Annotated in this window: 45 protein-coding genes (2 of these 45 cut by a window edge); 18 read left to right on the top strand and 27 right to left on the bottom strand. The window is 62.3% G+C overall.

What is annotated here, in order from left to right; all coding sequences use genetic code 11:
- Both A9J21_RS01985 and aspT read right to left on the bottom strand, forming a co-directional pair.
- Positions 1-1,411, bottom strand: the beginning of a protein-coding gene (locus A9J21_RS01985) for a VCBS domain-containing protein (RefSeq protein ID WP_082926184.1). Its footprint begins 9,797 nt before the window's first position; only the first 1,411 of its 11,208 coding nucleotides appear in the window; the start codon lies at positions 1,409-1,411; its stop codon lies beyond the left edge, outside the window.
- Between the two features lie 659 nt (positions 1,412-2,070).
- Positions 2,071-3,771, bottom strand: coding sequence for an aspartate-alanine antiporter (gene aspT, locus A9J21_RS01990; protein ID WP_066731464.1), 1,701 nt, complete (start codon positions 3,769-3,771; stop codon positions 2,071-2,073).
- A gap of 389 nt (positions 3,772-4,160) precedes the next feature.
- On the opposite strand from aspT, the gene A9J21_RS01995 reads away from it, so the two are divergent.
- Together A9J21_RS01995 and A9J21_RS02000 are read left to right on the top strand one after the other, a co-directional pair.
- Complete coding sequence (locus A9J21_RS01995) at positions 4,161-4,925, top strand: hypothetical protein (protein ID WP_066731348.1); 765 nt, start codon at positions 4,161-4,163, stop codon at positions 4,923-4,925.
- Positions 4,926-4,962: 37 nt separating this feature from the next.
- Complete coding sequence (locus tag A9J21_RS02000; protein ID WP_066731349.1) at positions 4,963-5,775, top strand: hypothetical protein; 813 nt, start codon at positions 4,963-4,965, stop codon at positions 5,773-5,775.
- Between the two features lie 502 nt (positions 5,776-6,277).
- On the opposite strand, the gene A9J21_RS30615 is transcribed toward A9J21_RS02000, so the two are convergent.
- The 8 genes from A9J21_RS30615 to A9J21_RS02035 all read right to left on the bottom strand — a co-directional run bounded on the left by A9J21_RS30615 (position 6,278) and on the right by A9J21_RS02035 (position 13,066).
- Positions 6,278-6,715 carry a hypothetical protein gene (locus tag A9J21_RS30615; RefSeq protein ID WP_082926198.1) on the bottom strand — a complete coding sequence of 146 codons (438 nt, stop codon included), beginning with the start codon at positions 6,713-6,715 and terminating at the stop codon, positions 6,278-6,280.
- Between the two features lie 309 nt (positions 6,716-7,024).
- Entirely contained in the window at positions 7,025-8,224 is a 1,200-nt protein-coding gene (locus A9J21_RS02010; protein ID WP_156545620.1) for a BamA/TamA family outer membrane protein, read from the bottom strand.
- A gap of 75 nt (positions 8,225-8,299) precedes the next feature.
- On the bottom strand, positions 8,300-8,563 hold the full coding sequence (locus tag A9J21_RS30620) for a DUF333 domain-containing protein (RefSeq protein ID WP_082926186.1): 264 nt from the start codon (positions 8,561-8,563) through the stop codon (positions 8,300-8,302).
- A gap of 77 nt (positions 8,564-8,640) precedes the next feature.
- A complete protein-coding gene (locus A9J21_RS02015; RefSeq protein ID WP_066731353.1) occupies positions 8,641-9,585 on the bottom strand; it encodes a hypothetical protein in 945 nt (314 codons plus the stop codon).
- A gap of 454 nt (positions 9,586-10,039) precedes the next feature.
- On the bottom strand, positions 10,040-10,567 hold the full coding sequence (locus tag A9J21_RS02020) for a hypothetical protein (protein ID WP_066731355.1): 528 nt from the start codon (positions 10,565-10,567) through the stop codon (positions 10,040-10,042).
- A 10-nt stretch (positions 10,568-10,577) separates the two neighbouring features.
- Positions 10,578-11,393, bottom strand: a complete 816-nt coding sequence (locus A9J21_RS02025; RefSeq protein WP_066731357.1) for a DUF2092 domain-containing protein — start codon at positions 11,391-11,393, stop codon at positions 10,578-10,580.
- 138 nt (positions 11,394-11,531) lie between these two features.
- Positions 11,532-12,728 (bottom strand): hypothetical protein, encoded by a 1,197-nt coding sequence (locus A9J21_RS02030; protein ID WP_066731358.1) that lies wholly within the window; start codon positions 12,726-12,728, stop codon positions 11,532-11,534.
- Positions 12,725-13,066, bottom strand: a complete 342-nt coding sequence (locus tag A9J21_RS02035) for a hypothetical protein (protein WP_066731360.1) — start codon at positions 13,064-13,066, stop codon at positions 12,725-12,727. Before A9J21_RS02035 ends, A9J21_RS02030 begins: the two co-directional genes overlap by 4 nt.
- 430 nt (positions 13,067-13,496) lie before the next feature.
- Between A9J21_RS02035 and A9J21_RS02040 the strand changes: the two genes are divergently transcribed.
- On the top strand, positions 13,497-14,906 hold the full coding sequence (locus A9J21_RS02040) for a DUF2252 domain-containing protein (RefSeq protein WP_066731362.1): 1,410 nt from the start codon (positions 13,497-13,499) through the stop codon (positions 14,904-14,906).
- A 955-nt stretch (positions 14,907-15,861) separates the two neighbouring features.
- On the opposite strand, the gene A9J21_RS02045 is transcribed toward A9J21_RS02040, so the two are convergent.
- Positions 15,862-17,769, bottom strand: a complete 1,908-nt coding sequence (locus A9J21_RS02045; protein WP_156545622.1) for an alkyl/aryl-sulfatase — start codon at positions 17,767-17,769, stop codon at positions 15,862-15,864.
- Between the two features lie 479 nt (positions 17,770-18,248).
- Between A9J21_RS02045 and A9J21_RS02050 the strand changes: the two genes are divergently transcribed.
- The 3 genes from A9J21_RS02050 (at position 18,249) to A9J21_RS02060 (ending at position 21,455) form a co-directional block, all read left to right on the top strand.
- Positions 18,249-19,223, top strand: a complete 975-nt coding sequence (locus A9J21_RS02050) for a formylglycine-generating enzyme family protein (RefSeq protein ID WP_197497443.1) — start codon at positions 18,249-18,251, stop codon at positions 19,221-19,223.
- A gap of 94 nt (positions 19,224-19,317) precedes the next feature.
- Positions 19,318-20,829, top strand: coding sequence for an arylsulfatase (locus tag A9J21_RS02055; protein ID WP_066731366.1), 1,512 nt, complete (start codon positions 19,318-19,320; stop codon positions 20,827-20,829).
- 158 nt (positions 20,830-20,987) lie between these two features.
- Positions 20,988-21,455, top strand: a complete 468-nt coding sequence (locus A9J21_RS02060) for a YidH family protein (protein ID WP_082926187.1) — start codon at positions 20,988-20,990, stop codon at positions 21,453-21,455.
- 57 nt (positions 21,456-21,512) lie between these two features.
- On the opposite strand, the gene A9J21_RS02065 is transcribed toward A9J21_RS02060, so the two are convergent.
- Positions 21,513-22,142, bottom strand: coding sequence for a TetR/AcrR family transcriptional regulator (locus A9J21_RS02065; protein ID WP_066731369.1), 630 nt, complete (start codon positions 22,140-22,142; stop codon positions 21,513-21,515).
- A 180-nt stretch (positions 22,143-22,322) separates the two neighbouring features.
- Here A9J21_RS02065 and A9J21_RS02070 point away from each other — a divergent pair, with 180 nt between their 5' ends.
- The 3 genes from A9J21_RS02070 to A9J21_RS02080 all read left to right on the top strand — a co-directional run bounded on the left by A9J21_RS02070 (position 22,323) and on the right by A9J21_RS02080 (position 27,432).
- A complete protein-coding gene (locus A9J21_RS02070) occupies positions 22,323-23,768 on the top strand; it encodes a coniferyl aldehyde dehydrogenase (protein WP_082926188.1) in 1,446 nt (481 codons plus the stop codon).
- A gap of 29 nt (positions 23,769-23,797) precedes the next feature.
- Positions 23,798-25,387 carry a GMC family oxidoreductase gene (locus tag A9J21_RS02075; RefSeq protein WP_066731371.1) on the top strand — a complete coding sequence of 530 codons (1,590 nt, stop codon included), beginning with the start codon at positions 23,798-23,800 and terminating at the stop codon, positions 25,385-25,387.
- 74 nt (positions 25,388-25,461) lie between these two features.
- Positions 25,462-27,432 (top strand): alkyl/aryl-sulfatase, encoded by a 1,971-nt coding sequence (locus A9J21_RS02080; RefSeq protein ID WP_066731373.1) that lies wholly within the window; start codon positions 25,462-25,464, stop codon positions 27,430-27,432.
- A 687-nt stretch (positions 27,433-28,119) separates the two neighbouring features.
- Here the strand turns inward: A9J21_RS02080 and A9J21_RS02085 are convergent.
- Entirely contained in the window at positions 28,120-28,641 is a 522-nt protein-coding gene (locus tag A9J21_RS02085) for a hypothetical protein (protein ID WP_066731375.1), read from the bottom strand.
- 738 nt (positions 28,642-29,379) lie between these two features.
- Here A9J21_RS02085 and A9J21_RS02090 point away from each other — a divergent pair.
- Positions 29,380-31,053 carry a site-specific integrase gene (locus tag A9J21_RS02090; protein ID WP_066731377.1) on the top strand — a complete coding sequence of 558 codons (1,674 nt, stop codon included), beginning with the start codon at positions 29,380-29,382 and terminating at the stop codon, positions 31,051-31,053.
- A 565-nt stretch (positions 31,054-31,618) separates the two neighbouring features.
- Positions 31,619-33,283 carry an ABC-F family ATP-binding cassette domain-containing protein gene (locus tag A9J21_RS02095; RefSeq protein ID WP_066731379.1) on the top strand — a complete coding sequence of 555 codons (1,665 nt, stop codon included), beginning with the start codon at positions 31,619-31,621 and terminating at the stop codon, positions 33,281-33,283.
- 288 nt (positions 33,284-33,571) lie between these two features.
- On the opposite strand, the gene A9J21_RS02100 is transcribed toward A9J21_RS02095, so the two are convergent.
- The 7 genes from A9J21_RS02100 to A9J21_RS02130 all read right to left on the bottom strand — a co-directional run bounded on the left by A9J21_RS02100 (position 33,572) and on the right by A9J21_RS02130 (position 41,139).
- On the bottom strand, positions 33,572-34,849 hold the full coding sequence (locus A9J21_RS02100) for a type II toxin-antitoxin system HipA family toxin (RefSeq protein ID WP_066731381.1): 1,278 nt from the start codon (positions 34,847-34,849) through the stop codon (positions 33,572-33,574).
- Positions 34,849-35,154 (bottom strand): helix-turn-helix transcriptional regulator, encoded by a 306-nt coding sequence (locus tag A9J21_RS02105; RefSeq protein ID WP_231906779.1) that lies wholly within the window; start codon positions 35,152-35,154, stop codon positions 34,849-34,851. Before A9J21_RS02105 ends, A9J21_RS02100 begins: the two co-directional genes overlap by 1 nt.
- 252 nt (positions 35,155-35,406) lie before the next feature.
- Positions 35,407-36,711 (bottom strand): sensor histidine kinase, encoded by a 1,305-nt coding sequence (locus tag A9J21_RS02110; RefSeq protein WP_066731383.1) that lies wholly within the window; start codon positions 36,709-36,711, stop codon positions 35,407-35,409.
- Positions 36,712-36,735: 24 nt separating this feature from the next.
- A complete protein-coding gene (gene cqsA, locus A9J21_RS02115) occupies positions 36,736-38,013 on the bottom strand; it encodes an alpha-hydroxyketone-type quorum-sensing autoinducer synthase (RefSeq protein WP_066731385.1) in 1,278 nt (425 codons plus the stop codon).
- A gap of 786 nt (positions 38,014-38,799) precedes the next feature.
- A complete protein-coding gene (locus A9J21_RS02120; RefSeq protein ID WP_066731387.1) occupies positions 38,800-39,078 on the bottom strand; it encodes a hypothetical protein in 279 nt (92 codons plus the stop codon).
- Between the two features lie 91 nt (positions 39,079-39,169).
- Positions 39,170-40,144, bottom strand: coding sequence for a cation diffusion facilitator family transporter (locus A9J21_RS02125; RefSeq protein ID WP_066731389.1), 975 nt, complete (start codon positions 40,142-40,144; stop codon positions 39,170-39,172).
- A 173-nt stretch (positions 40,145-40,317) separates the two neighbouring features.
- Positions 40,318-41,139 (bottom strand): IclR family transcriptional regulator, encoded by an 822-nt coding sequence (locus A9J21_RS02130; protein WP_066731391.1) that lies wholly within the window; start codon positions 41,137-41,139, stop codon positions 40,318-40,320.
- A 201-nt stretch (positions 41,140-41,340) separates the two neighbouring features.
- Here A9J21_RS02130 and A9J21_RS02135 point away from each other — a divergent pair, with 201 nt between their 5' ends.
- The 4 genes from A9J21_RS02135 (at position 41,341) to A9J21_RS02150 (ending at position 45,581) form a co-directional block, all read left to right on the top strand.
- Positions 41,341-42,108 carry an enoyl-CoA hydratase/isomerase family protein gene (locus A9J21_RS02135; protein WP_066731393.1) on the top strand — a complete coding sequence of 256 codons (768 nt, stop codon included), beginning with the start codon at positions 41,341-41,343 and terminating at the stop codon, positions 42,106-42,108.
- Positions 42,109-42,118: 10 nt separating this feature from the next.
- Positions 42,119-43,312, top strand: coding sequence for a CaiB/BaiF CoA-transferase family protein (locus tag A9J21_RS02140; protein WP_066731401.1), 1,194 nt, complete (start codon positions 42,119-42,121; stop codon positions 43,310-43,312).
- A 29-nt stretch (positions 43,313-43,341) separates the two neighbouring features.
- On the top strand, positions 43,342-44,508 hold the full coding sequence (locus tag A9J21_RS02145; RefSeq protein WP_066731403.1) for an acyl-CoA dehydrogenase family protein: 1,167 nt from the start codon (positions 43,342-43,344) through the stop codon (positions 44,506-44,508).
- A 77-nt stretch (positions 44,509-44,585) separates the two neighbouring features.
- Positions 44,586-45,581 carry a tripartite tricarboxylate transporter substrate binding protein gene (locus tag A9J21_RS02150; protein ID WP_066731405.1) on the top strand — a complete coding sequence of 332 codons (996 nt, stop codon included), beginning with the start codon at positions 44,586-44,588 and terminating at the stop codon, positions 45,579-45,581.
- A gap of 13 nt (positions 45,582-45,594) precedes the next feature.
- Here A9J21_RS02150 and A9J21_RS02155 read toward each other — a convergent pair whose 3' ends face one another.
- On the bottom strand, positions 45,595-46,542 hold the full coding sequence (locus tag A9J21_RS02155; RefSeq protein WP_066731471.1) for a LysR family transcriptional regulator: 948 nt from the start codon (positions 46,540-46,542) through the stop codon (positions 45,595-45,597).
- Between the two features lie 162 nt (positions 46,543-46,704).
- Between A9J21_RS02155 and A9J21_RS02160 the strand changes: the two genes are divergently transcribed.
- Together A9J21_RS02160 and A9J21_RS02165 are read left to right on the top strand one after the other, a co-directional pair.
- The gene (locus tag A9J21_RS02160; protein WP_156545631.1) at positions 46,705-48,216 is read left to right on the top strand and encodes a CoA-acylating methylmalonate-semialdehyde dehydrogenase; all 1,512 of its coding nucleotides are present in this window, start codon (positions 46,705-46,707) and stop codon (positions 48,214-48,216) included.
- Between the two features lie 184 nt (positions 48,217-48,400).
- Positions 48,401-49,525, top strand: coding sequence for a hypothetical protein (locus tag A9J21_RS02165; RefSeq protein ID WP_231906780.1), 1,125 nt, complete (start codon positions 48,401-48,403; stop codon positions 49,523-49,525).
- A gap of 270 nt (positions 49,526-49,795) precedes the next feature.
- On the opposite strand, the gene A9J21_RS02170 is transcribed toward A9J21_RS02165, so the two are convergent.
- From A9J21_RS02170 to A9J21_RS02190, 5 genes are all read right to left on the bottom strand, one after another.
- Positions 49,796-50,743: a tripartite tricarboxylate transporter substrate binding protein gene (locus tag A9J21_RS02170; RefSeq protein ID WP_231906785.1), complete on the bottom strand. Its 948-nt coding sequence runs from the start codon at positions 50,741-50,743 to the stop codon at positions 49,796-49,798.
- 123 nt (positions 50,744-50,866) lie between these two features.
- The gene (locus A9J21_RS02175) at positions 50,867-51,661 is read right to left on the bottom strand and encodes an SDR family oxidoreductase (RefSeq protein WP_066731413.1); all 795 of its coding nucleotides are present in this window, start codon (positions 51,659-51,661) and stop codon (positions 50,867-50,869) included.
- Between the two features lie 58 nt (positions 51,662-51,719).
- Positions 51,720-52,688: a tripartite tricarboxylate transporter substrate binding protein gene (locus tag A9J21_RS02180; RefSeq protein ID WP_082926189.1), complete on the bottom strand. Its 969-nt coding sequence runs from the start codon at positions 52,686-52,688 to the stop codon at positions 51,720-51,722.
- A gap of 73 nt (positions 52,689-52,761) precedes the next feature.
- Positions 52,762-53,712: a hydroxymethylglutaryl-CoA lyase gene (locus A9J21_RS02185; protein ID WP_066731414.1), complete on the bottom strand. Its 951-nt coding sequence runs from the start codon at positions 53,710-53,712 to the stop codon at positions 52,762-52,764.
- A complete protein-coding gene (locus A9J21_RS02190) occupies positions 53,709-54,908 on the bottom strand; it encodes a CaiB/BaiF CoA-transferase family protein (RefSeq protein WP_066731415.1) in 1,200 nt (399 codons plus the stop codon). Before A9J21_RS02190 ends, A9J21_RS02185 begins: the two co-directional genes overlap by 4 nt.
- Before the next feature lie 184 nt (positions 54,909-55,092).
- On the opposite strand from A9J21_RS02190, the gene prpR reads away from it, so the two are divergent.
- Positions 55,093-57,075, top strand: coding sequence for a propionate catabolism operon regulatory protein PrpR (gene prpR, locus A9J21_RS02195; RefSeq protein ID WP_066731417.1), 1,983 nt, complete (start codon positions 55,093-55,095; stop codon positions 57,073-57,075).
- An 82-nt stretch (positions 57,076-57,157) separates the two neighbouring features.
- Here prpR and A9J21_RS02200 read toward each other — a convergent pair whose 3' ends face one another.
- Positions 57,158-57,671, bottom strand: the 3' portion of a protein-coding gene (locus A9J21_RS02200; protein WP_082926190.1) for a tripartite tricarboxylate transporter substrate binding protein. Its footprint extends 227 nt past the window's final position; the window shows 514 of its 741 coding nt (coding positions 228-741); its start codon lies beyond the right edge, outside the window — the gene reads right to left on this strand; its stop codon occupies positions 57,158-57,160.

Below are 57,671 nucleotides of genomic sequence, written 5' to 3' on the forward strand. Positions count from 1 at the left end.
ACGTGATATTGCCGCCCGCGGCCGGCGTGATGCTGTCGACCAGGATCGTGCCGGGCAGGTTCTGCGAGATCGATACGTTGTTCAGGGTCTGGCCCGGGGCCGGCGTGGCCGTGACGGTCAGCGAATGCTCGAAGTTCTCGCCGGTGGCGGTCTCGCCTTCCACCATGTCGGTGGTCTGCGTCAGTTCCAGCGGGGTCGACTGCAGCGTGAAGGTGTCGAACGCGGTCTCCACCAGAGACGGATCCTGCGCGGGATTGTCCAGGGCATCGTTGCCGAACTGGAAGCCGCCGCGCACGCTGATGACGTGCGGCTTGTTGGCATCGGCCAGGTCGCTCATATGGACGTTGATGGTCACCGTTGCCGACGGCTGGCCATTGCTGAAGCTGGCATAGGGCAGCTCCAGCACCACGAGTTGGTCGCCCGCGCGGTAGCCGTAGTCGGAGGCGCGGATGACGAGCGGATTGCCGCTGGCGTCCTTGGCGATCGGGTGCAGCGCGGTGCCATCGGCGCCAAAGGTCACCACGTGGGCCACCAGCGGCGTGCCGAGATAGGTCGCCGAGACAAAGCTCACGCCATCGTCGCCGTCATAGCCGGTGGTGGGCATCAGGACGTCGAGATACGGCGCGTACCCGGGTTGCGACGACGGATTGGTGAACGTGACGTTGACCGAGGCATCGCCACCGATCAGGATGGTTTCGCCGGTGCTGCCCAGCGTGGTGGTCGGGGCGGCATTGGCCAGCAGGCCGCTGTAGTGGTCAAGCTCCGTGGCGTTGACGTCGAGACGGCTTTCGATCGGGCCAGTGCTCGATTCCAGTATCCAGTCACCGCCCGAACTGGCGGCGCCCGTATCGTTGGTGGAGGCGGCCACGTCCGCGCCGGTGACACTGGCCAGCCGCTGGATCAGCGCCTCGCCTTCCGCGCCGGCGCCGGTACGGCAGCCATACAACAGGATGTCGGCGTCCTGGGTAAGGTGACTGGCCCAGCCCGCCGCACGGCCGGTATCGCCGGAACTGGCGGTCAGCTCGCTGGTGCCGAGGGTGATTTCACCGGGCGTGCCGTGCCCGAGAATCTGGATCGAACTGACCTGGCCGATGCGTTCCAGCGCCGCCAGCACCGCAGCCACGCCATCCTGTCCCGCCTCCACCACCAGCACTTCGGTACCGGGCGACGCACTTTGCGCGAGTTCGCTGGCCCCGTTGACGCGGGCATCGATTACCAGCAGTTGCTTACCGGCGGGATGAGCGTCATGGGCATCGGGTGCCTGGGTGGGCGGCGGCGCGCCATCGGGCTGCGGTTGCTGGGCCTGCTGCTGGTGTTCGACGGCGACGCCGGCCGCGGCGTCGTACAGCAGTCGCGGCTCAAGGGCCAGAGCCCGGCTGGCCGGCAGGAATCTCGGTGGGACCTGGGACATGGAGGTATCGTCCTTTGGTGATAATTAATCGTCACCTGAACCCGCCACACCTGTGTGCGGCAACTAATCCACTACTTGCCCATTGGCGGTGGCGTTCACCTGTTTAACTGGTCCATTGCCGGCGGCAGCCGACAATGGACAGGTTCGAACCATGCTGTGTTCGTCAAGCGAGGCCCGATCGGACCCCACTTCGCTTCTGTCGTAAGAGTAAATGTTCTAGCGTCACAACATTCAAGCGTTGACGAGCCGGCGTCGAAAAAGTGACAACCTCACCCGACTCAGTTGACGTTCCGCCGCCAAGACTGTATCGCGGCCAAGAATGTCGTTGTAGTGAAGCTTTGCAAGCGGCGATATGCATAAATTCGTCGCTGCGCTTCTGACAACTTCATTACGCATTTGGTGGGGGATGCAGCGGCCAGCTTTAATGTCTCGTTCATGGTTACATTTCCCCAAGAGACGAAAGCACTTTGGGTGGATCGGCTCTGATAGAGACTGGCGAGGACCTCGAGTCGAGCACGTGGGTGTTGCTTAAAGGAGGTCTATCGACCGATCCAGGGTCAAGCGGCTGAGCTTGCCGAACCACGGCCGCAGGCGGTTCGCCGTAAGGCAAAGCCCGGCAAGAAGCCTTCAGACGCTATGAGATGACTCAATCCGGCAGATCAAGCCGTCAGCGCCACGATGACTGTCCCCCACAACGCTAGCAACACGTTTCCCACGGCGTAGGCTACACCGTACCCCAGCGTCGGGACCGCGCTTTTCGCGGCTTCCTGGACTGCCGCCAGCGCTGGCGTGGCCGTCGACGCTCCTGCGCAGACGCCGAGCATGACGCCGGGATGCATCTTAAGTACCTTGTGCCCGATGAGAACACCCACCAGCATGGGAATGCTGACCGTCAACACTCCTGCGAGCAGGAGTGAAAGGCCGCTTGACTGAAGCCCCTTGACGAAGTCAGGCCCGGCATTCAGGCCTACGATGGCCACAAAACCTGTCAGTCCGATCGATTCGAACACCCATAAGGTTGGTCCCGGAATCCGGCCGAAGAGCCGTGGCTGTACGGAGCGCAGCCAGCCACATACCAGCCCACCCAGAAGCACCCCGACGCTCAAAGATAGGCCGATCTCGACACCGCCAACGACGAGCGCCGGGACACCCACAAACGCGCCGACCACGATGCCCAGTGATACCAGCACCATGTCCGTCGCATTGGTCGCGCGATCTGCCACCCCAACTCTGTCGACGACAGCGTCTACGCTTGCGACGCTGCCCACAAGTGTCAGCACATCCCCACGGTTGAGTACGGTTTCGGGAGAGATCAAGACCGGTGTACCGGCGCGGGTGACGCGCAGCACGAATACGCCGCGCGCACCCTGCTCCTTCGCCAGGTCGCCAAGCCGGCGACCGTCAATTGCTTTGGACGTGATCACCACGTCCAAAGCTTCCGCCTCAATGCCAAGCAACTCGCGGTCATCGATCTCGCGGACACCAGACCCCGGCCCTTCCATGCGTTCGACTAGCATGGCGCGCCGGCCCGTTACGCTAATAGCGTCGCCCGCGCGCAGCACCGTGTCTGGGCTCGCATTCGTGACAACCCCATCGCGCCGCACACGCTCTATGAAGATACGCTGGTCGTCCATCGCCCCTTCCAGCTCCGCAACCGACGCGCCCACCAGCGGGCAGCCTCCATCGATGTGATATGCGCGAAACTCGAACTCGCGCCGCGCCGGCATACCCTGTGTAGAGCCGCCCTGCATCTTGTCTTCCAACTCGCGGCAGGCTGCGACCAGGTCCACCCCCATGAGCTTGGGCGCAAGCTGACTGAGAATCCACGCCGCGCCGATTACACCTACTAAATAGGTGACTGCAAACGCGACTGGGATCTGGTTAGTCAGGATCTGTCGATCGGCATCCGAGAGCGCAAGTCGCGAGATGGCATCGCTAGCCGTGCCGATAGTGGCCGACTCGGTTAGCGACCCTGCGATCACGCCGGCTGCGGTACCCGCCGGATAGCTAAACAGCTTGCTGACGGCGTAGGCCACTACAAGACCCGTCGTGGCCACGATCGCAGCCAACAGGGCCTGTTGCAGGCCGTCGCTACGCAAGCCACGAAAGAACTGCGGGCCGGTGCGAAACCCGATCGAAAACAGGAAGAGCAAGAAGAAGCACTGCTTCACTTCTCCGGATATCTTGAGCCCCAGTTGGCCGACCAGCACACCCGCGAGCAGCGTCCCAGTAACCGCGCCCAAGGTGAAGCTACCAATCTTGAGCTTGCCAAGCGCATAGCCCAGACCCAGCACGAGGAAGAAGGTGACCTCAGGGTGGCCGTGAAGCACGTGCAGGAACCAGTCAAACGCTGCGCTCATGGGAAACTCCATGACATGGCCCCCGGGCCGGTGCGCAAAGTAAAGCACAAAGCCTCGACGTTGTGTATTTCCCAAAGGTGCACGCGCCGCCCTTCGCAGCCCCTTTCCGTTTTACCGCCCGCGTTTGCCGCAGTGCATCAGCGGACGGCCGACAATCCAATGTCCTGAACGCCAGCAGCGGCGTCATTTCGACGCTGCCGCCGGTCCGTGCGACACCCCGGTGCTCTCGATATTTTTAAGATCGCTCGCGCAAAAGATTCACTTCCGCCACACGCATGGAGACGAAAGCATAGGAGGTCAGGCTGGCTTCCCGATGCCGCTCGGGCAAGCCCCAAACATCGCCGCTTGGCGCCACCCGCCCACCGCCCGGAGCACCAGTCGCCCTTGCCATGGAACAAGTCATCCGACACCCGGCCGTCCTGTTCGTCCTGATGCTGATCCTGCTGGCCATTGCCACGGCCATCGGTGCCCTGGTCCTGCGGCAACTCCGGCCGATCCGCAGCGAGGGGCGGGACGACTTCAACATCATCCAGGGCGCCACACTGACATTGTTGGCGCTGCTGATTGGCTTCACGCTGTCGATGGCCGTGGGCCGCTACGACCAGCGCAAGAACCTGGAAGAGGAGGAAGCCAACGCCATCGGCACCGAATACCTGCGCGCGGACCTCATCGAGGGACCGGAGGCAGACAAGGTGAAGGCGCTGCTGGTGCGCTATCTCGACCAGCGACTGCTCTACTACCGGACGCGCGATCGCGAGCAACTCGGCGAGATCGCGACGACCACCGCGCAGGTCCAAGACGAGATGTGGAAGGTCGTGCGCGGCGTGGCGCGCGAAAAGCCGAATCCCATCACCGCGCTGGTGGTGGCCGGCATGAATGACGTCATCAATTCGCAGGGCTATGCCGAGGCCGCGTGGCTGAACCGGATTCCGGTGGCCGCCTGGTGCCTGATGATCATCATCGCGTTCTTCAGCACGCTGATGCAGGGCTATGGCGCGCGCACCGAAACGTCGAAGGCGTTCCTGCTGTTCATCCTGCCGGTGACCGTATCGCTGTCGCTGGCGCTGATCGCCGATATCGACAGCCCGCGTGGCGGCCTGATCCGCGTGGCCCCGCAGAACCTCATGAGCCTGGAGGCATCGCTGCGCCGGTAGGCAGCATCGTGTTCGCACCCATTTCGAGGAGCCATGCATGCGCAACGTCGTCCACCGTGGAGCGCTGGCCTGCATCCTGTCCGCCTTGTTCGCGGCCTCAGGATCGGCGCTGGCCGAAGACTCCGCCGATCTCGCCAAGAAGCTCACCAACCCGGTTGCGGCGCTGATCAGCGTGCCGTTTCAGTTCAACTACGACCGTGGCATCGGACCGGTGCACGACGGCGACCGGCTGACCATGAACTTCCAGCCCGTGGTGCCTATTTCCCTGAACGAAAATTGGAATCTCATCTCGCGGACGATCCTGCCAATCACCTATCAGTCGTCGGTCACGCCGGGCTCGGGATCGCAATCCGGCCTTGGCGACACCCTGCAGAGCGCCTTTTTCTCGCCGAAGCAGCCGACGGGCGGCGGCCTCATCTGGGGTGTCGGGCCCGCTCTCCTGCTGCCGACCGGGACCGAGAACCAGCTCAGCGGGCGCAAGTGGGGACTGGGCCCAACAGCCGTCGGACTGGTTCAGCATGGGCCGTGGACGTATGGTGCACTTGGCAACCACATCTGGTCGGTGGCGGGGGACAACGGGCGCCCGGCTGTGAGCAGCACGTTCATCCAACCCTTCCTGTCATACACTACGCCGACGGCCTGGACTTACACGCTCAACACGGAATCGACCTACGACTGGAAGCAGACACACTGGAGCGTGCCGATTCACGCGGGCGCCAGCAAGCTCGTCAAGATCGAAGGGCGGCCTGTCAGCTTCGGCCTGTACGCGACCTATTGGGCGAACTCACCGACGAGCGGCCCGCACGGCTGGGGTGGCCGAGCGGTGATCACGCTACTATTTCCGAAATAGGGAAATCAGTAGAACCGATGATTTGGTCAAGCCAAAGAAAACACCCTGACGGGCCGGGGGGGCGTCAGGGCGAAAAAGGTTTGGCCGTGTCGCGGAAACACTGCCGAAGTGGATTGAAGCGCATCCTCAATACGCCCGCCACCCTCAAATGAGGGGTATTCCTCATTTCCCCTTAGCTCGCCTCGGCCGCTGGCATCTCCTCGCACTCGAGGCCAGCACGAGCCGCTCGATAGCCTGCGACAGCGTCGACGCCGCACTTACCGATGGGTCGCGGCCGATCCGGGGTCGCCAGGGGGAACGCGCCGTAGGAAAGCTGGTCATGAGGTCGGAGAGACCATCGTGGATGAAAACTCTAGCGCGACGCGATCCATACCCGGCTATAGGCGGCGTTTTGGTCCTTGGTGTAAGCAACGTCCGTCGATATGCTCAGCTCACGGGCAACGATGTATGAGGATATGTGGTGCGGGAACTGGTTTCGCGGCCCTCCAAACAATGCCTCCGGTCAGTCGTAATGTTTGCCGTGCTTGCGCTTGTGATGATGCTTGCCGCTGTCATGATTGTCGGAGTACGAATTACTGCGGGAGATGTTGCCACCGAGCGCAGATCCGGCGCCACCCCCCACCGCGGCACCAACGAGCGCGCCGGTCGTCCCGCCCATCGCATTGCCGGCGGCAGCGCCTGCACCACCTCCTATTGCACCACCAACTACGGCCCCTGTGCGTTCGCGGCCATTCGATGTAACTGCGCCGCCGGCGGCACCACCCACAGCGCCGCCAACAATCGCGCCTGCGCTGCCACCGACGGCGCTTCCGACTGCTGCGCCAGCAGCGCCGCCTAGTGCTCCGCCAGCAGCATTCTTCAAGTCGCCCGCCGTGACTGACAACGATGTGGTTGCAATCGCGGTCGCAACTGCCATCCGAGCTGCAATCTTCTTTTGCATTAACTTGTCCTCCATCTTGAAAAATTTGAACAAGCTTAGCACCCCCCCCGCAAACATCACATTTCATAAGTTCCAATAAATTAAGCCAAATACTGTCATATTTTTACATTTAACATCATTTCATGATGTTTCGCATTCCGCAATTTTCTGTTGTGGCCTTGTGATGCTGATCTCCATCAAACATCAGGCGAAAAGTCCATGCCGCATTCGTGATCGCTTTGAAGAGATTTTTGTGATGAGTCGCCATGTGGACGGGAAAAACACTGCGACGTGACTTCGCAGCATGGAAGCTGTTTTGGTGCGAACAATCTAGCGCCATGCGCTTCCAACTTGGATATAGAAGGCGTTTTGGTCTTTGCTGTGGGCAATGTCGATACCCATCGATATGCCCAGCTTGCGGGCGATCATGTAGCGAAACCCACCGCCCACGCTAACCACCGTAGCGGCGTCAGCAAAATCGTGCCAACGTCCATATGCTCTGCCGGCTCCTGAGAAGGCAAGTAAAGACCACCGCGGCGTGACGTCCCAACGAAGCTCAACTTCCGCAGCCATCGCGTTGCGATCCTGATAACGCCCCTTCTGAACGCCGCGCAGGTCAACATACGGCTGCGCATAGAAAGGCACGTTGCCAGTTGAGAACTTGGTATCGGCACGCAGACCCAGGATCCATGTGCGCGCGAGAGGCAGCCAGGTGAAGCCGCGTGCGTTATACATGTCGAAGCTCTGGGTGCTCCCAAGTCCCGGACGTGCGAACTGGGCTTCCAACTCCGCGTATGTACCCTTACTTGGGAAGAAGAAGTTATCTCGCGAATCGTAGTCGACGACGATTCCGCCCTTGCCAATCCGCTGGTTCTTGTCAAACGGCGCGATCTCGGTGGCACTGCTGCCGAACTTGAATATTGCGGTGGTGTCGGCGTAGACATAGCGAGGACCGATATACCAGCGTGAATCTCCTAGTCGGAACAGCAACTGTTGAATCAAGGCAAAGCCCTCGAGCTGGTAGGCTCGAGACTGATTGGAAAGGCCAAAGTACTCAAGATTGGCATCAACTTTTCCGACGGCGCCCAGGTAGCGAATTCGATCACCACCCCACGTATGGAAATGCGCGGCACCGGCTGCCCACGTTCCATTTTCTGTGTATGCGCCTCCCACGGCAGTAATATTCGGGGGTGCTGGACCGGCGCCGGCCTCTTTGGCCTTCTGAGCGGCCTCTGCCATCGACTCGGAGAAGAACAACAGACCAAGCCCGAAGCCATAACCGATAGCCGGTTCGGTGATAACCATTGGTACAGGGAGGGCACCTTTGTGATTCAGCAAATAGTCGCTCATATCTAACATGCCGTCCTCCTGGTCGAAGAACGACAGTCGGGGCTTAGCTTCGGCAGTTCTGGGTTCTGTCTGTGCATTCACCTGCGCGTACACCTTGCCAACCAGCGGGTAATACGCCAGACACACGGACGTCAGAATTGCCCAGCAGCGCCGCGAGAGCACAAACAAGAGCACTTTCATCTCTACCTTTCAATATGCCCGGCGAAGTGGATACGCGCGAGTTGGATCAGAGTGCCAATTTAGTGATGTCGATGATCAGCGCAAAGACTGACTCCTTCGGTATAGCTGCCATTCGTCGACTACGGACCCGTCAGGCAAATGACACATTCCGCGCTCTGCAGCGCTTTCGTCTTTCCGCACTTCAGACCTTCCGCCAACGCTCGCGCAATAGACAGAGGCCGGGTTAGGCCGACCAATTGCCGGTTCCGATTCCGGTGGTATTGTGTGTTGACCACTACAACCGACCAAGCTTATGGCGGCCGACGCAATTAAGAGTGTCTGTTTGCTGAAATCGGTCATGCACACCTCCCAGAGGCTGAAAAGGCCGAGTGGTTGCGTTACGGTTCCCCTTTACGGTTCACCCGGCAATTCAGAAGCTAAAAGCTGGCGGCCAGTCCAAAGGAGACCCCTGAAACATTGTTCCCGAAAACATATCGAACGACAGCCCGGATCCGCGTCACGAACACATCGTGCGCGCTAGTATCGAGCTCTAGCCCTGTCCCGAATGTCGTGAGGTAGTTGAACCCCAGCGCACCGGCCTGGTTGCCAAAATAGCGAGAATGGGATAGCTCAAGCACGTAGCGCACAGGCCGGTCCAATGCTCGTATGCCGGTGGGGGCGCGCCAACGTGCATACAGGCTCGCGGTCTGCGCGGCAGAAGCCGCATAAATGCCAGAATCTGTACCGAAGCTTCTCAAATATATGTTGGTATAGCGAAGCTCGAGATCGATATCGTTGTCATCTCGGTGACTCTCCCAATCAAGCATGACGGAACCCCCGAGGCCATATGCATTCATCGCCCCATCGTCGAGGAATGCGATATCACGGTCGGTTTTCTGTTCGACAACGAACTTGGCGACAGAGAGGTCACTCGCGACCCGCCCAATTGACGCGTTGAAAATCGGACGGAATACGAGTTCCCTGCTATCGGTCAGTGGAAAGTCCCAGCCGACGCCAACCGTCCCCACAAACGTGTTCCATTTCGTTGGTAGGCGACGTTCTTCGGAACCGTTTGACGCTATAAACACTGGATCGTAACGGTTATAACCAATCGATCCTTCGAGATAGAGCGGAACTGATTTGCTAAGCGTGAATCCGCCTCCGAGCTGCCATAAGAGCAAGTTTGGATTGTCTGTGCCTGTGCCGCTGATCGACAAAGAGCTCGACGCAAGGTCGGGTACTGCTGCAAACGACATCAGCGTCAGCACGCCATTTGCCTGCTTCTGGACATTGGCGCCGACCACGTTGAAAGTCGGCCCCGTCTGTGCTCCGGCGTGCATCGATCCAAGCAAAAACGCCACAGTTAACGCCGCCTTCCCCATGTTTCCCTAGCCTAAAATACCCTCATCAGCAGCTTACAAAGCCTAGCATTGAGCCGTAGTTGCGAAGATGCCATGGCGAGTGGGGGTAACGCAGCAGGGTGCGCGGGCATGTGTTTCGGCCACCCGCCCCAACTCCGGCGCTAAGCAACGGATCACCGAGTTGGCTCGGCGTCGGTATAGTCTTGCGAATTGATGATCGTTCATGCCTGACAGGTGGGCGCGCGGGTTGGGTGCGACGCCAGCCGCGTCTCGCACGATCCCCACATCTCTGCTTCAATGCGGTCCTGTCTTCTATTCCCTGCACCATCCCCCAACTGGATATCTCGCCCGATGACCGTGGTGCTTCCCAAAAATAGCAGCAGCAATGGCAGGCTGGCGAAGCAGGTCATATACATCCCCCAGGGTCTCGTCTTGCGCTGGGCAACGCGCCGGGGCCGTCGTGGCCCCGGCCCACTCAGTATGGCGGATTGACCACCACGTACTGCGATCCCTGCGGCTGATACCAGGTACCGCCGCATTGCTGGTAGACCATGCCACCATAGTTCACAGGTGCGCAGTTGGGTGGCACCGATCGGACGATCGAGCCCACAACTGCCGACGTCACGGCCACCGTCGCCGTGACGGCAGCAGCCGTGGCAACTGGGTGGTAGTCGTTGTCCCACCCACAGCATCCGCCGTGGTTGTCGACGTTCACGTTGACGTTGCGGTTGGAATTGACGTTGACGTTGCGATTAGCATTGACGCTGTTGACGCTGTTGCTGCGTACGTTGTTGGCGCGAGCGTCCACATGGCTGTTGTTGATCTGTCGTCCGCCACCTCCCCCTCCGCCGCCGCCGGCATGTGCGCCTGCCATATGCCCTCCGCCCCCGGCGTGGCCACCTCGGCCCCCCGGTCTGGCTTCCGCCGTTGTTACCCATCCCGACGCTGCCAGGACGAGCGCGGTCATGCAAACCATCGAAAGCTTGCCGAATGCGTATGTCATCACGGGCTCCTTAGCGGGACTTCAGGGGAACGAACTCGGCGGGCTTGGCGCCTGCCGGCGGCGTGAATGCGAATGTGGCATTGCCAAACTTCGGATTCAAGTTCCACTTGTAGTACGTGACCGACTGCGGCCGTGCATCGTCCGAGCGATTCGTGATGACCAGCTTGCGCGGCAGCGGGCGCGGGCCAACAGAAATCCAGATCTGCCAGTCGAACTGACCTTGCCTGAACGCATAGTGGTCGCACAGGTCGCCAGCGATAAAGTCCTGTCCGGCGTTCATCGCCGAATCGATGTTACCGATCGGGGCGGCGGGCGTACCCCACAGGAACAGGTCCGCAGACGGCACTTCTATGCCATAGCGTTCGCTCAATCGGTCCACGAGTGTGTTGAGGTTGTCGCTGAACTGGGCCTGGGAGTAGTACTTCTGCTCAGGCTGGTAGAGCGTCACGGTCTTGCCGTCGTAGATCAGGTCACGCTGCAGACGGGCACTGCGCATCATCGCACGCAGTTTGTTGGGCCGAACGACGTCGAGATCCGCGATCGCGGTGTGCTGCAGCTTCTGCCCGTCCTGCAGTACGCGCTCGCCAGTCAGGCTGATACCGACCTCGAACTGCTTGAGGGACTGCAGGCTCGCGCCCATGTCCTGCAATGCCTTGATGACCGCCGGGTCCACTGCATTGGCGTCGGGCTTCGGCGCCGGCGCCTGGGCGGCGGGCGCCGCGGCGGCGACCGGCGGATTCTCCGGCGCCTTGGCTGGCGACGGGGGTGCACTACTGCAGGCCGTCAGGGCAACAGCGAGCAAACCAAGTACCGGTAAGCGTGCCATGAGTACACTCTCCAAGCGATGTACAGCCGTTGGTGGAAGGACAGCCCGCACGGGCGTGTCCCTGTTCAAATCAATTGCGGTGCCCCCGATGCTCGTGGCGTGCGAGTCGCGATGAACCAAGCGCCGCGCTCTACACACCTACAGAAGAACTGTCAATAGTTTGAGCAGCGTTGCCTTGATAGGGTACTGACCAGCCACAAGTAGAAGCATGGGTAAAGCCGCCGGAAGCGCGATTGCGAACAGTACGTATTTGTTGACAATCACGACCCGAATTTTCGTCACGGACTCGTAGATGGTCTGCGTATCTGCAGTGGCGCCCAATTCTGGCGCATTGAGCATCTCGTCATCATCCAGGCCATCCTTGCCTTCTAGCCAACGGCCTTGAACCTTCCGACCATGTTCGGCAAGCAAGACACCGTAGTCGAGCATCGCTTGCTTCTTCATGTGCATCAGCAATGGGGTGAAGCACAGCAGCGGCATGGCTACCAGTAGTATTAGCACGACGACCAGCAGTCCCATTTGAATGTAGAGGGACGGCACGGGTGTGTCGTGGTAGGCAACAAGATGGGCCCAGGAAGCGGCCACAACCGCCGACACCGCAAGCGTGAACGGCGCGAAGGCAACCGGCATGCGCGCCAGAAATCCTAACCCTCCTACCCGATCAGGATGCGTTGGCACAAGCTGAAGCGGTAGCCGCGCAAGCCGGCCCAGGACGACGGCGGCGAGACAAAGCCGCCAGACCCACGCCAGAAGCAGCACGGAGAACACTGGTCTTACCACCAGCAGAAGCCACCACGCGCCGAATGTTCGTGCCGACCGCTCGCCCGTCCACGCGATCTCGTCGGGGTTCGGTGACGCCAGGACTATGGCCGTCCAGGCGATAACCAATCCACCGATTACTACCCACGGGTAGAAGCGGTCGCGCAAGCGGGAACCGGCCTGGATCACCTCCCGGAAGCCAGGAACAAGGCTTGGATCGACAATGCCGGTGCGTACGAACTGAGTCAGGCACAGCGGTACCAGCGTCTGGGCAAGTACTTCGCCCGCGATCATCAGTGGGACGGCAACCAGGCATCGCACATGGATGCCAAAGTGACCAAGCATGGGCTCGTCAGGCCCACCAGGTAACATTCGCCCCGTTGACCATGCCCAGATGACAAGCGGCAGCCAGCACAGCATGCTGTAAAAGACGGCGCGACGTCCAATACCAAGCCCTGTGGCCGGGATCAGCCCGATGCGACGTTGGAAGCGGAACAGCAGGTCATTGCGGACGATGGAAAAGTCTAGTCCGTCCGCAATGACCGGATATCCGATGCTTTGAGAAATTCCGCTCATAGCCAGAGTCTGCTGTAGATCGCCGCCGGTATCAGGCTAGCGTCGACCATGTTGAACGCGGCCGGCAAGCGCTGCCGAACGGCGACGTCTGCCTCGATATCCCAGGCAACGTCGCCTTTTGCGTTGCGTACAGTTAGCTTGTCCGGCTTCGCAACCAGTGCTCGTTGCGTGTCTTCGAAATCCGCCTTGTCACTGAAAGACTGTTCCTTCAGGGCAGCTGCGCTTGTCGACTTTGTGGGCGCCGTTGCTGGCTTGCCTCTTATCGGCTGCGCTTGCGCCCACCCCAACAATGTCCACTCCATTGCAAGCGCGGCAGTCAGGACGAGTACGGGCTTCATTGCTTCCCCCCCAAGAAGTCCCTCCAGGTGAACGGATGGTCTCCCAACATCTCACATGGCAGAAGTGAATCTTTTCTTGTCCGTCCAAAAAATTTTTAGGCTACGCACTCAAGGGAGTGATGCAATCAACGCATTCCGGGAGCTGATTTGCAAGATACGAATCACGATAACCGCTGCGCCGGTTTGGCCCGGACGGGCTGTCTCTCTACGGGTCGTACGCGACATATATTGCGAACTCAAATTCAGTTAGATCGACACCCAAAAATATTCACTTCCGCCATCGGTCCTTTGCTGCAAGCATCAAGAAGCCCATGTCGCCACCGGCCGAAGCCACACGGAGCTGCGCGTCGGGCCAATTGTCCCGGTGAACCCGTCGTACTGAGAAAGCGGCGGTATAGGAAGTCGAAGGAACGATGAGAGGTGATACCAGATGACCGCTTCCCCGAGTGCGTCCACACGGCAGGACTTCGGTCGCCAGGCACGACAGCGCGTCAGACGCTCCCAGCACGCAAACATCGGTGACACCAAGCGAGATCCGATCGAACTACTGAAGGCGAACAGTGCCGGTCGAGTTGAGGCACTGGTCCCGCTCCGATACGGCCGGATGTCCGTTTCGCCTTTCACATTCTTTCGAGGCAGCGCCGTACTCCAGGCTCACGACCTCGCGGGCACCGTCAACACCGGCATCATCGTTCCCATTTGTGGGGACGCACATTTATCGAACTTTGGCGGCTTTGCGACCCCGGAACGACAGCTCGTCTTCGATCTGAACGACTTCGACGAAGTCGCTCCCGGCCCCTGGGAGTGGGACCTGAAGCGTCTTGTGGCAAGTTTCGCCATCGCTGGCGATCATATGGGCGTTAGTCGCGGAGCGATCGCCGAATGTGTGTCGACTGCGGTGCAGGAGTACAGTGAAAAGATGTGCGAGTACTCGGAATCCAGTTCACTGGATCTCTGGCACGAAGTCATCACCTTCGACCGAATGATGGACCGTGCGGTGAGCGACGAAGGCCGGGAATTGATTGCGAAGACCAGCAAGAAGGCGGCCAGCCGGACCAACGAAAGTGTTCTGACCAAGATGGCTACTTTGCAGGACGGCCACTGGGCCATTCAGGACGCTCCACCAGCACTCTTCCACCCTAGCGGCCCAAACTCCTTGCTTGGTAACGAAAAATGGGCCGATACCGATGCATGGAAGGGTAAGCTCGCGAAGGCCTTTGACGCCTACGTGCAAACATTACCGTTTGACCGCCGTGCATTGATCTCCCAGTATGAACTTCACGACATTGCCTTCAAGGTCGTCGGCGTTGGCAGCGTGGGTACGTTCTGCCTTGTCATGCTGTTCGTCGATTGCCACGGGAATCCTCTCTTTCTGCAAGTCAAAGAGGCAAGGCCCTCGGTCATTGCCACCTATTTTCCCGCAACCGGCCCCTCACATCAAGGCGAGCGCGTCGTCGCTGGCCAGCGCCTGCTTCAGGCGGCCAGCGATTCGTTTCTGGGGTGGACGACCGGTCCCGCCAATCGTCACTTCTATTTCCGACAGTTGCGGGATATGAAGGTGTCGGCAGAAGTGGAGCGCATGAGCAATACCGTCCTCCAGGGCTATGCGCGCATGTGTGGCTGGGCGCTAGCCCGCGCCCACGCAAAAGCGGGAGGAAAGGGCATTGAGATTTCATCGTACATCGGCAGTGGCGAGCGTCTTGCTGATGCGCTGGTGGAGTATGCATTCGCCTACGCGAAGCAAAACGAAGCCGACTACGCCCAGTTCATCAACGCGTGTCGAACTGGGCGTCTCGAGGCCCGCGGCGACGAAGAGATGGCGCAGGATTTTCGGGTGTGAATCGGACCTGGCGCGAGAGTGGCATTTTTGCGCGTTCTGACGAACTTACCGGCGTACGTTTGCCGACTTCACCTATGACACTGATTACGCGCTTGGTCATCACGAGATTGAACGGACGGTGGTTTGTGACCCCGATCAACAGTGATGGCTCCACCGGGGAATCTTGCCCGTTCGAAGATGCCGCGTCAGCATTGACATTTGCTGCGGCAACGTATCCAGGTAAGCCAATCAGTCAGCAGCCGCGAAGGCAGATCGACGGAAAACGCCTCAAGGCGCCCCGAGTTCGGCTTCATATTCCCACGGACTAGTTGCTTAGTATTCGCAGCAACCTCAATTCAGAGCTGTCTGGAATTTGCCCAGAGCGGCACGAGCAACCAGCGAACGACCGTTTGAATCCGCATCTCGCCTACTTCCATCAGAGCTATCGACGTTGAGCGTCTCAGAATGGTCAACTGACCAAGCAAACGCTTCAATCGCAATAGTCCTGCGCGCCATATCGCTGCATCCTGAGTTTTTTCTTCCGAGGATTGTTCGAAGCCTGCCCATGGGCGCCACCGCTGACTGCCCTGCAGTCGACGGCAGGCATCACAATCCTTAACATCAATCGCTTCCTGTGGTTAGGTTGGTGACCCGCTAGGTTGATCGGAAGCTTCTGTCGTGGGTGATCTGTCGGTCCGGTCACTTCCCTGCCTGTTTGGATGCGTGCCATCTGTGATCGACGATCAGCCGGGCTCGGCGCGGCGCCCCCAAGTACAGTAGGCATGGACGCGAAGAATGGTGGGATCAAGCCGCGAAACCTGATCCCTGCCGATTGCAGCCGAATCGACCCACGGCAGCGTCCCCAGATGAGTTAGTGTTGCGGCGATCTACAGTCCCAATGGAATATCAAAATGCCCTGTCGGCTCTTGAACCGACAGGGCATTCGCAGGCAGACAGCGCAGTCGACCGCGAGGAGCTATGGCGTCACAATGTTGAACCAGAACTCGAACGTATCGAGGTAACTGACCAGTTCATCCAGTTTGGCCTGGTTGCCCGTCACCTTCGCGCTGCCGTTTTTCACCGCATCCGCCATCTTGGTCTGGCCCAGGATGATGCCGTTCAACGTATCGCGCGACATCGTCACGTTTGCATCGGCCTGCTGTGCCTGTACGCCCGCCGTGTGGTTGAGCACGCCGTTCTCCAGCTCCAGCAGATAAGTGCCTTCCGGCTTGCCAAGGTCTACGTTGAGCACGACATGCGCGTTGGCAGCCTTGGCGCGGTTGACGCGGACGCTGAGGTAGTCGAAGAACATCTCCGGCGTCATGGCCTTCACAGTGTCGGCGCTGGCCGTGTTCGGCGTCGGCAGCTTCTTAACGCCCTCACGCAGTTCCTTGGCACCGGTCAGGTAGAAGTTGCGCCACGGGCCGGATTCGGCCTGGTAGCCGAGTTGCTCGAGGGCATCGGCCTGTAGAGCCTTGGCGGCCTGGTTTGACGGATCGGCAAACACCACATGGTTCACCACCTGTGCTACCCACCGGTACTCGCCACGGGCGTATGACTGCTTCGCCTTCGCCAGCACCGCGTTGGCGCCACCCATGAATTCGACATAGCGCTTGGCCGACTCCACCGGTGTCAGTTCGTCCAACGTTGCCGGATTGCCGTTGAACCAGCCCAGGTAGAGCACGTAGGTGGCCTTGACATCGTGGCTCACCGAACCGTAGTAGCCCCGGTTGGCCCACATGTTTGAAAGCCCCGGCGGCAGCTTGAACTTGTCGGCGACCTCGACCATCGTCTCGCCCTGATTGAGGAGATGCAGCGTCTCGTCGTTGATGTAGCGATACAGGTCGCGCTGCTGGCGCAGCAGCTTGACGACGTTCTCCCGGCCAAAGGACGGCCAATGGTGCTGCGCGAACATGACGTCTGCCTTGGCGCCCCACATGGTCAGCGCCTGGTTCAGGTACTTGGACCACGGCAGCGGTTCCCGGATTTTGGCGCCGCGCAACGAGTACGTGTTGTGCAGTGTGTGCGTGCAGTCCTCCGCTGCCGAGATGGCCTTCTTTTCCTCGATGTACCACAGCATCTCCGACGGAGCTTCCGATCCCGGCGCCATCAGGAACTCGTACGTCAAGCCGTCGATGGTGCGCTTCTCTCCGGTCTTGGTAATGATGTCTGTTGGCGGCAGCAGCGTTACGGTGCCGGCGGAAGTGGTCGTGCCCAGCCCCGCGCCCACTTGGCCCTTGGGGTCTGGCGGCAACAGGTTGCCGTACATATAGCTGGCGCGACGGCTCATGGCATTGCCCGCCATCACGTTCTCGGCCACCGCCGCCTCGAGGAAGCCCTCGGGGGCAAAGATCTTGACCTTGCCGGACGTCACATCGGCGGCGTTCACCACGCCGCGCACGCCGCCGTAGTGATCGACATGGCTGTGCGTATAGATGACCGCCTTGACCGGCTTGCGGCCTCGATTGGCGTAGTAAAGCTCGATGGCCACCTTTGCCGTCTCCTCGGATACCAGAGGGTCGACCACCGTAATGCCCTCCTTGCCCTCGATGATGGTCATGTTCGACAGGTCCTGGTTGCGGACCTGGTAGATGCCATCAGTCACCTGGAACAACCCGCTGATATTGATCAACTGCGACTGTCGCCAGAGGCTCGGATTGACGGTGCCCGGCGCCGTCGATCCTTCCTTGATGAACGCGTACTGCTGCGGGTTCCAGATCACGTTGCCCGACGCGCCCTTGATGATCTCGCTCGGCAACGGTGCGATGAAGCCACGGTGGGCGTCGTCGAAGTCGGAACGGTCGGAAAACGGCAACTCGTTCAGCAGCTTCTGGTTGGCGGCCTTGGTGGCACCGGAGGCATCCTTGCGCGCGTCCTGGGCCATGCCAGGACTGGCTTGCAACAAGGCGGTGGCCGTAGCAAACGCGATGGCTCTGGCCAGGACTTTGCGGTGTGTGTGCATTTCCAACCCCTGTTCCAATGTGGAGGTCTTTCTGAAAAATGGCATACGTCATGCATTGACGTGTGCTGAAAAATACTCAGGCACTTGGGACAAGATTAGAAGTGAAAATTTTCGCGAGGAGACTTTAAAAAAACAAAGCGTCCAATTGAGCACATTTAAAATCGCCTATCTGGTCGACGCATCCCCTCTAATCGCGCCATTGTCAGCTGCGTCGATACCGCTTAACTGCCGCAACAAAAAATTCACTTCGCTTCGCCGCGACCAACGTCGAACATAGTGGGGATTGGACTGCGACCCGGTTGCCATATGCACGGCTAACTGAAATCCACTTCGGAATTCCGCCTGGACAGCTCACGCTGGTCGCGTACAGAGCACCCATCTACTCCCAAAACGGTTAGGTCATGGCCCAAACGTTGCCCAACGAAGCGCTCGTGGACACTTCAAATCGAATGGCCGGCATGGTCTGGATTCCCAGTGGTACGTTCGCGATGGGCTCGAACAGTCACTATCCAGAGGAAGCCCCCGCGCACAAGGTCTGCGTCGGCAGCTTCTGGATGGACCGCCACACGGTCACGAACGCAGCGTTCAAGCGGTTCGTCGACGCCACGGGCCACGTTACCGTCGCCGAGCGTCCCGCGAATCCGGCGGACTACCCCGGCGCCAAGCCGGAGCTGCTGGTGCCGTCGTCAGTCATGTTTGCCAAGGCGCACCGTCGCGTCGACCTGCGCAATCACTACAACTGGTGGGTGTACACCGCCGGCGCGGACTGGCGTCATCCGCGTGGCCCGGCCAGCTCGCTTAAGGGCCTGTGGGACCACCCCGTCGTGCATGTCGCCTACGAGGATGCCATGGCGTATGCGGCCTGGGCGGGCAAGGACCTGCCAACGGAAGCCGAGTGGGAATTCGCCGCGCGGGGCGGACTCGATGGCGCGGAATTCGTGTGGGGCGACCAGTTTGCCCCCCGCGGCAAGCATATGGCCAACACCTGGCAAGGTGACTTCCCTTGGCAGAACCTCCTGGAAGACGGCTTCGAGTGGACCGCGCCGGTGGGCGCGTACCCCGCGAACGGATACGGGCTCCACGACATGGCGGGAAACGTTTGGGAGTGGACCAGCGACTGGTACCAGGACCACGGCAAGATCGTTAAGGCTTGCTGCACGCTGGACAACCCGCGTGGCGCAACGCTCGAAGCGAGCGTCGACGACCGGACGCCTCACCTCAGGATCCCGCGCAAAGTCATGAAGGGCGGCTCCTACCTGTGCGCGCCGAACTACTGCCGGCGCTACCGGCCCGCCGCGCGGATGCCACAACCGGTGGACACCTCCACGTGCCACCTGGGCTTTCGCTGCGTGATACGCGACGCCGCGGGCATCTGATCAAACCTGAAGAAGAACTCAAGCGGCGAAGCGCGCAAGGGGTCTCCGGGAGAATCCGCCACCGACGGGTGGCTTCGACGCAAAGGAGAATGCCATGGCAGAGAAGAAAAAACCGAACTTCCTGATCCTCTGGGGCGACGATATCGGCCAGTCAAACCTCAGCATCTTCACCAAGGGGATGATGGGCTACCGCACCCCGAACATCGACCGCATTGCCGAAGAGGGCATCCTGTTCACCGACTACTATGCCGAGCAAAGTTGCACGGCCGGCCGGGCATCGTTCATCACCGGGCAGTGCGGGCTGCGCACCGGCTTGACCAAGGTAGGCTTGCCCGGTGCGGATCTCGGCATGCGTGCCGAGGACCCGAACATTCCAGAGCTGCTCAAGGGCCTGGGATATACCACGGGCCAGTTCGGCAAGAACCATTTCGGCGATCGCGACGAGCATCTGCCGACCATGCACGGCTTTGACGAATTCTTCGGTAACCTTTACCACCTCAACGCCGAGGAAGAACCGGAACTGCCCGATTATCCCGACCCGAAGGACTTCCCGGACTTTAGGAAGAAGTACGGGCCACGGGGCGTGCTGCACTGTTGGTCCGACGGCAAGGGTGGCCAGAAGATCGACAACACCGGGCCGCTGACCAAGGAGCGGATGAAGACCATCGACACCGAGTTCCTCAAGTCGGCCAAGGCCTTCATCGAGAAGGCGCACAAGGACGACAAGCCCTTCTTCCTGTGGTTCAACACCTCGCACATGCACTTCCGCACCCACATCGAGGACCGCATCCGTGGCCAGGCGGGGCGCTGGCAGTCGGAATACCATGACTGCATGGTCGAACACGACAAGCACATCGGCGAAATGCTCAAGCTGCTGGACGACCTGGGCATCGCGGACAACACCATGGTCATGTACAGCACCGACAACGGTCCGCACATGAATTCGTGGCCGGACGCAGGCATGACTCCGTTCCGCAACGAGAAGAACTCCAATTGGGAGGGTGCGTACCGCGTGCCATGCATGGTGCGCTGGCCGGGCGTGATCAAGCCGGGCACAGTCTGCAACGACATCGTCAGCCACCTGGACTGGCTGCCCACTATCGTCGACGCGGCGGGCGACCCCGAGATCAAGGAGAAGCTGAAGAAGGGGCACAAGGCCAATGGCAAGACCTTCAAGGTGCATCTCGACGGATTCAGCCTGATGCCATACCTTTCGGGCAAGGCAAAGAAGCCGGACCGCAAGGGCTTCCTCTATTTCACGGACGATGGCGACCTGGCGTGCCTGCGCTTTGACAACTGGAAAGTGGTCTTCATGGAACAGCGCACTCCGGGAACCCTGCAGATCTGGGCCGAGCCGCTTGTCACCTTGCGTGTGCCCAAGATCTTCAACTTGCGCACCGACCCCTATGAACGGGCCGACGTCACGTCCAACACCTACTACGACTGGTTGCTCGACCATGTCTTCATCCTGGTGCCGGCGCAGGCCGGGGTCGCCGAATTCCTGCAGACCTTTAAGGAATTCCCGCCGCGGCAGAAGGCAGCCAGCTTCGGCGTGGACCAAGTCATTGACAAGATGATGGACGCGGCCGGCGGCGGCGGCCGGTAACCGGCGTCCCGTCCCGCGAGCCCCGGGCGGCGATCTGCACGATGTCGCCCCGGGCAGCAGCCTTCGGCACCGCCCGCGGGCCGTTCATGCCGCGCCCCGTTTCACACGTGCCGGGTCGACGACGATAGCCTGACCACCTGACCCGGGAGGTGCCCGCCATGTCCAGTCCTCATGAAGGTGAACCGGCGACGCTACCGCCACCGGGTATGCCGTCCAATCCCACGCCCAACGAGAGCACGCTGCTGGCACGGCAGCGCACCACGCTTGCACTCGAACGAAGCTTCCTGGCCTTCGAACGTACGCTGATGGCGTGGTTGCGCACCGCGCTGTCGATGATCAGCTTCGGCTTCACGCTGGCGAAGTTCTTCCAGTATCTGGAAGCGCAGCACGGTGGCGGCGCGATTGTCGGGCGGCTCGGCGGCACCTGGTCGCCGCGCGCAGTCGGCACAGCCATGGTGTTGCTCGGAACCGTCGCACTAATCGCAGCGGTGATCCAGCACCGCCGCCGCGTCAGCGCCCTGCAGCGCGAGGGCCTGCTGCCGCAATGGAACCTTGCCTACTGGGTTGGCATCATTCTGGCCGCGCTCGGCGCGTTCGCGCTGTTCTCGCTGGTCCTCGATGCCTGATCGCAGGCCTTGCCAGGCAGCCGGGTCCTCCAACTTCCTGATCGTCGGCGCCTCAGGCTAGGCCGCTTGCGGGGCTAGCCAGCACCTCACCAACTCGCGAGCCGGTTCAAGGTAGCTCTCGATAGGTTGATTACGGCCGTTGGCGTACCAGTGGCAATAGGCCCCGTGGAACAACGCCATCACGGCGCGCGCCATCGGTGCCGGCAGCGGACGCTCAGGCGTACTCAACGCATCCACCAGCACGCGGACGTGTCCTTCCCAGCCCTCGCGGATATGCTCGCGCACGGTCTGCGGCGTGGTGGCGGAAAACAGCAGCGCCAGCACCACGCCCTTGGTTTCGGGGTTGCGCGTGAAGTAGTTCGCCACGCGCTCAAACACTTCGTCCACGCGCTCCCGGGTTGACTTGCCGACGAGGTCCTCGGGATCCAGCTCCAGTTCGATTTCCTGGAACAGGTTGATGGCGGCTTCGGCCAGCAGCATGTCCTTGCTGCCGAAATGCCACAGCAGGCTGCTCTTGGCCACGTTGGCCTGGGTCGAGATCTGGTCGAGCGTCACCTCGCTATAGCCGTGCTCGGCGATCAGCGCCTTGGTGAGCGTGATCACGCGATTGCGGGTCTCCAGCCCCCTGCGGTACTTCGTCGGCCCGGCCGGGGTGGCGACAGCGTCGCCGGTTTCACTTGCGCTCATCGAACTCACCGATTGAAGGTGTCGCGAATTGTAGCAGCGGCGCCATACGGCCCCTCCGGACTTGCCCTAGGTGCTGCCCTGCGGCCTTGACACCGGGTTGTCATCCCCACGACACTGAAATTGTACTGACTGTTCAGTTTAATTTCAGGGGTTTTTACTGTGATGATAGCGCCGCACGAAATGGAAAACCTGCTCGCCGCGCAGCGTGCGGCGTTTGGCGACATGCCTTATCCGTCACTGGTCATGCGCAAGACCGCCTTGCGCAACCTGCGCGCCGCGGTGCGCCGGCACGCGAGCCACCTGGCCATTGCGGCCGATCGCGACTTTGGCGGGCGCGCCCATGCCGAGACCATGACGGTCGACGTGCTGCCCTCCGTCCTGCATATCAACCACCTGCTTGGCAACCTGCGCCGCTGGATGCGGCCCTCGCGCCGGCATGTGGAATTGCTGTTCCTGGGCAATCGCGCCAGCGTCCGCTACCAGCCCAAGGGGGTGGTCGGCGTGGTGGTGCCGTGGAACTTCCCGATCTACCTGGCGCTGGGTCCGCTGGCCACGGCACTGGCCGCCGGCAATCGCTGCATGATCAAGACGTCGGAATACGCGCCGCACACCTCGGCCGCGCTGCGCGCGCTGCTGGCCGACGTGTTTGCCGAAGACGAAGTGGCCGTGGTCGAAGGCGATGCCGACGTGGCGCGCCAGTTCACCGCCCTGCCGTTCGATCACCTGGTCTTCACTGGGTCTCCCGAGGTGGGCCGGCACGTCATGCGCGCAGCCGCCGAGCACCTGACGCCCGTGACGCTGGAACTGGGCGGCAAGTCACCTGCCATCGTGTCGCGCAGCGCCGACCTGTCGACGGCCGCACGCCGCATTGCGCATGGCAAGACCGTCAACGCGGGCCAGATCTGCGTGGCGCCCGACTACGCGCTGGTGCCCGAAGGCGACGCCACCCGCTTTGCCAACGAAGTCCTGACCCAGGCCGCCAAGCTGTTCCCGGTCGGCGGCGACGACTACACGTCGGTCATTCATGCGCGCGCCCATCGCCGCATGCAGGAACTGCTGGACAACGCCCGCGCCCATGGCGCCCAAGTCATGCGGGCAGACATGCCGGAAAACGGCAACCGGATGCCGCTGCACGTCGTGCTGGGCGTCACGCCCCGCATGCGGATCGCGCAGGAAGAAATCTTCGGCCCGATCCTGCCGGTGTTCACGTACCGCAGCTTTGACGATGTCATCGTGCACGTCCGCGCTGGTACCCGGCCGCTGGCGATGTACTACTTCGGCAAGGACAAGGCCGAGACCGAGACGCTGATGCAACGCACCCACGCGGGCGGCGTGACGCTCAACGACTGGGGCTGGCACGTGCTCAATCACGACCTGCCGTTTGGCGGCACCGGCACCTCGGGCATGGGCAACTACCACGGCGCCGAAGGCTTCCGCGAGCTGTCGCACGCCAAGGCGGTATTCGCCGAGCGCCAGTGGTTTCCGATCGAACTGTTCCACCCGCCGTACGGCACGTTCGTCCAGCGGCTGGCGCTGCGCCTGTTCCTTGGCGCCACGCCGTCCGAGCCTGCCCACCGTCCCCACCAACCCGCCACGCCCACGCACGCCCCGGCGCGCCAGGACTGACCACACCGCTGACCCACACCCTACACATCATGGAATTCGACTACGTTATCGTGGGCGCCGGATCAGCCGGCTGCGTGCTGGCCAACCGCCTGAGCGCCGATCCCGCCGTGCGCGTCTGCCTGATCGAGGCCGGCCCGACCGACCGCTCGCCGCTGATCCACACCCCGGCCGGCATCATCGGCATCCTGCCCACGCGCCACGTCAACTGGGCCTTCAAGACCGTGCCGCAGCCGGGCCTGAACGGCCGGCTCGGCTACCAGCCGCGTGGCAAGACGCTGGGCGGCAGCAGCGCCATCAACGCGATGATCTACATCCGTGGCCATCGCACCGACTATGACGACTGGGCCGCGATGGGCAATGCCGGCTGGTCCTATGACGAGGTGCTGCCATGGTTCCGCCAGTCCGAGGACTTCTTCGGCGGCGCCAACGCGTTTCACGGTGCCGGCGGCGAACTGAGCGTCAGCAAGCTTGACGCCCACCCTGCCACGCACGCGTTCATCGAGGCCGGACGCGCGGCGGGCCACAAGGTCAATGCCGACTTCAACGGCGCCGATCAGGAAGGCGTGGGCCACTATCACGTGACGATCCGCAACGGCCGGCGCTGCAGCGCGGCGGTGGCCTTCCTGCATCCGCTGCGCACGGAGCGTCCCAACCTCACGGTCATGACCGGCGTGCACGCCACGAACCTGATCCTGCGCGGCAACGTGGCGCAGGGCGTGAGCGTCCGTGCCAAGGGCCGGCCCGTGGACGTGATCGCCAAGCGCGAGACCATCGTGGCCGCCGGCGCGTTCGGTTCGCCGCAGTTGCTGCTGCTATCCGGCATCGGCGACGAGGCCGCGCTGAAGCCGCACCGCATTCCGCTGCGCCATGCGCTGCCGGGCGTGGGCCAGGGGCTGGTCGATCATCCCGACTACGTGCTGCCGTACAAGACGAAGGACACGTCGCTGATGGGCCTGTCGCTGTCCGGCGCCGCCACCATGACGCGCGCGTTCTTCGAGTACCGCAAGCACCAGACCGGCCTGCTGGCCAGCAATTTTGGCGAAGCCGGCGCGTTCCTGCGCACGGACCCGGCGCTGGCGCGCCCCGATGTCCAGCTTCACTGGGTGACCGGCATTGTGGACGACCACAACCGCAAGCAGCACCTAGGCCACGGCATGAGCTGCCACGTCTGCGTGCTGCGCCCGAAGAGCCGCGGATCGGTCGGGCTGCTATCGGCCAACCCGCTTGCGCCGCCGCGCATCGATCCCAACTTCCTCGGCGAGGACGACGACGTGGCGCGGCTGCTCAAGGGCTACAAGCTCACCCGCGAGATCATGGCCAGCGGACCGATGGCCCGCTATGCGCCGCGCGAGCTTTATGTAAAGAACGTCCGGTCCGACGACGAGCTGGTGCACCTGCTGCGCCAGCGCACCGACAGCATCTACCACCCGGTGGGCACCTGCCGCATGGGCAACGACGACATGGCCGTGGTCGACCATCGCCTGCGCGTGCGCGGCATGGAACGGCTGCGCGTGGTCGATGCCTCGATCATGCCGACGCTCGTGGGCGGCAACACCAATGCGCCGTCCATCATGATCGGCGAGAAGGGCGCACACATGATCGCGCAGGATTGGCGCTGAGTCCGTCCCACGCCCTCGCCCACACCGAATCACACACAGCACTGCAAATTCAACCCCGCAAAGAGGAGACAGACATGTTTCGCAAATCCGCAGCCATGGGCGCCGTGGCCGCACTGATGTTCGGCAACGCCCTCGCTGCCGGCACCCCGCCCGCGCCGGGCGATGCCACGCCCGCCACGCAGGCGGCCAACGCCAGCGTCCTGCAGCAACTGCCGTTCGCCGATCGCCAGGACTACGACGACGCCCAGCGCGGCTGGATCGGCACGCTGGATGCCGGCGAGATCCGCAACGCGCAGGGTCGCGTGGTGTGGGACCTGAACAGCTACGCCTTCCTGGCCAACCAGACCGCGCCGGCCACGGTCAACCCGAGCCTGTGGCGCCAGGCCCAGCTCAACCTGAAGCATGGCCTGTTCCAGGTCACGGACCGCATCTACCAGGTCCGTGGCTTCGATCTGTCGAACATGACGCTGATCGAGGGCGACACCGGGCTGATCGTGATCGACCCGCTGCTGACGTCGGAGACGGCCCGCGCGGCACTTGATCTGTACTACAAGCATCGTCCGCGCAAGCCCGTGGTGGCCGTCATCTACACCCACAGCCATGTCGACCATTTTGGCGGCGTGAAGGGCATCGTCGACGAAGCCGACGTCAAGGCCGGCCGCGTGCGCATCCTGGCCCCCGAGGGCTTCATGGAAGAAGCGGTCAGCGAGAACATCTACGCCGGCAATGCCATGAGCCGCCGGGCGCAGTACATGTATGGCGCGCTGCTGCCCAAGGGCCCCAGGGGACAGGTCGATGCCGGCCTGGGCAAGACGGTGTCGCTCGGCACCATCACGCTGATCGCGCCGACAGACCTCGTGGCGAAGTCCGGCGAGACACGCACCATCGATGGCGTGCAGATGGAATTCCAGATGGCGCCCGGCAGCGAGGCCCCGGCCGAGATGCTGGTCTACTTCCCGCAATGGAAGGCCCTGTGCGCCGCCGAGGACGCCACCCACAACCTGCATAACCTGTACACCATCCGGGGCGCCCAGGTACGCGACGCCAACCAGTGGTGGCGCGCGCTGGACGAAACGGCCGACCGTTTCGGCGCCCGCACCGACGTGCTGTTTGCGCAGCACCATTGGCCCAAGTGGGGCCAGCAGAACATCTCGGCGTTCCTCGCGCGCCAGCGCGACGGCTACAAGTTCATCCACGACCAGTCGCTGCGCCTGGCCAACCAGGGCTACACGATGACCGAGATCGCGGAGCGCCTGAAGATGCCGCCTTCGCTGGCCAGCCAGTGGGATCTGCGCGGCTACTATGGCACCGTCAACCACAACGCCAAGGCCGTGTACCAGCGCTACCTGGGCTGGTACAGCGGCAATCCGGCCGACCTGCATCCGCTACCGCCGGAGGACGCTGCGCGACGCTACCTGAAGTTCATGGGCGGCGCGGACAAGGTGCTGGCCCAGGCCAGGGAATCGTACGCGCAGGGGGACTTCCGCTGGGTGGCCGAAGTGGTCAAGCACGTGGTGTTCGCCGACCCGGCCAACCAGGCCGCCCGCAACCTGGAGGCCGACGCGCTGGAGCAGCTGGGCTACCAGGCCGAATCCGCGTCATGGCGCAGTGCCTACCTGATGGGGGCCTACGAGCTGCGCAATGGCGTGCCCAAGACCCAGGCCACGCAGACATCGAGCCCGGACATGGTGCGCGCCATGTCCGATACCATGCTGCTCGACCTGCTGGCGGTCCGTCTGAACAGCGACCGCTCGGTGGGCCACGACATGCGTATCAACTGGGTACAACCCGACACTGGCAAGCAGTACGCGTTAAGCGTGGAGAACGCCGTTTTCCTTTACAAGGCAGGACGCACGTATGCCAACGCCCAGGCCACGCTGACCGCCTCGCGTGCGGTACTGATTGGCACGCTCCTTGGCCAGACGACCCTGCAGGCGGCCGTGCAGGCAGGCCAGGCAAGGATCGACGGCGACCCTGCGGCGTTGCAGGTGTGGCTCGGGATGTTGGACCAGTTTGACCCCAAGTTCGATTTGGTGACGCCGTAACGGACCATCAACAAGCGCTATGCCTACCCCTGTTACCATCAGCAGCAGGCATAAGCCCGCCCGAGCCAAGCCATGGCATGCTTGCCTCGGTTGGGAGCTTTTGCCAGTGACAGGGAAAAATAGGCATCCGGTCGCTTTGGGGTTCTCTCCTTCGGACACCCCCGTCCGGATAGAGCGGCCTTTGGTCTGGCCCCAAGGCCGCCTGCCGCCTGCAAGTAGGCGAGGCGCAAGAGGATAATTTCACTGGAAAACGCGAAGCACTAGTCTCGATCCTCTTTGAGGGCGTTAGCGGAATGCCAGGCTGCTTGAGCTACATCTGCTGCTCGAACGCCTGCCCCAGAGGAACAGGTCCGCGGACGGGCGCTGCGCATCGTCGCGCGCAGTTTGTCGGGCCGAAGTCAGGCGGATGCCTACCTCGAACTGTTTGAGGGACTGCAGGCTCGCGCCCATGTCCTGCAATGCCTTGATGGCTCTGCCACCAACGGCTGTACATCGCTTGGATGTGTATTTTATGGCACGCGTATCGGTACTTGGTTTGCTCGCTGTCGCCCTGCAGTAGCGCCCCACTTCGCCAGCCAAGGCGTCGCAGAATTCGCCCGCTGCAGCCGTGGCGCACGCCGTCCAGACGCCGGCTCCAAAGCCTGACGCCAATGCGGTGGACCCTGGGCGATGGGCGGCCTTCCCTGTTCAATCGAGTGTGCGCGACCCTTGTGGCAGCGGTCCGAGGAACATTCTCCTGAACCGCTCCCGGCCCACCACGCGGATGATCTCTGCGATGACGCAGTACGAGAAAATCAAGGTCAGCAGCAGGATCTGGATGGCCCAGAAGCGGGGCCAGTTCATTTCGACCAGCAGCGTGTGGTTGGCGGCGGCCAGGCTCGGGGCTTCTTTCCAGTATTCGTACAGTCGCTCGAGGTAGTGCACCAACAGCGCCACCAGCGTGTAGATCAGCGTTTTCCAGCCAACATTCCAGATCAGCGGCTTGTCCGGAAACCGGTTGATGAAGGGCATCATGTTCGCAATCAGTACCGCCTTGCCAAGGATCAGCGCCGCCAACAGGATCGACGCCGACGTCTCCAGCTCGATGCCACTGCTGCGGACCATCAATGCTCGAATCACTGCGACGATATGAAGCGCCACCAAAAAGAAAATGGTGGGCGGCAGCATCTCCATAAATTCGTGCTTGAGCGTTGCGATAACGTTGCTCATCCGATGACCTCCTCCGAAACCGCTGCGCCCGACTTGCCGTGCGCCCAGTGGCCGTGCCATGCAGTTCATGCCAAGCGTCGCCCACCAGATTGATACCCCAACGAATACTTCCAGCTACTTCGCGCCGGCGCAAGTGAATGATTCCGTGAACGGTGATTATTTGTTTCGAGCGGAAATCAATATGCGGCGCAATAAGCGCTCACAGTCTTTCCAAGGATCGCGTCGAAACGAGGAGAATAAAAGACGAATTCTGCGGCTCGTTGTTCTAATCTTTCTTAATTCGCGTCCAAATAATAATTCACTTCTAAGTATCTGCCCATGCAGGAATACTGGCAGCAACGTGTTCCTTCGACGCCTCCCAGGCGAGCAATAGAAATGCCCGTTTCGTCACACGCGGCGACTCCGGAGCGATTCATGGGAGCCGGACGGACCGCGTTATGCTCTGCATCCACTTTCAGGAGGGGAACATGACTCGCTCGGTAATCGAAGCTCGCATCGTTGCGATGTTTGGCCATGTCAAGTGTCCGTCTTGTGGCGCGGAACATGGACAGCCATGCCGGTTCGCCAATGATGCTGTCGGGATCCACTATCAGCGTCTAGAGGCGGCTGTCAAACAGTCACATAGAAGGGACTGAAATAATGTGCCCAACCCCTCGGCAACATTCCGAAATGTAGGTACAGAGATAAGAGTTATTATCTCTGTGCTAATGTCTTGGTACGTAACTCGCTCCACACAAAATGCCCCGACGTCTCACTGTTCCCGATGGCCTGCCCGACCCCGCCGCTCTTGCCGCGCTACGCGCCTGGTACGAGGGCGCTTCCTCACGTGAGACGGCCGACCGCTACCTGCGCGATCGGGTTGGCGATGGCCAGTCGGCAAGAGGCATCATCGGGGCGATCCGGCGCCAGCTCGTTCAGTATGCCCGGCAGCGCCAGCGCCCCGACCTGGCGGAAGTCTTCGTGTGCTCCGCCAACGAGCGCGTGGGCTACGCCCGGGCCGCCGCGGCGGCTATCGAGCAACTGCGCGTGACCTCCGTGCCTTCGCCGCAGATCAGCGATGCTGTGGCACAGTGGCTGCCAGCGCGGGCGATACACGCCTTGCAGGCCGCTGGCATCACCACGCTGGCCGACCTGACCGTTCGTATCCCCCGCCGGCGACAGTGGTGGACCGCCGTGCCGGGGCTCGGACCCGCAAGCGCCCGCCAGATCGAGGCATTCTTTGCCGCACACCCGGCGCTTACCGAGCGTGCCCGCGCCTTGATCGTCGCCGACCGACAGTCCATCGTCACGCCGTGGGAACATCTGCGGCTGCCCCGCGAGGTCGACGGCTCCACCGGCGCCTTTCGCGCTCCGCTGTCGACCTGCATTCTGGGTGTGGACAACGATTACGAGGCTATCCAGGCCTGGCTGGCGCTGCACGAATCCCCGGCCACGCAGCGCGCCTATCGCAAGGAAGCCGAACGGCTGATCCTGTGGGCCATCGTCGCGCGAGGGAAGGCCCTCTCATCCCTGACGACCAAGGATGCGACCGACTATCGGGCATTTTTACGCAGGCCCACGCCGCGCGAGCGTTGGGTCGGCCCCCCGCGGCCACGCACGTCGCCAGACTGGCGCCCGTTTGTCGACAACCTCTCGGCGCGTTCGGTGGCCCATGCGCTGGCCGTGCTCAGCGCGCTGTTCCGCTGGCTGGTGGAACAACGCTATGTGCTTGCCAACCCCTTTGCGGGTATCAAGGTGCGCGGCAGCCAGCGTGCCATGGCCGTGGAAACCACCCACGCCTTCACCGAAGGAGAATGGCTGCTGGTGCGCACCATCGCCAACGGCCTCGAGTGGTCGTACGGCTGGCAAGCCGCGGCCGCACAGCGGCTTCGCTTCCTGCTGGATTTCGGATATGCGACGGGACTGCGGATCAGCGAAATGGCCAATGCCGCGCTGCGTCACCTCGACGTCGACGCCGTGGGCGATCACTGGCTGCACCTGGTCGGCAAAGGTGGCAAGCCCGCTAGGGTCACATTGACACCCTTGGCGCGGGCAGCGCTGGAACGCTACATGCTGGAGCGCAGGCTCCCTGTCAGCCGCACTCGCTGGAACCCCGCTACGCCCTTAATCGGTAGCCTGGGGGGTGGCGAAACCGGCATCACGCCCCTACGCCTGTGGGAAGTCATGCGCCGATTCTTCAGGCTCGCAGCGGACATCATCGAAGGCGATCATCCAGCGTTGGCAGAGAAGCTCCGACGGTCGACACCACACTGGATGCGGCACACCCACGCGACCCACGCGCTGGCGAAGGGTGTCGAACTGAGCGCTGTGCGCGACAACCTGCGCCACGCCTCAATTTCGACCACGTCCATCTACTTGCATACCGATGATGTCAAGCGGGCCCGGCAGTTCGGCCAGGCATTCGCCGCCTGAATCTCTTTTACAACAATGGGATAAGAGGGTGCCGTGCGTACTGAACGCGAGGAGATGGGAGCGTTGGCCGCACTGAGTGCGCATCCTGGAGCCCAGCAGCCGCTACTGACGGACTATCTCACGCAACGCGACGTCATTGGTCCGACGGCCCGAAATGCGCCAGATTTTGCACCGGAAGGACGGCAACCGGGAAATTTGCCACCGCGCAATGTATTGATCTATAAGAAGAATTCAGACCAAACCGCCAGATTTTGCACGGAAAGTACGATAACCCCCTTGCCAGGACTGGCATGCTGGTGGCTTTCCGTCTATCCGAGACCGGAGGCCGCCATGCCAATGCCCGAGTCCATCACGAACTCGACCGATTCAAGGTGATTCAGGCCGTGGTCGAACAAAGAGACAAGTCGGCGCGTACCTTCTTCAGGCCGCGCCAGGCTGTTTCGGGCCCCGGAAAATCGCCATCTCAGGGAATTGCACGCCATCCTTTTCTCGTGCCCGCTCCGCGGCAAGCCGACTCTCCCTCTGCGGTCGGCTATCATGCTCGTCCTATCTGAAGTAGCTCCCTATGATTTCCATCCGCAATGTCACGCTGCGTCGCGGTGTGAATGTCGTTCTCGACCGCGCATCCGTAACCTTCAACCCCGGTGAAAAAATTGGCCTTGTCGGCCGCAATGGCGCCGGAAAGTCGTCCTTCTTCGCCCTTCTTAACGGCACGCTGCACGAAGACAGCGGCGAATTCTCGATTCCCGCTGCATGGAAGATGGGCCAGGTCGCTCAGGAAATGCCGGAGACCGAGCAGAGCGCGACTGACTTTGTCGTCGAAGGGGACACGGCGTTGCTGGATGCCCAGGCCGAAGTGGCCGCCGCAGAGGCCAGTGACGACGGCATGCGCATGGCCCACGCCTACATGGCACTGCACGACGCAGGCGCACACGACGCCCCGGCACGCGCCCAGGCGCTGATCCTGGGGCTCGGCTTCAGTGCAGCGCAGCTTACCCAGCCGGTCAACAGTTTCTCCGGTGGCTGGCGCATGCGGCTGCAGCTGGCACGCGCGCTGATGTGTCCGTCCGATCTGCTGCTGCTCGACGAGCCGACCAACCACCTGGACCTCGACGCGCTGGTATGGCTGGAAGCCTGGCTCAAGCGTTACCAGGGCACGCTTGTCGTGATCAGCCACGACCGCGAATTCCTCGACGCGGTGACGCAGGTGACGGTGCACGTCGACAACGCCAAGCTCGTGCGTTATGGCGGCAACTACAGCAAGTTCGAAGACATGCGCGCCGAGCAACTCGTATTGCAGCAGGCCGCGATGGCCAGGCAGGCAGAAAAAATCGCCCACCTGCAGTCGTTCATCGACCGCTTCAAGGCCAAGGCCTCCAAGGCGAAACAGGCGCAGAGCCGGGTCAAGGCGCTCGAACGCATGGAGAAGATCGCACCGGTGCTCGCCGACGCGGAGTTCAGCTTCGAATTCAAGGAGCCGCTCAACATCCCGAACCCGCTGTTGTCGATGCTGGACGCCAGCTTTGGCTACCCGGCACCGGCCGACGCATTGCCGGGCACACCGCCCACGGTCATCGTCCGGGGCATCAACCGATCTGTGCTGGCCGGGCAGCGCATCGGCATTCTCGGCGCCAACGGCCAGGGCAAGTCCACGCTGGTGAAGACGGTGGCCCATTCGCTGGCGCCGATTGCCGGCGAGATCAGCGAGGGCAAGGGCCTGAACATCGGCTACTTCGCACAGCAGGAGCTCGACGTGCTGCGCCCGCTCGATACGCCGATGGAGCACATGATCCGCCTCGCGAAGGATACGCCGCCGCATATGCGCGCCCCCGGCCAGAGTGGAACGGAGCAATCGCTTCGCACTTTCCTCGGCACCTTCAACTTCAGTGGCGACATGGTCCATCAGGCAGTCAGCACGATGAGCGGCGGCGAAAAGGCGCGGCTAGTGTTGTGCATGATCGTGTGGCAACGCCCTAACCTGCTGCTGCTTGACGAGCCGACCAACCACCTTGACCTGGCCACCCGCGAAGCGCTCGGGATGGCGCTCAACGAGTTCGAAGGCACCGTGATGTTGGTCAGCCATGACCGGGCCCTGCTGCGCGCCGTGTGTGACGAGTTCTGGCTGGTCACCAAGGGCGGCGTCGAGCCGTTCGACGGGGATCTGGACGATTACCAGCAATTCCTGCGCGACGAAGCCCGTCGCATGCGCGAGGAGGCGGTCGCCGGCTAGTGCCGGAGCCCGGACCCCGGAAGCCTCAGGGCTCCGGGGCTCTGGGGCTCTGGTGCCCTCGCGCGCCGTTGGTCCTCGTCGAACACCCCAATCCCGCGCTAAAAACTGCAGCTATGAAGATAAGCCTTCTTATCACAATAGTATTGGTTGTTGCACAAACTGCGCCGTGAGAATGTCTGGCTCAGTTGTTATCCGGGAGCAAGGTTAGCGCTGGACACGGCGACTGAGCGGCGGGCCGGATGCGCGCCGCCTTTATGACTCGGATCAGCCGGGAGACGGGGCGCGAGGTCAGAGATTGCCTTGAACCCACTCACTAAACGAAAAAGCCACACGAGCGTCTGCAATCAGACGGTCGAGCATGCCGACGTCCGTGACGATTGGCCGGGCTGCATCTCTTAGCATCGGCTCCCAGCGGCCTGCGATCAAACTGGCTGTCACTTGAATCCACTCCCTCGCCACCTCGGCGCTCACGCCGAAATGGCTGGCGGCAGCAATCAGCTGCCCCACACCAGTTCGAGCGGAGCCGTCCGCGCCGGTGGCCATGGAAAGGATGGGTCCGTCGGCAGGCGGTTGCGGGCCAACGGACATGACAGGCGTGATATCAAACGCTGGCGCCAGACGCCAACCGCGCTGGGCATTGCCTTCATGCAGCAGGCCGTGGTTGAGGGGATGATCGTCGGTATTGCCGACCAATGCGTTGAATGCCATGCGCCGCCACAATTCGGCGAGCTGGAGGCTTAGGTCCTCGCGCCCCCTGCACCAGACCCGCAAGGCGTCGCCAAAGTTCAGATACGAGCGGCGTGGATCGCCCCGGACAGCGTCCAGCGGCAGTCTGAGCGCCGTGTGAGCGCTTGCGAAAAGGCGGCGCTGCGGCCGATAGGGATCTCCCGTGCGGTCGAATCGCTCGACGAGCAAGACCTGATGTGAGCCGAATGTGTGCAGCACCACGGGGGCGACATCGAGCCCCGCCAAATTCGCCAGGGTCATGGTCACGAACTCGCGAGCAGGCATGGCAACCCGGTCGCCTCGGTCCTGCATCTTTGCCAGCCATAGACGGCCCGCGTGTACGAGTGTCGCCTTGGGTCGCTCGCCCCCGGCGCTGGTATCGAGATCGTCGTTCAGACGCCGTAGCGCCCGGCTGGCAGGCGCGATGTCATCCAAGGCCTCTGCGAGCGGCTTGAGATCATCCAGTTCCTTCGGGATCCAGGCGAGCTTGCGCTCGATGTCCGAGCAGACCTCCAGCGCCCCCACCCCATCCGGCACGCCGCGTTCGAGCAGTTCGAGTGGGCTAAGGTCCGTGCCAGCGTGGGCGTTCAGCCTGTCCGCTCCATAGCCAGCGGGCTTGGCGTCCCTGATGACGCCCGGAAGACCGTCTGCCGCAGATACGGCAATTCCACGCGCACTGCGCACGAGACGGAGCTGAACCGGATCGAGAGGGATGGCCTCCGGGTGATCCAGATACTCTTTGCGGTAGTTGAACCTGGCGGTGCGCTCCACCGCGAGCTCGGCAATATGCGAGGGGGAATCGTGGCCGGGGAGCCAGGCCCAGACGGGTACGGTCGGCATCAGCGTCCGCCGACTTGCCGTTCGGCAAAGTTCACGGTTTCGGGGTCCAGCCGCGGATCGAGCAATCCCTCCATCTGTTCAAGCAACTGCAGACCTTGCAACACTTTGAGAAAGTTGCCGATGGAAACGCCGTCGCTACCGTCTTCCAGAGCCCTCAGCGTCGAGGGGGATACATCCGAGAGCGCGGCGAGCTGCTCCTGAGTCATCTCCCGCAGTTTCCGGGCAATGATCAGGCGCTGGCCGAGGCGCTCAAGACAGCCTTTGACCAGAATGGGAGTGTGTTTTGGAGGGCGACGTGGCGGCATGTACCAAAACTAGGGGTGATTCGCCATAATGTCAACAAAAAAGGCGGATAAATCCTGATCTTTATGGCGTGCCGGCGGTTGGAACGCCAGCGTTCACCAAACCTTTTGTCACCCCAATGCGCTTATGGCATCACATCAATGCATGCGATCCGCCACGCAGCGTCGATATCCCGCTTCTGCGCGGGCTACAGCGGCCACCGTCCGCCGATAGCAAAATAGCCATCGTCCGTCAGGCTCGGGGTGCTGCCGGCATCAAGCCTTATGCCTGGGGAACTGAAGCTCAAATTCCGTGAACTCGTGCTCCACGGATCGGCAGGAAATCGACGCGCCCCAACTGCCCAGGACGTCCCTGCAAAAGGCCAGGCCGATACCAGTTCCCCGGTGCGCGGGATAGGAAAAGAACGGCTGGAACATGCGCGCCAGTACGTGCGCCGGGACACCTGGCCCGGTATCCCGGAACAGGACATAAACATCGCTGCCCTGCATCTCGCACCGAATCAGAATCTTGCCCTTGCCCGCCCGTTTGATTGCCTCGAGCGCATTCTTGGTCAGATTGGTGATTACCAATTCGAACAGTTGGGCGTTACCCAGCACGTGCAGGGGTGCCGACGCGTGGATCGTGACCATATCCTGATGCGCAGGTTCGAACGGAAACCGGTCGATACTCTCGCGAACAGCGTGCACCAGGTCGAACACCTCCTGCTTGGCCGCCTTCGGGTCCTTGGAGTTTGCCACCAGCAAATCGATGCTGCTGCTGACATGCGCGAGATCGGCCTGCAAGCGGCCAATGGCCTGCAAAAGCCCCTCACGATGCGCTGCCTGCGGGTCCAGCGCCGCCGGCAACCTGCTTTTGAGTCCCGCTGCGGTCATCGTCAGACTCATCAGGGGCGTGCGCAGTTCGTGTGCGACCGTTGCCAGGGCCACCGCCATCCCCCGCCGCTTTTCTTCGACCAGCAACTGGCGATCCAGCTTGATCACGACTAGCACGGCAATGACGAACGCAATGATCGGCAGTTGCAAAAGCAACGGCTGCCAGGGAATGCCTGCGATGGAGTGACCAGCCACCACAAACAATGCAAATGCGCCGGCCGCTCCCGAGAGCAAGGCAATCGTCGCGAACGCCGAACTGAAGTGGTACAGGACCACCACGGCGATGATGACCGACTCTGCCCAGACCAGAGAACCATTGTTCTCCAGATAGAAGAAGATGAAAGCGAACGGCATCCCGACGGTGATGGCAAATAGCGCATAGGTCGGGAGCCATCGCTTGTGCGACAGCGCGGATGCGAACAACAGCGGCACGAACAGCGCGGTGCAAATCAGCCGGAGCCACAGGTTCTCGTAAGCCTGCGGGAAGACATAGGACCAGATGACGTAGTAGAGCGGATGGCCGATAACCCCGAGCGCGCCCACCATCTGGATGCGACGCAGGCGCACGACGGTTTCCTCGTCGAGCAACGTGGTCCTGGAGGCCGTCTCAAATACGGCACGCCGGGCATCCTTGACGAGTCGAACCCACAACGATTCGCCTCCTGTTTGCTCTTGCGTGGCTTCCATCTCGAGCTTCTGACTCCTGGAAGATTACGGCGCTGTGCTGCCTGGTGAACGGGTATGGCCGCGGTGCGCGCGGCGCGTTGATGACCACTCCGCCAGGCTGACCTCGTCCCGAATCTTCGCGAGAACGTCGATCAGCCGGTCAATGTCGGAGGGGTTGAGTTTCGCATGCAGTGTAAGGCGCATCAATGCCCTATTCTTGGGGGTAGCAGGCGAGCAGAAAACGGCACCGAAGATGCCATGCCGTTGCAATGCGTTGCGCAGAACCATGACCTGCGGTTCCGTGCCTGCCTCCAGCCCGATAATCTGCTCGCTGCCGTCGCTGATGTTGTAGCCCAGTTCGGTGATTGCCGCCCGGGTCGTCCGGGTGATGGCATGCAGGCGCTCCCTGCGATCATCTGCGCGCGCGATGAAATCCGTCGCGGCGTCGAACCAGGCAATTTCATGGCGCAGGAGCCCCGAACTGAAAATCGCCGGACGCGCCTCTACCGCAAAGAAATCCTTGAATCGGGTCGAACAGGCCACGAACCCCGCTCGGCCTGCGAAGGCCTTGGCCAGCGATGCCGTCCGGAAGTGTACGCGCTCGGAGAGCCCTAGCGCGGGAACGAGTCCGCCACCTGCCGGCCCGTGCGTGCCCAGGGAATGTGACTCATCAACCACCAACACGCTGCCCGTCGCTTCCGCCATCTGGACGTACGCTTCCAGGGGCGCCACGCTGCCAGTGGTGCTGTAGACGGAATCCACCATGATGACGCCCGGCCCGAGACGCTCGATCTGGCGTGCGGCATGGGCGAAGTCGTTGTGGCGCACCGGCACCGCCTGTGCCCCCGCCGCACTGATGCCTTCCCACAGCGAGGCATGACCGTTCATATCGATATAGACCGGCACCCCTGGCCCTGCAATACACTGCACCAATCCGACGTTGGCCGCCCATCCTGACTGGGCGATCAGGCCATCTTCGGCCTGCATCAGATTGGCGAGTTTTCGTTCGACTTGCTGTTGCGGCGTGTCGCCGTGCCGGAAGACCGAAGACATCAGCAACTCCGGCGCCTCGTCCAGTAGCGCCCGCGCCTGCGTCTGCACCAGCGCCGATTCTCCCAGCAGGCATAGATAATCATTACTGCTCAGGTGCAAGGCGTCTGGCCCCGGGACGCGACCGTGCAGCAGATGATCGCCTCCCCAGAGCTTTTCCATTCTGTCGACGAAATGGGTAGCCATTCGATCCGAGATCCACGCTGGTAACGGCGCAGACTGAATGCGACTGACAGATTTTGTCGGTTGGGAATGAAGATTGGGGGGCGACATCGGTTTTCCTCCAGAGAAATGAGCGCCAAAATCAAAAAAGGGAAGAATTCGAAAACTTCAGGACTGCTGCGGGACGCCGCCTGGATGGCACGGCTGGGGCGCTGGCAAGCGTAGGCTAAGGCTAATCCAAAGCCTGCCGATGACGCCAAGAACGCGCCCACCCATGCTTTGCCCCGACTGCATCGGCATGCTGCCATCCTCGGTTGTCGTTCTGGGGACGGCATGGCATTGCATGACAGTTTGAGTCATCTATTTGGCGCGAATGGCGAACGTCCGCGCCATTGCCAAAGACCCTTGGACCACCGCGTCGAGCAAGAGAAAGTCATGCCAGCTCCCATCGTGGGGCAACATGACAAAACCTGTTAGTGGATATATGGGCGGGCAGTTTTCTGGCGGTTAATTGCTTTTTATCAGCTACGACGTCATTGTCTGTGCCGAGTTGGGGCTGTTCTGAGTGCTGGGCCGTTTGACGGGAATGTCGGGCCTCGTAATAAGTGCCTGTTTTTGCTGGGTTTCTAATTGAAACGCCAACTGCCGCTCATTAATTGTTGCTTTTAAGGCACTTTTAGATAGAGGCCAGGGCGTTAACGATGTGCGTCGGTGCGGGATAACGCCACCATCCAGAAGCGTGAACCATTTGGCCGATGGGCAAATCGTGGGCCGTTCATTACCCTTGGCTTGGGCGTCGCAATTGGAATTCTCCTTGCGCGCCCGCCCAGAACTGCTACCGGCCCGCCCTGCCCCACAGTGGCGGGTTCTTTTTTGGCTTATGGGCGCCAAGGGCATTCAAAAATCGCCCGTGTCCAGAATAATGCGGCCATCATTCGGCATTCCGCTTCGCCGGGCAGCCACGTTTCGTATCCGTTGCCAGCCCTCCAGGAACGCCTCATGTAGCGCCGCATCGCGCTGGTCCCCGCCGAGCCCGGCAACATCAAGCTTGAAATGGTCTTCCAACGCCTGGCGCGTCACCAGGAACGCCTGGCTGGTGCCTGCAATCAAATAGTCAAACTGAACGCCAACATCGTCGTCGATGTCGGCCACCTTGGGTCCGATAGGGTAGACCATCACTGTGCTCCGAAACGTTGTTTCGTCGGCACTAGGATACACGCGAAGACCACACGCATTGTGCTGCTTTCACCGGGCGCATTGCCTCACGCTATGACGCGTCTTTTACCTGATGTGTGATCATCGCCAGGAGCCTGGTTTCAATATAGATTCGCTTGACCGTTGGGTGCGAGTCCCTGATGGCATGTTCGGCGCGCTCCACGGCGTCCGCGATATCGTGCGAATCCGTATCCTTTTCGAACTCCACATCCAACGTAACGAGGACTTCGTCCGGACCGAGATACATCGTGAGGGGCCGCCCGGCCCGCACGATGCCGTGTTCGTTTTCGACCAGTCGCCGGATGTCCTGTGCCATCTCCCTGTCGACGCTTTCGCCCACCAGAAGGCTCCGGCTCTCTCGCACGAGAAATATGGCCACGCCCGCAAGCAACACGCCAATCAATACCGAGGCCAACCCGTCGAGCATCGGCATTTCCCATTGATGGCTTGCGTACACACCGCCCGCGGCGATAACCAGGCCCCCTAGCGCAGCAGCATCCTCCGCAAGGACCGTGATCGTCGTCGGGTCCTTGGTGGCATGCAACGCCGTCCAGAAAGGCATATCCCCTTTGCTCCGGTGGAACTCCCGCAATGCAATCAGGAAACTGCCGCCTTCAAATACCGTCGCCATTGCAAGCACGATGTAGTTCCAATGCGGATCCATCATTGGCGCAGGGTTGCGCATGTGGACGACGCCCTCATATACCGAGATCCCGCCGCCGGCGCCGAAGATAAGCACGGCCACAATCAGGCTCCAGAAATACAGTTCTTTCCCGTACCCGAAAGGATGCTCGGCATCGGCCGGACGACGGCTTCGCGCCAATCCGACCAGTAGCAATATCTCGTTGCCACAATCGACCGTCGAATGAATCGCCTCGGAGACCATCGCCGAGCTTCCCGTCACAGCAGCCGCGGCAAACTTCGTCAGTGCGATCGCCAGATTGGCGGCTATTGCGCCATATATCGCAACTGGCCTGTCGGGTTTGGAAGACTTTTCCTCTCTCGAAGCATTGCTGTCTTTTTGCATGGCGCTTCTGGGCTCGGCAAAGCGGGGCCCTTCCTGTCAACGACGGAGCGATGGAGAAGCGTACGAGGGCGTTCCTCTCCACTTCCCGCTCTTCATTAAATGACAGACAAGCAAGCAAGAAACATGACAGACGCATAGCCGCCTCATCGATGTCGCCGTCTCCGGAGCATCCACTACGCCCCATCGTCCCTGATGCCGCAGGCCGCACGGATCTTCGCGATGAGGTCGAGCAACAGCGGCGCGTACCGCGCTACATCGCGGCGTTTCTCGCTTGGCTTGTGTGGGAAGCTGATATTGAGGCCATACCACTGATGGTCCGGACCGCGGAACGCGGCACCCACCGCGGTCAGATGGCCGGGCTGGTAATTGGCAGTGCAGTAGCCAAGTTTCTGTGCCTGCTGGATGCCACGAAGCAGCGCCTTGTTCACGGCCGGCCAGCTGTCTCCTGCCTTACGTTCGATACGCGCCAGAAACTCGGCACGCACCGCTGGCGTTTCGGCCGCCAGCCAGGCCATGCCAATCGATGCCTGCTCCATGGGAATGCGCGTGCCAACCGTTACGCGCCGCGTGCGCGAAACGCTGTCGCTACTACAACGCACCGCTGCCAGGTAAACCATCGCCGCCTGATCCGGCACGGCAATGCCGACGTTGACCTTTTCCGCTTCGGCAATCCTGCGCATGAGCGGTAACGCGATCTCGGGCACCTCGACAGCATGGTAGAACGCGTCGGCCAAGCTAACCACCACGGCGGCAAGGCGATAGGCACGCTCAGTCGTGTCATAACGCAGAAACCCCGCGTCCACCAGCGAGCGCGTCAGACGGCTCACCGTCGGGCGAGGCAGCCCGGTGCGTGCAGCCAGCTCGGCATTGGTCAGGCTCGACGATCCGATGCGAAATGCACGAAGCAGCGTCAGGCCTCGCTCCAGCGACTGACTGCCTTCGGTCTGGCGCGTGAAGCATCCCGTACTGTGCGTCAATTCGCGGCTGGATGGCATGGCGTCATGGTCGTCAGCGACCAAAGTCGGACGTGAACGCGGCGATGCGCCAGATCGGGAGGTGGCCATTGCAGGATACGGCGCGACAGGGGATGGTCTTGCTGCGCCGCACATAATTTCATTAATCGAAATTGCAGTGTAGCGCGACGGCGCGGGCCAGCGAATACTGATTGCGTTCATCACGCCCCGGAATGTCCCGACATGACCCTCGCTACCTCTGTCATTACCACGACCCGCGACGCGCACGTCGCGCTGATCGAGATCTGCCGCCCGCCTCACAACTTCGTCGATGTGGACGTCATGCGGCAGCTTTCGGAAATATTGCTGGAACTCGATAGGGATGACAGTTGCCGCGCGGTGGCGCTGACTTCCGGAGTCGGCACGTTCTGCGCGGGCGCCGACTTCAGCGGCGGCGGCACCGTTTCACGTGACCCGTCGGCGTTCTATGTGCAAGCGATGAAGCTGTACCGCAATCGCAAACCGATTGTCGCAGCCGTCGAAGGGCCCGCCATTGGCGCTGGCCTGGGCCTCGCGCTGGTTGCCGACTTCCGCATCACGTGCTCCGAGGCCCGCTTCAGCGCCAACTTCAATCGCCTGGGCTTTCACCCCGGATTCGGCATGAGCGTCACGCTGCCGCGCCTGATAGGCCATCAACAGGCTGCCCGCCTGTTCTACACGGGTATCCGCATCGGTGGCGAGGAAGCCGTACGCATTGGCCTGGCCGATGAATTGGTGGCAAAGGACGAGGTGAGATCTCGCGCGCTGGCCCTGGCGCACGAGATCGCCACGTCGGCGCCACTAGCCGTAGAAAGTACGCGTGAGACGTTGCGGCTGGGTCTGGCAGACCGCGTTGCCGAGGCCAACCAGCGCGAACTGGCCATCCAGCGCCAGCAGTTTGCCTCCGACGATTTCCGTGAGGGCGTTGCTGCGATGGCCGAGCGCCGCACACCTGTGTTTCACCGCCGCTGAGGAGAGGACGATGCAAACACCGAAGCCAGCCTGCACCGGCCCTCTCGATGGCATCCGCGTACTAGACCTCACGTCAGTCGTCCTCGGGCCACTCGCCACGCAATCGCTTGCCGACCTGGGCGCGGACGTCATCAAGATCGAAGGGCCCGAAGGGGACCTGATGCGCGCCAATGGCGTTTCGCGCAATCCGGGCATGAGTTCGATCTATCTGGCGCTGAACCGCAACAAGCGCTCGGTCGTGCTGGACCTGAAGACCGAAGCCGGTGCGACGGCGCTGCGGCAACTGATCGCCGGCGCCGACGTATTCATCCACAACATGCGCGTGGCGGCCATTGAGCGCCTGGGTTTCGGCCATGCCGCCGTGGCAGCGCTGAATCCACGCATCGTCTACTGTGTGGCCACAGGTTTTGGCCAGGACGGCCCACACCGGGACAAGCCGGCATTCGACGACATCATCCAGGCCGCGTGCGGTCTCGTGTCCCTGGGCGCCGCCGCTGGCAGCCGGCCCGAGTACGTGCCGAGCCTGATTGCAGACAAGACCACCGGCATTGTATTGGCCAATGCCGTATTGGCCGCCCTGCTGCATCGCGAGCGCCATGGCGAGGGGCAGGCCGTTGAAGTGCCGATGCTCGAAACGATGGCAAGCTTCGTGATGGCCGAACATCTTGCCGGGCTGACGTTCGATCCCGCTACGGGACGTGCCGGCTATGCGCGATTGCTCGAAGGCGGCCGGCGCCCCGCGCAAACGGCCGACGGCTGGATCTGCGCGCTGCCCTATACGGATCGGCACTGGAAAGCGTTCTTCCGCGCCGTGGACCGCGAGGATCTCGCCGAGAAGTACAACATCGCCAGCCGCGCCGAGCGCAACGCCCACATTCGCGCGCTGTACCAGCACTTTGGCGAGATCACGCCCGGACGCACTACGGCGCAGTGGATGGCGTTGTTCGAAGCGCTCGATATACCCGCCACCCCCATCTATACCCCCGACGATCTGCCATCGCACCCACATCTGGAAGCAGTAGGACTCTTCCAGCCTACCGTGCACCCCACCGAGGGACCGCTGCGGGAAATGCGTCCTACCGCGCGATTCTCGGCCACACCGCTGGCCCTGCGCCGCCACGCGCCGTTGCTGGGTGAGCACACCGAGGAGGTACTGCGTGAGGCCGGAATCGCGACTGTCGACGGCGGCGCGACCAGCGCCTGATACCACCAACACATCACGAGGAGACACGCATGCATTTCGCACTCGATGAAGAACACCAGATGCTCAAGGATCTGGTGGCGCGCTTCGTCCGCGAACAACTGATTCCGCTCGAGCCGGCCGTGCTTGCGCGAGAGGCCGAGGGCGGCCAGCTCACCCTGGCACAGGAGGATCAGGACAGGCTGGACGGCATGTCGCGCGAACTTGGGCTATGGGGCCTGGATGCGCCCACGGAAATGGGGGGTGCAGACCTGCCGGTGGTGGCGATGGTCGGCGTCAACGAGGAACTGGGCAAGACCATCACACCTTACGACCTGCCGCCCGATTCGCCAAACCTGCGCATGCTGCTGAAGACTGCGGATGCTGCACAACGCGCGCGGTATCTGGAGCCGTATGCACGCGGCGAGACCGTTTCCGCCATCGCCATCTCGGAGCCTGGCGCCGGCGGGGATCCCGCCATGATGACCACCCGCGCCGAGCGCGATGGCGACGACTGGGTACTTGATGGCCGCAAGATATGGATCAGCCGCGCCGCGCGTGCTGACTGGACCATCGTAATGGCTGTCACCGACAAGACGCGTGGCGCCCGTGGCGGCATCTCCGCCTTCCTCGTCGACCGGGACACCCCAGGATTCAAGGTAGAGCGGCGTATCCCGATGATCGGCGGCGCTTCTACTTACGAGGTGGTGCTGGAAGATTGCCGGATTCCCCACTCGCAACTGCTGGGCGTGGAAGGCCAGGGTTTTGCGCCGATGCAGACGCGCCTGTCCAGCCGCCGGGTGCAGATGGCGGCCTGGTGCATCGGCCGGGCCCAGCGCGCGCTCGATATGTTGTGCGAGTACGCCCCACAACGCCGTACCTTCGGCGCACCGCTGGCAGACCGGCAAGCCATCCAATGGTGGGTGGCCGACGCCGCCACCCGCATCCACGCATGCCGCTTGATGACCTACGAAGCGGCAGCCCGCATCGACCGTGGCGACGAGGCACGCACGCAAGTCTCCATGATCAAGGTGTTCGCGACAGAAATGGCATGGGACGTGATCGACCACGCGATGCAGGCATTCGGTGCGATGGGCATGACGAAGGAGATGCCGCTTCAGCAGATGGCCAACGAAACCCGTCTGATGCGCATCTACGAGGGCCCATCTGAAGTGCATCGCTGGGTCATTGCCCGCGAACTCCTGGGACTCAAGCGCTAGCGCGCCCTCTGCTCCGGCACCCCTCTGACCTACCCGTACCGGCGGGACACACCGCCGGACATCCGACAGGAGACAACATGACAACTACCCTCAGTCCTTCGCGGCGGCGCTTCACACTGATGGCCGGCGCCGCATGCGCCGCGGGTCTGGCTGGACTTCCTCTGCCCACCAGGGCCCAGGCATTTCCCAACCGGCCAATCCGCTTCATCGTCCCATTTCCGTCCGGCAGCGGGACGGATATGACCGCCCGCATCTTTGCCAAGAAGATCGGCGACCTGACGGGCCAGGGCGTTGTGGTGGAAAACAAACCCGGCGGTAACGGATTTATCGGGGTGCAGACGCTGCTTGGCGCACCGGCCGATGGCTACACGGTATTTATCGGCAGCAATTCCACGCTCTCCACCAATGCCGCCACCTTCCGCAAGCTGCCCTACGATCCCCTGACCGACTTTACGCCGATCACACTGTTGTCGCGTGGGCCTTGCCTGATTATCGTGCCGGCCAATTCCCCGTATCGAACGCTTGGGGAATTGGTGGCGGATGCCCACAAGCGACCCGGCGCGCTCAACTATGGCACGGGCTCGGTCTCGTACACGTTGTATAGCGAGTGGCTGAACGAATTGAGCCACATGAAGACGACGGGTGTGCCATACAAGGGTGCGGGCGATGCCATCAATGGCGTGCTGGCTGCCAATGTCGACTTTGCGGTCGTGGACGCCAGCGGTGCCATCGAACTCGTGAAATCCGGCAAGCTGCGCGCATTGGCCTTCACTGCGCCCCAGCGTTCGCCCTTGCTGCCCAATGTACCGAATGCCAGCGAGGCCGGCGTACCGGATTTCCTGGCCTACAACTGGGTGGCGGCGGCCGTATCTGCCAAAACGCCCGCGCCCGTCGCGCAGCGACTCGGCGAGTTATTCGCCCAGGCTGCCGGATCCGCCGAGGTCAAGGACTATTACCAGCGGCAGTCCACATCGCTGATTGTTTCCACTCCGGCTGAACTGCACAACTATCAAAAGGAGGAAATCGCCAGGTGGAAGCGGCTGGCGGCGCTTGCCAAGATCGAGTTGCTGTAAGGTCTCCCATCCACTAGTCTGGTTTTCGCGGTGCAAACCCCTCCGCGTACGCCTCTCGCAAGAACTCAACAAAAACCTGCGACACGCGGGACGCGTGTGCCGCGTAGGGCCGAATGGCATACAGCCATTCGCCGAATGCCCCGGTGGATCGCCATTCGGGCAAGACTTCCACCAGGCGGCCGCTCTGAAGCGCAGACTGGGCGGTGAAATCGGGGAGCAGTGCGATGCCCAGGCCTGCGGTCGCGGCGTCGCGCAACGCCTCGCTATTGTTGACGGCCAGCGGCCCCGAAACCGGGACGGTGACGGGGTCAGCGGCCTTGGTATCTGTGGAAACAAAGGTCCATGTCGTCGCCCCTTGCGCTCGGGGGTAATGCAGACACGCATGCTCTGCAAGCTGGATTGGTGATTCCGGCACCCCATTGGCCCGAAGATATGCGCGGCTGGCCGCAAGCACCGTACGCGTGGATGCCAGCGTCCATGCGACATGGGTCTCCGGAGGCGCGGCGGTGTGTCGGACGGCAAGATCGAAGCCTTCCTGGGCGAGCGGCCTGATTCTGTCGGACATATCCAGCTCAACCTGTATGTCCGGATACCGCCGCAGAAAGGCCGGCAGTTGCGGAACGAGTTGCTGGCGAGCAAACGCAACCGGTGCGGTGACGCGCAGTCGCCCCCTGGGTGCGCCGGCCAAATCCCGGACATTCGCGAAGCTCGTCGCAATCTGGTCGAACGCACCCCGCATCGAATCGACCAGTTCGCGCCCCGCCGCCGTCAGCGTCGCACTTCTTGTCGTGCGCTGGACAAGCATCACACCGGCGGCCTTTTCCAGCGCCGAAACATGCTGGCTCATGGACGCCTTGCTGACACCCAGCCGTGCAGCCGCCTTGCTGAAACTGCCTTGCTGATCCAGCACGACAAGCCAGTGAAGATGCTCCCAAAGCGCTTCGACGTTTCCCTGCCGCATGCTGCAGCCCTCCTCTCCCAGACCCACTTTTTCGTATCTGTGACATGATACCAGTGCAAAAACGTGAACAATATGTTTGAAAATGCATGGCTACCTCGTCCGGGAAGGCGTTCATATACTGCGTTCACCGCATAGACGCACAACGAACAGGAGATGCCCGTGATCGCGCCTTTCAACGATTCCACCGAAGTCATCCATTACATCTCTGGTGAGCAATACAGTGGCTCCGGCACGCGTTCCCAGGACGTGTTCAATCCGGCCACCGGTGCGATCGCGCGTCAGGTTCGCCTGGGCACCGTGGAAGATGTGGCCACTGCTGTGGCAAGCGCCAAGGCCGCGTTCCCGCAATGGGCGGATACGCCGCCGATCCGGCGTGCGCGCGTCATGCTGAAGTTTCTCGAATTGATGAACCAGCATAAGGACGAACTGGCGGCGATCATTACTGCCGAACACGGCAAGGTCCTGAGCGACGCAGCCGGCGAGGTCAGCCGCGGCATCGACATCATCGAATTTGCGTGCGGAATTCCCCAACTGCTCAAGGGCGATTTCACAGACCAGGTCTCCACGGGCATGGATAACTGGACGCTGCGCCAGCCGCTGGGCGTGGTCGCAGGCATTACCCCCTTCAACTTCCCGTGCATGGTGCCGTGCTGGATGTTCCCGGTAGCCATTGCCGCCGGGAACTGCTTCGTCCTGAAGCCCAGCGAGCGCGATCCGTCAGCTTCGCTGTTCATGGCAAAGCTGCTCAAGCAGGCCGGTTTGCCTGACGGGGTCTTCAACGTCATTCAGGGCGACAAGACCGTTGTCGATGCCCTGCTGCACCACGATGACGTCAAGGCGGTGAGCTTCGTTGGCTCAACCCCTATCGCCAACTACATCTACGAGACAGGCGCAAGGCTGGGCAAGCGCGTCCAGGCGCTCGGCGGCGCCAAGAACCATATGGTCATCATGCCGGACGCGGATATCGACCAGGCCGTGGACGGACTGATCGGTGCGGCCTATGGCTCGGCCGGCGAGCGTTGCATGGCCATCTCGGTGGCGGTTCTGGTTGGCGATGTCGCCGACAAGATCATCCCGAAGCTGCAGGCACGCGCCCTCGAACTCGTTATCAGGAACGGCATGGAAGCCGATGCGGAGATGGGCCCGGTTGTCACCAGGCAAGCCCTGGAACGCATCGAGAATTACATTGCCATCGGTGTCGAGGAAGGTGCGAAGCTGCTGGTCGACGGGCGGAACTACAAGGTTCCCGGGCACGAGCAAGGTTTCTTTACCGGGGGAACGTTGTTCGATAACGTGACCCCGGAAATGCGGATCTACAAGGAAGAAATCTTCGGCCCCGTCCTGGCCTGCGTGCGTGTCGAAGACTTTGCCCAGGCGGTGAAGCTGGTCAACGACCATGAGTTCGGCAACGGCGTGGCGTGCTATACCCGCGATGGTCAAGTCGCCCGCGAGTTCTCCCGCCGGATCGAAGTGGGCATGGTCGGCATCAACGTGCCCATCCCAGTGCCGATGGCATGGCACGGCTTCGGCGGCTGGAAGCGTTCGCTGTTTGGCGACATGCACGCCTATGGCGAAGAAGGGGTGCGCTTCTACACCCGGCAGAAGAGCGTCATGCAGCGCTGGCCCAATGACACCGCTCGCGGCCCGGAATTCGCCATGCCGACGGCCAAGTAAGAACACACGGCCCGCCGGAATTTTGAGCCTCAAACGGCACAAAAAGTGATGCGCGGGGCCGGGTTTCTCCTCCGGCCCGAGACTGTTTTCCTTGCCCCTTGCGCCTTTGCCCCCTTGGACGCGATAAGGTTGCAGAAATCATTTGATTTCAATGCGGGCGTTGCAGCCGGTTCGGCAAACAGTCATGACATCACGAATTCTGGGCTACCTCATTTTTGTCATTGCCTGCATGGCGGGCAGCGCCCCTGCGGCCGAGTTCGGCAGCAAGGGCGGCCCGGCTCCTGCGAATATCGATGAGGTCTCTGCCGTCCTTCACCAAGACCCGATTGACCTGGAGTTACTGATCAGCTTCGGGACATCCAAGGGCGGATCGGCAGGTCACATTGCCCTGGCGGTGCGAGGCGATACGTCATCCGAAGATGACACCGTGTATTCCGCGAACTTCTACGCAGATCGCACCGTCGAACACGCGACGCGCTTCGATACCTCAGATCTGATCCTGGCGATTCCCAAACGAGAATACCTGTTCGGGACCACCTCGTCCTTGTCAGAGGCGACCGTATTCGGCCTGGATTATGGCGAAATCTACAAGCGGTCGGTCATCGGAGTGCGCGTCTTCGGCGTCCCGGCTCAGGAAAGGCAATCGCTGGTTGCCTTCTTTCAGCGCGTCAACGCCGACTACCACCGGCGCGCGACTGATGCCGATTACCACCGGGGCGAAATCAAGTACGACTATTTCCGCCTGAATTGCGCAAAAGCGATCGGCGCGGCTTTCAAGTACGGCGCCGGCTACCAGGACCTCAAGGTCAAGAGCCCACGTGCGCTCCGGGGAAGGCGGGTAGTGGCGGCCGCTACCGCCAATATCCCGACCGAGATGGCAATGAAGCTGATGTCTGCGTGGAACGAACGTGGGTATCGCATGGATGTCGTCCTCTATAAAAAGTACGTCGGTTCCTCCTATGTGGAGCCCCGCGAGGATCCAAAGATCGCCTTCAAGGACTTGCCGGATCGATTTCCTTCTGTGCTCTCCCTGGATTTCCGCAGGGAGCAAGGAGCCTACCGCGATTTCGATAATCTCTACGCCATGTACCTGCTCTATAACCTCGGGCGCTATAGCGTGCGCGTGGATGCCCCCGCGCAATTGCTTGAGATCGAGAAAGACAAGGAACCCATGGACTATCCTGCTGCCGCCCGGTTCGCCAAGGACAGCGCCAAATCGGACAGCCAGAACTTTCGCCGGCACACGTTGTTCCAGCCGCTTGGCAAAAGCATCGGCGAGGCGCCAGACAATACCCATCTGTACCATTAGCGCTTGTAAATGGGCGGGCGCCAGGGTCGCGCGTTGCCAGCAGCGGCAGGAATGTCGTTAGCAGTGCGCCCTCAGGCACCCGCTGCATCAGACTATTTGTGCAACCGGGCTCGATAAGGCTGCCCGGGATCCACTAAGATTGCGATCCGCTCTCCAACGCATCGCAACTTCCGTCATGGCCCGTCTCAATTTTGCGGCTGCATTTCCGGCGGTGAACTGGGTCGGCTGACCGCGAACGTCTGGTCCTTGTTCACATGCATCGACGGTCTGCTATTCGACCTTGATATTGGCGGTTTTCACCACCTCGCCGTACCTCTTCAGATCGGCCTGAATCTGCTTGCCAAACGCTTCTGGGGTGTTGCCCACAGGCACAATGCCCAGCGTGGCGAGCCGCTCACGCGTATCGGGCTGGTTGACCACCGCATTCAACTCCTTCGACAGGCGATCGACGATTTCCCTGGGCGTCCTGGCAGGCGCCAGCAGTCCCACCCAGGAATCGCTGACCAGCCCGGGAGCGCCCGATTCCTCCAGAGTCGGCACGTCGGGCAGTGCCGGCACCCGGTTGGCACCGGACACCGCAATGGCGGTCGCCTTGCCCGACTTCACGTATTGCTGCGCGCCTGCCACGGCGGTGTACAGCACCGGCAGCGTGCCGCCCACCAGATCGCCCATCGCCTGCCCGCCGCCCTTGTAAGGAACGTGGACCATTTTCAGCCCCGTACGGGCCTTGAGCAGTTCGCCAGCCAGGTGCGGCGTGCTGCCGGTGCCTGCGCTGCCATAGGACAGGCCGTCGGGGCGGGTCTGGGAATAGGCCACCAGTTCCTTCAGGTTCTTCGCCGGCACCGACGGGTGCGTAATCAGGATCAGCGCCGCATCGCCGATCTTTCCCACCGGCACGAAGTCTTTCACGGTGTCGAAAGGCACTTTCGGAAAGACGTGAGGGTTGATCACCATCGTGCCGTCAAACCCGAGCAGCAGCGTGTATCCATCAGGAGCCGACTGCGCCACCATCGCCGTGCCGATGTTGCCCGAGGCGCCCGGCTTGTTGTCGACGACGATCTGCTGCCCAAGACGCTGGCTGAGCTTGTCGGCGATGACCCGGGCGCTTGTATCCGAGACGCCACCGGGCGCAAACGGTACGACCAGGCGTATCGGCCGCGACGGGTAATCCTGCGCGAAGGCGCCCGTGCCAAACGCAGCCGGTGTAACGAAAGCCATGGCGCCCAGCGCCCGGATCAGGGTACGGCGTTGCATATTGTCTCCTCCTGCCTGCGACAGCAAGTATTGGCGTTATCGCCTGTTATGTTGGACTACCGGACAGCTGGTACCGCGCTGGCTCGATCAGACGACGATAGGCGTGGTAGCGCCGTCGACGGACAGGATCGCGCCGGAAACATAGGCTGCACGGGCCGACGCGAGAAACAGCACGACGTCGGCGATTTCCTCCGGTTCGGCAAGCCGCCCGAGACCGGTTCGCGCGCTGGCCGCCTGCAGCGCCTGGTCGACCGTGGTGCCGGCCAGTCGCGCTTCGGCCTCCAGACCTTGCTGAAGTCGCTCGGTACGGGTAGCCGACGGATTCACCGCGTTAACGCGGACGCCCGACCGGCCGTAGGCGGCCGCCAGACCGGCCGTGACCAGCATCAGCGACGCATTGGCCGCACCGCCCGGCAGATGCGTGGGACTGGCCACCTTGCCGCCCATCCCCACTACGTTGACGATCGCGCCGCCTCCGGCCTGGGCCATCTGCTTGATGACCGGGTCGATCACATGGATGTAGCTGAAGTACTTCGCGTCCATGGCATCGCGCCAGGACGCAGGCGTCAGTTCCGCCGGCGGGGTGCGACGTGCGCCGCCGGCCGACGTCACGAGGATGTCGATGCCGCCCAGCGCCGTCACGGCAGCCTCGACAGCCCGGGCCGCCGCTACCGCGTCGGTCAGGTCTGCGGCCACGGTGAACGGCTCGCCGTCGCTGACATCTGCCGCGAGCGATGCCACGGCAGCAGCGAGGTTCGCTTCGCTGCGACCGACGATGGCAACCCGCGCGCCCTCGCGCAGGAATGCCTTGGCGCAGGCCAGCCCGATTCCGCGGCTGCCTCCCGTAATCAGTACACGTTTGCCAGCGAGTTCCAGATCCATATGCCCTCTCCCAGTCGGAATTGTCGGATAACCTCGAAATGCCCGAAAACTGTAGCGCTTATTCCGGCTGGATGCCGCCGCGCCGGGCCACGTCGGCCCACTTCTGGGTCTCCTTGCCGAGGAAAGTCCGGAACTCCGCCGGCGGGGTCAGGACGATGGTGGCGCCCTGGTCCTTCATCTGCTTGGCGAGTGCCGGGTCCTGAGTGACCTGCTGCAGGTCCCGATGGATCTGGTCCACGATGGCGTTCTGCATGCCAGCCGGCCCGAACAGGCCATACCAGTTCAAGGACTCGACTGCGTCAAGGCCGGCCTCCTTGAACGTCATCGCGTCCGGAAACAGCGACATGCGCTGGTCTGCTGCGACGCCGATCACCCGAAGGGTGCCGTTCTGGACGTGTGGCAGCGCCGTCAGCACGCTGGTAAATCCGGCACCGACATGCCCGCCGATGACGTCCACCATGATCTGCGCGCCGCCCTTGTAGGAAACCGGAATCGTCTTGAGGTTGCCCGCCTGGCGCATCAACTCGCCCGTCAGGCGCGTCTGGCCTTCGGAATAGCCCAGGCCCAGCGGCTGGTTCTTCGCCGCGCCCACCAGGTCGGTCAACGATTTCGCGGGGTTGGACTTGGATACCACCAGGACCATCGGCGATATGGCAAGCCGGGTGATCGGCGTGAAGCCGCGTACCGTGTCATAGGGGATACTCTTCATCAGCACCGGGTTGATCGCGTGCGAACCCACCACCATCAACAGCGTATAGCCGTCCGGCGCGGCTTTCTGGACGTGGCTGGACCCTATCACGCCGTTGGCGCCGGGACGGTGTTCCACGATTACGGATTGCCCCCAGCGCTCGGACAGCTTCTGCGCCACCAGACGGCTGACGATGTCAGTCCCGCCCCCTGGCGCGTAGGGCACCACCAGCGTCACAGGCTTCTCGGGCCATTTGGCGGCTGCGTGCCCGGACCCCAGCGCTGCTGCCGTCCAGACCATCGCGCCCAGTGCGCCTCGCATCCAGCGAACCTTCCACATCGTTTGTCTCCTCTTGTTTGTTCCCGCCTGCCTGGCAGCCGGATCGGCATCGGGTGCCGTCTTTGAAAATCGGTCAGGCCGCGGCGCGCTGGCGCTCACGCCGACGTCGCAGCCACGCGCTGGATCTGCCGCCCAGTTGTCGACCCAGGAGCGACTCGGCAAACTCGACTGCGTCGAGCAACTCATCGAGCGAAATGCCGGTTGTCAGGCCGCACTGTTCGGCCATCAGCACCAGATCCTCGGTGGCAAGGTTGCCGGCAGCGCCCGGGGCGAACGGGCATCCGCCGATGCCGCCGACACTGGCGTCGAAACGGCGCACGCCAGCTTCCAGCGCGGCCCATGCATTGGCGACGCCCAGCCCCCGGGTGTCGTGCAGGTGCACCGCCAGCATGTCTGGAGCGATAGCCTGCGCCAGCATCGACATCCGGGCCTTGACAGCGGCAGGGGCCGCAGCGCCGATGGTGTCGGCGATAACGATTTCCCCGGCGCCCGCTTCCAGCATGCGGCAAGCCAGATCAAGCACCGTATCGGCGTTGACGACGCCTTCGAACGGGCACTCGAAGGCCACCGCCACATAGGCGCGCGTGCGCAGGCCGAGTTCAGCCGCGCGCAACAGGGTCTGCTCGCTGACCGCCGTCGCCGCAGCCAGGCCCATGTTGATGTTGCGCTGGTTCATCGTTTCGGTGGCCGACAGGACCACGGCGATCTCGGCGGCGCCTGCCGCATGCGCCCGCTCCAGCCCCTTTAAATTCGGCACCAGCGTGGACAGCCGCAATGCCGGGTGCTGCCGCGATACGCGCTGAACCACGTCGCTGGCGTCCGCCATCTGCGGGACCGCCTTCGGCGAGACGAAGCTTGTGGCTTCCACGCTGCGCACACCGGCACGGGCCAGCAGGCGGATCAGTTCGACTTTCGCGTCCGTTGATATGGCGACTGCCTGGTTTTGCAGCCCATCGCGCGGCGCAACGTCGGTAATCGTGAGCGCCGGCGCCGCGCCGGCGCGTTCGGTAGCGTCGTGGCTCATGCGACAGCTCCGGCTTCGCGCAGGCGCGCCACTTGTTCGTCGTTGTAGCCCAGCACGTCGCGCAGGACCGTCATGGTGTGCTCGCCAAGCGCCGGCGGACACGTATAGGCTGCAGGCGCGACGCCCGAAAGCTTGACCGGATTGCCTGGCATGCGCACCGTTCCGCCGCTTCTCAGTGGCACTTCCACGATCATGTCGCGGTATTCGACCTGGGGTTCGGCCAGTGCGTGGGCAAAGTCGTTGACCGGACCACAGGGGATACGGGCCTGCCGCAGGCGCCCCAGCCAGTATGCGGACGATTCGGCCTGCAATTCATTGGCGATGATGGCGTCGATGCGCGCCTTGTCCGCAAAGCGACCCGGCTGCTTCAGGTACTCGGGCGCCCGCAGTTCCGGATGATCGATCACGCTCAGGAAACGCTCGAAGAACGCATCGCCGATGCAGGCGATGATGATATGGCCGTCGCGGGTCGGATACGTGTTGTATGGCACGTGCACGAAGTGGCTGTTGCCGATGCGCTCGGGGACATGGCCCGACATCAGGTGCATCGTCGCCATGTAGTTCAACAGTGAGATCTGGGCGTCCAGCATCGAAATATCGACGTGCTGGCCAATGCCCGTCTGCTCGCGTGCGGCCAACGCCGCCAGCACGCCGATGGCGCCGAACACGCCGCCGCCCAGATCGCCCACCGGAATCCCGCTACGTACCGGAGGACCGTCCGCCATCCCGGTGATCGACATGCCGCCGCCCATGGCCTGCACCACCTGGTCGAACGCGGGCTGCTGCCGATCCGGGCCGGTCTGGCCAAAACCGGTGACCGAGCAGGTGATGATGCGCGGATTGACGGCGCTGAGCGTTGCGTAGTCGATGCCCAGCCGCTCGGTCACACCAGCGCTGAAGTTGTCGAACACGACGTCGGCCTGACGCACCAGATCCAGGAACACCGCACGGCCCTCGTCCGACTTCAGGTCGATGCAGACGCTTTCCTTGTTGCGGTTCAGGGTCAGGAAGTACGCGCCCATCCCGTCGCGCGCATAGTCCTCGCTGTCGGCCAGCAACTGGCGCGTGCCTTCGCCCGTGCCGGGGGGCTCCACCTTGATCGTGCGCGCGCCTAGGTCCGCCAGCAGCATGGTGCCGTACGGGCCCGAGAGCATATGGGTCAAGTCCAGCACGGTGATGTGTCCAAGCGCCTGCATTCGTTTCTCCTTCGATCGTATGCAAGCGGTAGCGCAATCGGTATGCCAGGGAGTAGACAAACCTGTAACCCATTGATTTTCAAATGACTATGGAAGACCCCGAATGACGGGGGCCTTGTTTCATGAAACACTCATGAAACGCCATGAAACATCGATGCAACATCGATGAAACGCGAGGAGACCCATGCGCAGTGCCACCCCGGAGCGCGGCAGCTTGCCGCGCATCTGCTTCATCAGCTACAGGCATCTGAGCCGCTTTGCCATGACGGTCCTCGAAGAGTTCGCCTCGCGCGCGACGATCGAGGTGGTAGACGGCTCGTTCGACGCCGCGCTGGACGCCGCGCGCGACCGCCTGCGCGATAACGCGGCGGACGTCTTTGTGAGCGCTGGCGCCAATGCCACGATTCTGCGCAGCGCGCTCGATGCCCCGGTGGCGACGATCAAGCTCAGCGGCTTCGACATCCTGATGGCCCTCTTCAGCGCCCGACGGATTTCGAGCCGGGTCGGCGTGGTGATGTACGGGGAGTGCATTCCGGAACTGGACGCCATCCGCGAGCTGCTCAACATCGAAGTGGCCCAGTATGCGTATCGCACACCCGACGAGGCGCGACAGTGCTTCGAACTGCTGGGGCGGGACGGCTATGAAGTGGTGGTGGGTTCGAGCATCGTCGTGGAGCTCGCCGAGCAGTACGGCATGCAGGGCCGGCTGGCCTATTCGATCAATGCCGTGCGCCAGGGCATCGAAGACGCCATCGAACTCGCACGCGTGGCCAGGCTCGAAGCCGGCCGCTACGACCAGCTCAACGGCGTGCTGCACAACCTGCAGGATGCAGTGCTGGCCGTTGATCGCGACAATCGCGTGATTGCCGTGAATCCGCCCATGGAAATCCTGCTCGGGCGCGTCAAGGCGCGCATCCTGGGGCAGCACATGGATGACGTCGAGCCGGCGTTGTCGCTGCAATCGACGCTGGCAAGCGGCAACCAGGAGCGCGGCAGCGTGTTCCGGTTCGCCCAGCGCGACTGGATTGCCAATCGCACGCCAATCCGCGAGCACGGGGAGACGGTGGGTGCGGCCATCACGTTGTACGACGCCCGCAACATCCAGGATGCCGATGCCAGCCTGCGGAGCCAGCAACGCCGCCACCCCCGCAGCGCGCGGAACCGCTTCGACAACCTCATCGGCGCCAGCCCCGCGTTCGAGCGCGCCTGCGCGACCGCGCGGCGTTTTGCGCGAACCGATCTGACGGTGCTGTTGTCGGGCGAGAGTGGCGTGGGCAAGGAGCAGTTCGCGCAGGCGATCCACAACGAGAGCAAGCGTGCCGCCAAGCCCTTCGTCGCCATCAATTGCGCGGCCTTTCCAGAGGCCCTGCTGGAGAGCGAACTGTTCGGCTACGACGAAGGCGCGTTTACCGGCTCGCGGCGCGGTGGCAAGCGCGGGCTGTTCGAAACGGCGCATACCGGCACGCTGTTCCTGGACGAGATCGGCGACATGCCCGTGTCCCTGCAGACCCGCCTGCTGCGCGTACTGCAAGAGCGGGAAATTCTCCGCCTGGGCAGCGCCATACCGATTCCCGTCGACGTCCGGATCATTGCCGCCACGCACCAGGCGCTACCGCAGTTGATCGCGTCCAAACAGTTCCGGCAGGATCTCTACTACCGGATCAATACGCTGCAGCTGGCGTTGCCCACGCTGCGCGAACGCTGGCAGGACATCGAACTGCTTGCCAACTTCCTGCTGCGCCGTTCGCTCGAACGACTGGATTCCCATCTCGACGGCAAGGCGCTCGTCGCACACGTACTGCCCCAGCTCCAGGCCTATGCGTGGCCGGGCAATATCCGTGAGCTGGAAAACATCTGCGAGCGCATGGCGGTGTTCTTCTCCCAATGGGAAGACCCGCGCCGGATCGCTTTTGCCGATCTCCGGCACGATTGCCCGGAACTGTTCGGGACCGCCGCCGACCGCAGCCCGTCCCCTGGCGTCAAGCCAGCAAAGCCGTGCGATCCACAGCGGGCGCGATTGGGTACGCCCCGAGACAGCGTGCTCGAAGTTCTGGAGGCGTGCGGTGGCAACCGGCAGATGGCCGCACAGCAACTGGGCGTCAGCCGGGCGACATTGTGGCGCTGGGAGAAGGCGGCGACGGCGGGCTGCATACAGGAACCTCCGTAGGCGTACTGCAATTGCCAAAAGGCGCGTCGGTGGAAGTCGATTTCATTTTCACGGTGGGGCTGCCATCGCCCGCTGCACTCGTTCAGTTGAGCGGGTAGCGCTTCGCCAACGCCGTGAAGCGCTCGTCCTCCTTGCGTACCTGGGCAGCGAACTCGTCTGGCGTATTCACCAGCGGTTCGGCACCCGCCGACGCGATGGCCTTCTGCAGTTCGGGATGACGCATGGCTTCGCGCACGGCGGCATAGATGCTGCGGGTGATCTCGGGCGGTGTTCCCTTTGGCGCGAACAGCCCGAACCAGGTGGTGTATTCGTATTGCGGCATGCCGGTCTCCACCACCGTGCGGACGTCCGGCGCGCCACTGAAACGATGCGTGCCCTGGTTGGCAACGATCTTCAACGTCCCGGCCTTCTGGTGCGGAAGCGCTGAAGCCACCCCTGTCACCGCGAAGTTGACGTTGTTGGCGATCATGTCAGTGATGATCGCTGCGGTCCCCTTGTAGTTCGCGACGATCAGGTTGGGCAGCGCTTCTGCCTTGAGCTGCTGGCCGAAGAGCTTGGCCACGTTTTCGCCGGTGCCCATCGAGCACGGCGTCGCT

Origin of the sequence: Cupriavidus sp. D384 (assembly GCF_001652915.1) — a bacterium.
Lineage (GTDB): Bacteria > Pseudomonadota > Gammaproteobacteria > Burkholderiales > Burkholderiaceae > Cupriavidus.

Bases quoted from the DNA above. Each gene is read 5' to 3' on its own strand.
- aspT (WP_066731464.1), bottom strand. From the start codon at position 3,771: ATGAGCGCAGCGTTTGACTGGTTCCTGCACGTGCTTCACGGCCACCCT.
- A9J21_RS01995 (WP_066731348.1), top strand. From the start codon at position 4,161: ATGGAACAAGTCATCCGACACCCGGCCGTCCTGTTCGTCCTGATGCTG.
- A9J21_RS02000 (WP_066731349.1), top strand. From the start codon at position 4,963: ATGCGCAACGTCGTCCACCGTGGAGCGCTGGCCTGCATCCTGTCCGCC.
- A9J21_RS30615 (WP_082926198.1), bottom strand. From the start codon at position 6,715: ATGCAAAAGAAGATTGCAGCTCGGATGGCAGTTGCGACCGCGATTGCA.
- A9J21_RS02010 (WP_156545620.1), bottom strand. From the start codon at position 8,224: ATGAAAGTGCTCTTGTTTGTGCTCTCGCGGCGCTGCTGGGCAATTCTG.
- A9J21_RS30620 (WP_082926186.1), bottom strand. From the start codon at position 8,563: ATGACCGATTTCAGCAAACAGACACTCTTAATTGCGTCGGCCGCCATA.
- A9J21_RS02015 (WP_066731353.1), bottom strand. From the start codon at position 9,585: ATGGGGAAGGCGGCGTTAACTGTGGCGTTTTTGCTTGGATCGATGCAC.
- A9J21_RS02020 (WP_066731355.1), bottom strand. From the start codon at position 10,567: ATGACATACGCATTCGGCAAGCTTTCGATGGTTTGCATGACCGCGCTC.
- A9J21_RS02025 (WP_066731357.1), bottom strand. From the start codon at position 11,393: ATGGCACGCTTACCGGTACTTGGTTTGCTCGCTGTTGCCCTGACGGCC.
- A9J21_RS02030 (WP_066731358.1), bottom strand. From the start codon at position 12,728: ATGAGCGGAATTTCTCAAAGCATCGGATATCCGGTCATTGCGGACGGA.
- A9J21_RS02035 (WP_066731360.1), bottom strand. From the start codon at position 13,066: ATGAAGCCCGTACTCGTCCTGACTGCCGCGCTTGCAATGGAGTGGACA.
- A9J21_RS02040 (WP_066731362.1), top strand. From the start codon at position 13,497: ATGACCGCTTCCCCGAGTGCGTCCACACGGCAGGACTTCGGTCGCCAG.
- A9J21_RS02045 (WP_156545622.1), bottom strand. From the start codon at position 17,769: ATGGCCCAGGACGCGCGCAAGGATGCCTCCGGTGCCACCAAGGCCGCC.
- A9J21_RS02050 (WP_197497443.1), top strand. From the start codon at position 18,249: ATGGCCCAAACGTTGCCCAACGAAGCGCTCGTGGACACTTCAAATCGA.
- A9J21_RS02055 (WP_066731366.1), top strand. From the start codon at position 19,318: ATGGCAGAGAAGAAAAAACCGAACTTCCTGATCCTCTGGGGCGACGAT.
- A9J21_RS02060 (WP_082926187.1), top strand. From the start codon at position 20,988: ATGTCCAGTCCTCATGAAGGTGAACCGGCGACGCTACCGCCACCGGGT.
- A9J21_RS02065 (WP_066731369.1), bottom strand. From the start codon at position 22,142: ATGAGCGCAAGTGAAACCGGCGACGCTGTCGCCACCCCGGCCGGGCCG.
- A9J21_RS02070 (WP_082926188.1), top strand. From the start codon at position 22,323: ATGGAAAACCTGCTCGCCGCGCAGCGTGCGGCGTTTGGCGACATGCCT.
- A9J21_RS02075 (WP_066731371.1), top strand. From the start codon at position 23,798: ATGGAATTCGACTACGTTATCGTGGGCGCCGGATCAGCCGGCTGCGTG.
- A9J21_RS02080 (WP_066731373.1), top strand. From the start codon at position 25,462: ATGTTTCGCAAATCCGCAGCCATGGGCGCCGTGGCCGCACTGATGTTC.
- A9J21_RS02085 (WP_066731375.1), bottom strand. From the start codon at position 28,641: ATGAGCAACGTTATCGCAACGCTCAAGCACGAATTTATGGAGATGCTG.
- A9J21_RS02090 (WP_066731377.1), top strand. From the start codon at position 29,380: ATGCCCCGACGTCTCACTGTTCCCGATGGCCTGCCCGACCCCGCCGCT.
- A9J21_RS02095 (WP_066731379.1), top strand. From the start codon at position 31,619: ATGATTTCCATCCGCAATGTCACGCTGCGTCGCGGTGTGAATGTCGTT.
- A9J21_RS02100 (WP_066731381.1), bottom strand. From the start codon at position 34,849: ATGCCGACCGTACCCGTCTGGGCCTGGCTCCCCGGCCACGATTCCCCC.
- A9J21_RS02105 (WP_231906779.1), bottom strand. From the start codon at position 35,154: ATGCCGCCACGTCGCCCTCCAAAACACACTCCCATTCTGGTCAAAGGC.
- A9J21_RS02110 (WP_066731383.1), bottom strand. From the start codon at position 36,711: ATGGAAGCCACGCAAGAGCAAACAGGAGGCGAATCGTTGTGGGTTCGA.
- cqsA (WP_066731385.1), bottom strand. From the start codon at position 38,013: ATGTCGCCCCCCAATCTTCATTCCCAACCGACAAAATCTGTCAGTCGC.
- A9J21_RS02120 (WP_066731387.1), bottom strand. From the start codon at position 39,078: ATGGTCTACCCTATCGGACCCAAGGTGGCCGACATCGACGACGATGTT.
- A9J21_RS02125 (WP_066731389.1), bottom strand. From the start codon at position 40,144: ATGCAAAAAGACAGCAATGCTTCGAGAGAGGAAAAGTCTTCCAAACCC.
- A9J21_RS02130 (WP_066731391.1), bottom strand. From the start codon at position 41,139: ATGCCATCCAGCCGCGAATTGACGCACAGTACGGGATGCTTCACGCGC.
- A9J21_RS02135 (WP_066731393.1), top strand. From the start codon at position 41,341: ATGACCCTCGCTACCTCTGTCATTACCACGACCCGCGACGCGCACGTC.
- A9J21_RS02140 (WP_066731401.1), top strand. From the start codon at position 42,119: ATGCAAACACCGAAGCCAGCCTGCACCGGCCCTCTCGATGGCATCCGC.
- A9J21_RS02145 (WP_066731403.1), top strand. From the start codon at position 43,342: ATGCATTTCGCACTCGATGAAGAACACCAGATGCTCAAGGATCTGGTG.
- A9J21_RS02150 (WP_066731405.1), top strand. From the start codon at position 44,586: ATGACAACTACCCTCAGTCCTTCGCGGCGGCGCTTCACACTGATGGCC.
- A9J21_RS02155 (WP_066731471.1), bottom strand. From the start codon at position 46,542: ATGCGGCAGGGAAACGTCGAAGCGCTTTGGGAGCATCTTCACTGGCTT.
- A9J21_RS02165 (WP_231906780.1), top strand. From the start codon at position 48,401: ATGACATCACGAATTCTGGGCTACCTCATTTTTGTCATTGCCTGCATG.
- A9J21_RS02170 (WP_231906785.1), bottom strand. From the start codon at position 50,743: ATGGCTTTCGTTACACCGGCTGCGTTTGGCACGGGCGCCTTCGCGCAG.
- A9J21_RS02175 (WP_066731413.1), bottom strand. From the start codon at position 51,661: ATGGATCTGGAACTCGCTGGCAAACGTGTACTGATTACGGGAGGCAGC.
- A9J21_RS02180 (WP_082926189.1), bottom strand. From the start codon at position 52,688: ATGTGGAAGGTTCGCTGGATGCGAGGCGCACTGGGCGCGATGGTCTGG.
- A9J21_RS02185 (WP_066731414.1), bottom strand. From the start codon at position 53,712: ATGAGCCACGACGCTACCGAACGCGCCGGCGCGGCGCCGGCGCTCACG.
- A9J21_RS02190 (WP_066731415.1), bottom strand. From the start codon at position 54,908: ATGCAGGCGCTTGGACACATCACCGTGCTGGACTTGACCCATATGCTC.
- prpR (WP_066731417.1), top strand. From the start codon at position 55,093: ATGCGCAGTGCCACCCCGGAGCGCGGCAGCTTGCCGCGCATCTGCTTC.